This window comes from Veronia nyctiphanis (assembly GCF_004116385.1).
Lineage (GTDB): Bacteria > Pseudomonadota > Gammaproteobacteria > Enterobacterales > Vibrionaceae > Veronia > Veronia nyctiphanis.
In genome coordinates this window covers 1-55,469 of record NZ_PEIB01000034.1, presented here as the reverse complement: position 1 = coordinate 55,469, position 55,469 = coordinate 1, and the positions used below count along the sequence as shown (strand labels likewise).

Here is a 55,469-nt window from a genome sequence, read left to right as displayed (position 1 = left end):
TGCCCAGGCTCGTTTGTTAGCGACCAGAGAAGCCACAACCCCACCCCCAATGGACCACAAAATGCTGACGGTGTTACTCAAATTCATGCCCAGGCTCGTTTGTTAGCGACCAGAGAAGCCACAACCCCACCCCCAATGGACATGCAAGAATTACACACCCGCTTTAAACAGCACGCCTCGAAGGAGGAATGTTACGGACTATTGAGCCAGCTCAAGTTTGGTTATGGCGAGTGCTTTCAGGCCATCGACGGCGTGAGTTATGGCGAAGGTGAAGCCTTGGCGAAGCTGGTCTTGCCAAAAAGACTTGAAGCAGGGTTTGACTACTATTTCCTCCACCCATCCTTGATGGATGGCGCGACTCAGTCCGTTATTTCCGTTGTCAGGAATGAGCGTACTCAGGGTGAGGAGCTGATGCCGTATGTTCCCTTTGTTGCCTCAGAAATCGACATCTATTCAACATTGAGCCCCGTTTGCTACGCCCACCTCAGGTTAATCCGTGGGCCGAGAGATATGGACAGTATGAAGAAAGTCGATCTTACCCTGTTGGATGAGGCGGGCAGGGTTTTAGTGGACATGCGTGGGTATACGTTCAAGGCGTTCAGCTTTGAAGAAATTGCGGCTGCTATGTCTCAACAAGCTGTCTCTCAACAAACGGGGTCTCAACAGGCTCACTCTCAACGTTCTGTAACGCAAAGCCGTGAACCTCAAAGCGCCGTTGCTTTGCATCCTCAGGCAATATCACCGGCCTCAGATGCGCCTATCGATAGAACAAAACCTGAAGGGACTGGCACTCTTGAGGCACAACCGTCTGCTTTGCAGCAAGCCTTGCCTGCGACAGATACACAGCAAAACGTTTTCTTTTTCAGTGAGTGGGAGTAGTGCACATGTCTTGCCTGATTTTTATTGAAAATATGAATGAAGCAGACGCTATCTTGTCTGCATTCAAAAATTCGGACCAAGGTGCGCTCGGCAGCAACCGCTCTATCCTAGTGGTACCGGGGGATTGCTTTGCTGAGATTGGATTGGATTGCTACAGCATTCGACCCAATGCAAATGAGGATTACCTGCAACTGCTGTCTTCGCTACCTCAATTGCCGGAAAAGGTTCTATATGCCTGGCCTTGGTCGACACAAACCATGGCGGACGATAATGGGCGGGTTGGATACTATTCCCGAGATATCGAGGCAGCATTTTTGCTGACTAAAGCGTTGCTGGCCCAGCAGCCTGAGCATAAGATTCGCTTGTTGTATGTCTATAGCAATACTGATTCTTCTCATCCGCGTCCGCATCACGATGCTTTTGTAGGTTTTGCTAAGGCAATCACGCACGAAAGCCGAAAGGTCTGTTGGCGACAACTTTGCCTTGTTTCTCCTCAGTCCGTTGCTTTTCACAGCGTGCTTCCTGCGATTTTGAATGAGTTCTCTTGCGAGGGTGATGATATTCAAGTGCGCTATGTGGATGGTGTCCGCCAACGGCTGGTATTCCGCGAAATACCAGCGCCAGATAAGCCACCCTCTGGACATGAACTATCGGCTGCCTTACCTGTTCGTGATGGCGGGATCTATATCGTCACTGGCGGCCTGGGTGGGCTGGGATACATTGTGGCTCGTCACATTGCCAGTCAGAGCAGGGTAAAGCTGGTGCTTTGTGGGCGCAGTGACAGGAATGACGGTATAAATGAATGTTTGGAAGAACTTGAATTTCTCGGAGCTAGCTGCATTTACCGTCAGTTGGACGTCTCTGATGCTGCTTCAGTCAACGCGCTGGTGGAGGAGGTGCGTCATACCCTAGGCCCGATTAACGGGCTGTTTCACTGTGCGGGTATCAACAGGGATGCATTGGTTAAAGACAAGACGTTGCAAGATTTCCGCGCCGTATTGCATCCAAAAGTGTTGGGTACATTGAATTTAGATGAAGCGACCAGGAATGATCCATTGGACTTTGTGGTGTACTTCTCTTCGATTTCTGCCTTGCTTGGCAACATCGGCCAATCTGACTATTGCTACGCCAACAGCTTTCTCGACCATTACTCTGCATGGCGCAATAACATGGTTCATCGGCGCCTGCGACTGGGACGCAGCATTTCGGTCAACTGGCCGCTTTGGAAAGATGGCGGTATGCAGGTGGATGAACAGGTGGCGTTGTTTTCTGAGCGGAATACCGGAGCGGGACCACTGAGTATAGAAGATGGGCTGAATTTGCTCGCTGATGTGATGCGGATAAACAACGTCTCTCATGTGTTTACTGCGAAAGGAACAACAGAAAAACTGCGTAATTGCTTTAATATTCAGGGGACTCAGTCCTCTATGGGCACATCTCAGCCGGAGCAACAGCCCGCACAATCATCTGCACCTGCTGCGTCCATTTCCTCACCGCCGATCCCGGACACTCCGCTTGTATCTGCCTCCGGCACTCAGGGCTCAACAGTAATAAGCAGTCCGTCGTCTTCTGTGAGGAGAAATGCGCAGAGCGTCACCGACGCAGAAGTACTGGGTGTCCTCCGGGAAAACTTGGTCACGGGAATTGTAGAAATACTTGAGGTTGCACCAAAAGATGTGGATATCGACAGTGACCTGAATAATTTTGGCTTTGACTCGATTACTTTTACCACTTTTGGAAATCGTATCGCAGACGTTCTCGATATCGAGATAACACCGGTTGTTTTCTTTGAGTATCAAACAGTCAGAGATTTATCCGAGTACATGTTGGAAGAACACAGGAAAGAAATTCTTGCCTGGCACCTAGAGCACAATACCCAACCTGCCTCACAACCTGATGTGACCATGCAGTCTTCGGAACTTTCTATACAACATTCGCATATAAGGCAACCTGAGCCGTTGCTTTCAACACCTACACCTCCAATACCTACACCGGCACCCCTGAGTCATACTCCTAGCGCTCCTAAGCCTCAAACATCAGAGCCTCGAACATCCGAGCCGCTAACACAGGAAACCCCATCACCACGTGTGACGGATTATGCCGCAGCAGGGACAAATTCCACTTCGATGCGAGGTCATTCTTCACCTCGGGTTCCCATTTCACAAGCAGTTAGTGCCAGTGAGCCTATTGCGATTATCGGTATTGACGGGATTCTTCCACAGTCTGAAGATTTATCCGCTTTCTGGAAGCACTTGGAAATGGGAAGTGACCTTATCACCGAAGTGCCGGAAGCACGCTGGAGCTGGAGAAAGGTCTGGGGAGATCCGTTTAAGGAGAAAAACCGCACCAAAATCAAATGGGGGGGATTCATTCCGGACGTGGATAAATTTGATGCTGCATTTTTTGGGTTGTCACCCCGAGAAGCCGAACTGATGGACCCCCAACACCGACTATTTCTTCAGGTTGTATGGCGCTGTATTGAAGATGCGGGGTATCGTGCTTCCACATTGGCTGAAACGCAGAAAGTGGGCTTGTTTTGTGGCTCTGCCAGTATTGACTATCACGACATCATGGTACGCAGCGATATTGATATCGACATTTTCTCTGTGACCGGAAGTATGTTTTCTGTATTGGTCAACCGTATCTCATACCTGCTTAATTTCAGGGGACCGAGCGAGCCGGTAGAAACCGCCTGTTCTAGCTCTTTGGTGGCGGTTCATCGAGCGATTCAATCCATACGAGCCGGGGAATGTGATGTTGCCCTTGCCGGCGGCATTCATTTGATGCTGGAACCCAATGTGCATATCGGTCTCGACAAGGGCGGGTTCCTGAGCCCACAGGGACGGTGCGCGACGTTCGACAAAGAGGCTGACGGATATGTCCGGGGGGAGGGGGCCGTGGCTTTGTTGCTGAAGCCGCTTTCACGTGCCGAGGAAGACGGCGACAACATTCATGCGCTCATCCGTGGCTCTATGGTTAATCACGGTGGCGCAGTCAATACCCTCACAACACCAAACCCCAACGCCCAGACAGAGGTCATTGTTGAAGCGTGGAGGCAGGCAGGGGTCGATCCGGAAACCATCAGCTATATAGAAGCGCATGGTACAGGCACTGCGCTGGGTGACCCTATCGAGGTCAAGGCATTGCGTAAAGCGCTTGATACCCTCTATAAGGACTGGGGGAAGGAGACCGCTCCATACCAGCCACATTGCGGGCTAGGGTCGGTGAAGTCGAACATCGGCCATCTGGAGTTTGTCGCGGGGGCAAGCGGTGTTGCCAAAATGGTGATGTCGATGAAGCACAAGATCTTGCCAGCAACTATTCACTATACCGGCTTAAACCCCTACATACAGCTCGACAATACCCCTTTCTTCATCCAGGACAAGCAGCAAGACTGGTCGCCGATTGTACGACCAGACGGTTCAATCACGCCATTGCGTGCTGGTGTTAGCTCATTCGGGTTTGGCGGTGTCAATTCGCACGTTGCGCTGGAATCCTACGACCCAGCTCCACGGCCTGTGTACCCGGAATCACCTTGTGTCATTTTGTTGTCAGCCAAAGACAGGACTGCGCTTCAGCGAATTGTATCCAAGTTGCGGAACTGGCTGAGGGATGAGGAGAACGTGCCGCTCAGCGATATTGCTTTTACGCTGGCGATGGGCCGAGAACATATGGAAGAGCGTTTGCTGATTGTGGCACAAAACCGCCAGGATTTAACCCTCCGGCTTGACGCGATTCAGAGTAGCCGTCGTTGGGGTGAACCCATCCCTTCTGTCTATAGCGGTTCAAAGAACGAAGGCAAAGCTCGCTTCACTTTCCTTAAATCGAAGGAAGAAGCGACCAATTACGCGAAGTCATTGGTCGCGCAGGATGATCTCCCATTGATATGTGAGAATTGGGTAGATGGACTGGACATCAACTGGGATCAAACCGCCTATACACAAGGATACCGAACGTCGCTGCCCACCTATCCATTTGCTAAAACTCGCCACTGGTCGAGCCGCCGGAAACGCCACGAAGCGAACCCGACACTGTGGCATCTGAATCCAGGGAATCGCTTGAGCCAACACCAAGTCAAAAACAACAGGTGGCTCACGCTACTGGCGAAGCGAAACCGACGTATTCACAAGAAGTCAGCGATTTGCTGGATGAAGGGTTGCTGACCGATGAACAGGCTAAAGAGCTACTATCGGTTCTATAAAAGCGACGTTCAAAATGCGCGGCTTCTCATGTCATAAAGTCGTGGCTAGCTGTTTTGAAATGCGCAGGGGGCTGGCTTTCAAAACGGTTACTGATATAAGGAAATCTTATGAAAACCATACCCACTATTACTGATGTCGGGCCAATCGTCAGGCATGATGAAAAGGTATTGATTCTCGGGGGCGGCGCTTCGGGCATCGCCATCGGAAAGACCTTTTCACAGCGCGGTATCCCTTTCGATATCATTGAGCGAGAAGACGACTTTGGCGGTAACTGGTATCTCAACAGCCCAGCCTCCAAGGTCTATCGTTCTGCCCATCTAATAAGCTCAAAAACTAACACCCAGCTTAGTGACTATCCTATGCCGGATGACTACCCTCACTACCCCAGTCACACGCAGTTTCTGGCCTATTTGCGGGATGTTGCCAAGACCTTTGGCTTGTATGAGAAAACACGATTCAATGTCGAGATAAAGGCACTATCTCCGTTTGAAGGTGGTTGGCTTGCTGAGCTTTCTGACAATTCCAGACATTGGTACGCTGACGTTGTTGTGGCCAATGGCTTGCTGCGTGACCCCATTTTCCCAGCTATTCCCGGTCACTTCAGCGGCGAGCTAATACATTCAATCGACTATGTCTCTTCTGATGTCTTTGACGGTAAACGGGTGCTTGTCGTTGGGGGAGGAAACTCGGGATGTGATATTGCTGTCGATAGTGCTCAAAGAGCAAGTTATACCTGTCACTCGATGCGGCGGGGCTATCACTACATGCCCAAATTTATTGATGGTAAGCCGACTCAGGAATGGTTGATGGAAATAGTATCCCAGTTCGAATCGCCAGAAGCGTATTGGGAACATGTTCAGGCCACCTTCAAGCTGGCTGGCTTTGATGGCACAGACTTCGGCCTCCCTAAACCTGATCACGCTATTCATCAGGCTCACCCAATTTTGAACTCCAATATTCTCTATTGCATGGGGCATGGGGATCTTGTCTCCAAGCCGGATGTGGTTTCCTTTGACGATGAGTGGGTGGAATTTGCTGACGGTAGTAGAGATAAATTTGATGTTGTGCTACTGGCAACAGGATACAAACCTAGCCTACCTTTTCTCGATTCCTCGGTGCTCGACAGGGAAAAGGGGATGAACCAGCTCTTTCTACACTCTGTGCCTATGCATTACGACAGTATTGTATTTGCAGGCTATTTCAATATTCCTTCCGGCTTCGGCAACCTTGCTAACAACTGCTCTCGATTTTTAGCCAATTATTTTCTGAGCAAGAGAAGGAACACAGCGTCTTGGCGGGTGTTTAACCAGTTCAAGCACTATCAGGATGAGATTGATATTGGTCATGGGCAGTTTGTGAATACTAGACGCCATGCCAATGAGCTCGATCTCTGGAAATACATCAAAACGGTCAATTTTATCAGTGAGCAGTTGGAAGCCGAGTTAGACCACTCGTCAGTATAGCCCTAACGCCGTAATGATCGTTAGCCAACATAGAACGTCAGCCAACAAAGAGCGTTTGACAACATCGAAGGTTAGACAACGTAGAGCGTTTGTTAACTAAGAGTGTTTGTCAGCTTAGAACGTTGGCCAATATAGAGCGAGGTATCGCAATGAATCAGCCGCAAATCTCTGATGAAACGGTGAAAGCAGAAATGCTGGACAAAGCTGCTCTGCTAAGAAAAATACGAGAAGGACATCTAAGGCCTGATGAAGCTATTTCAGCTTTGCGCAATGTCGTATCGACTACGTCTTCCCCATCCAATGGAGCTAAGCAAACGATCTTGTGGGAAGACGGATTCTTTTCAGATCTGGTGGCTCTGGTTTCAGACATTCTCCATATTCCCGCTGACCAGGTTGACCCAGATATGCCTGTTGCTGACATGGGGCTGGATTCCCTATCGGCGACTAAGTTCAATAATCATGTTCGAGCAGAATGGGGCTTGACGCTTCAAGCGACCGCGTTCTTTGAATGTAATACGGTGAGGGACTTTTCACAGTATATTCTTCGTCTGCATAAAAACGCGTTACGCGAACACTACCAGCCTGTTCAGGCAGAGGTAGCGCAGCCGCAGGCCAGATCAATGGGTGCCACGGATGAGCTGGAAACCGTGAAAACAAAACAGGAATCGGCGACGGGGAAAGCACCCCGTAATTCTGGTGATCCTGCCCGGAGCAACCTTCAGCGACTATGGGAAAAGGCACAGCAGGACCTCGTGTCAGGGAAAAGTATGGTCAGACGTCAACAAATTGACCGATTGCTTCTTGAACGGACCGGCGGTCCCTGCATTGAGCTTGGCATATGCGGGAAGGGTGCACCCGTTTTGCTCTTGGGTGGACTCCTGAACCCGGATGAAATCTGGTACCGCCAACTTGATACGCTAAAAGCTCACTACCGTGTTATCGCCTTTAACAAGCCGGGCTGTGGGCGTAGCGGTGTTGATATTCATAACCTTTCCATTGACGCAATTATTGAAGACTTAGTCTACGCGCTTGACAGTATCAATGTTTCCGAGCCTGTCTCCGTCGTGGGCTTTTCATTCGGTGGCATGTTGGCGCAAGCGCTGGCGGTGAAATACCCGAACCGTGTTAGACGCCTGGCGTTAATCAACACCACGGGTGCACAGAGGCCAAGAGATGAAGAGATACATATCCTAAAGAAGGAATTGGAAAGCTGTCCAGAAGTCCTTTCAATCAATGGTGATATCGATTTCGCGCTTGCTGCGCGCTATCGGGAAGTTTCCCATGGCTTCAATATGCTGGATAGTTTACCTCATATAAAAGCCCCTGCCCTAGTGCTGTCTGCAAGCAACGATCACTATATGCTAGCCCAGCATTCCGATGAGTTGGCGAAGCTCCTGGCGCGAGCCCGACACGAAGTTATTACCAATGCTGGGCATTTTTCCCTGCTGACCCACTGGGAGCGGGTGAATACCTTTTTGATGTCGTTCCTAGGTGAACAAACCTTGCCTTCAATAACCGCATTGGAGGAATGTGAGGAATGAATGAACAATTGCCCCGGGAAGCGATGACTCTTGTCTCTGACAACATTTTTCCACTCACTGAGGGTCAACGTGAGGCGTTGATAGCCGCGATAGACACATTTGTTCCATCCATTAATTCCTCAACTCCAAGCCAAAATTCGACGGAGAGGGACATGGAGTTTTGGCATTGCCAGGCCAGTGATCTGGATATTGACCAATTGATTGTCGATACCATCAGTAGTCAATCCCGTGCTGTGCGGAAGGACTTTTCGTTGTTGCTTCGCCTGCTTTCCTCACCGGTGGCAGGGCTGCTTGGCGGTGGGTTACCAGCGTCTTTTCAGTCAATGAGCTTGCAAAAGAGAGAAAGGCTGCTCATTCGCTGGTCAACAAGCCGGATTCCGGATCTTCGCCGTGCATTCTCATCACTGAAGCGTTTGACAATGTTTACATACTACAGCCGAGGCAGATGGGCAGAGGAGCTGGCTGGCCAACGCTTGGCTACCCATCTCCTCCCATTGAGTCGACATCAAATATCACCCCCCGAGGGCTCACCACTATGCCTAGTGAAGGAGACCTTGAATGCGAAACCTTGATCATTGGTAGCGGTGCTGGCGGTGGGGTTGTCGCCAGTACGCTGGCTGAAAAAGGTATGGATGTCATGGTGGTGGAGAGGGGCGCTTATATTCCAAGGAGTGAACGCAATAACCGGGAATTTGAGATGGTGTCGAGGATGTACGCCGATCGCGGCATGCTCACAACTAACGACCAGGCCATCTCTCTCTTTGCCGGACAAAATCTCGGAGGAGGAACCAGCGTCAATTGGTCGGTGTCCTTAAGGCCCACTGAACCGCTTTTGAACGAGTGGGCCAGGGAGCACGACTTGCCTCACCTACTCACCCCTGAATTTTCCCAATGCATTGATGATGTTTGCGAGCAACTTAATGTCGTGCCGGAAGTGCCGCATAACCGGCAAAACCAGATGCTTCTGACCGGCTCCGAGTGTATTGGTGGCCCGAGTGGACCTTTACCACAGAATGTTCGCGGTTGTGAGAAACACGGCTATAGCCAGTGTGGATATTGCTTATTTGGTTGTCGGAATGGCTTCAAACGAGACGTTACAGAAGCGTGTTTCAATGAAAAACGTGATACCGGCGATGTGCGTATACACGACAACGTTGAGATTAAAAGGCTTGTGCATAGAAATGGAAACGTTCTGTATGCTGAAGCGGTCGCACGTTCGTCGAATGGGGAGCTGCGTTCGCTGAAAATTCGAGCTAAGCGGTATGTCGTTTCCGCCGGCGGTATCTTTACGCCAGCCTGTTGTTAGCCAGTGGATTTAGCCACCCCCAACTGGGAAAAAATCTGTATCTGCACCCCGCCCATTTAGTTATCGCCAAATATCCTGAGGCGATAGAGTCATGGCGTGGTGGCATGATGACAAGCTTCAATGATCATGCTGTCAACCTAGATGGCATGGGCTATGGCTGCAAGATAGAGACAGCCCCTCTCCATACGGGCCTTCTGGCGGCTACCTTGCCGTGGCGAGGTGGAGAATCCCACAAAAAGCTTATGTTAGAGATGCCGTACTATGCCGCATTTGCTGTTATTAACCGAGACAGGCATGGCGGCTCCGTCTCTGTAGACCGAGAGGGGAAGCCCAGTGTGAGCTATCGGAAGCATAGAAAGGATCATCAACATTCTCTCCATGGTGTTGCCACTGCCGCTGCGCTTCATTCTTCCGCAGGCGCAGAGAAAATCATAGTAAACCACCATAGTGGTATTACCTTTCAGCCTAGTGAGCACACAAGACGAGTTCAGGGGACCAGCCAAATAGATGCGTATCTTCAGCGTATTAGAGCGTTGAACTGGGCACCGAATGCAGTGCCGTCTTTCAGTGCCCATCAAATGGGAAGTTGCCGCATGGGCGGTAATGAAAAAAGCAGCCCTGTCCGCCCTGATGGCAGGCTATGGGGAGTGAGTAATCTCTATGTAGCCGATACCAGCCTTTTTCCATCTGCCAGCGGTATTAATCCAATGATCACTGCGCAGTCTTTGGCACGTCATATCGCGCTCAATATCGTTCCAGAGAGTGTGGGGCGCTAATACGGGGCGTGAGATTACTTGGGCATTAGCCAGTAACAAAAAAAGGTAATGAATGATGAAGGCTTTTTTATTTCCCGGCCAGGTTCACAAAGAGTAGGTATGGGCGGAGAACTATTTACGAAATATTCCGCCATGACTCAGCAAGCCAACCATATTCTTGGCTACGATATCGCCGAGTTATGCCTGTATGATCCTGATAAGAAGCTAGGGCAGACAAAATTCACCCAGCCAGCTCTGTATGTTGTTGATGCGCTGAACTACCATGCCCAAATTGAAAAGGAGAAAAGCGAGCCATCCTGTCTGGCAGGTCATAGCTTGGGAGAGTACGTGGCTCTTTACGCCGCAGGCGTCTATGACTTTGACACGGGATTGCGGCTGGTTAACGAGCGTGCGAGTTTGATGAGTGAAGTGGGGGGGGGCGGCATGGCAGCTATCACTCAGATAACGGTGGATGCATTGCTGGAAATCTTACGCGTCGGGGAAGGCCTAGATAACCTAGATGTTGCCAATTACAACAGCCCTACGCAGACCGTGGTGTCTGGTGATTTGGAACAGTTGAAGAAACTAAGTACCATGCTAAGGGAACACGGAGCACAATACTACCCATTGCGCGTTAGCGCGGCCTTTCATTCTCGGTATATGCGTGATGCAGAATCGCGTTTTTCCCATTTTGCCCAGACGATTCACTTCCGTGCTCCCAATAGACCGGTAATCGCCAACCTTACCGGCCAACCTTACCCCAGTGACAGCGATGCGATCCGTGGCACCTTAACTCAGCAGATTTCCAACCCGGTTCGCTGGGTGGACACCATCCAGTATATGCTTGACGCTGGCATCTCAGCGTTCGAAGAATTAGGCCCAGGTAACGTGCTTTCAAAACTGGTGGAGGGCATTAGGCAGTCTCCCAAACAGCAGCCTCTAAGTCAGCAGCGAGTAAGCCATAAACGAGTGACAGAGTGGTCGCCAGAGAAAACCTTGGCCGCGTGGGCAAGCGAGAATCAAAAACAGCCTAGCCCAAAAGAGCAATGCATCTTGCTCTGTCCCGGCATAGGGGGGCAGTATTTTTTAATGGGAAGAAAGCTCTATGAAAACTCGGGGGTTTTTCGACAAGCATTTGATAGGTGCAGTACGCTGAGTGAACCACTTTTGGGCGAGTCTTTATCCTTGTTGGTCTACTCGCCCCTCGATCCAAATGCGACGCTATCTCGGACTCTCCATAGTCACTTGGCCAATTTTGCTTTTGGCTACAGTATGATTGAACACTTACGACATCAAGGGATCGATCCGCCTGTCTGGTGGGCTGGAGTTTAGGGGAATATGTCGCTTTGGCTGCTTCTAGTGCTATCACGTTAGAAGAGGCAATAGGTGTTGTCGCGAGACAGGCACTTGATATTGAACGCTATACACAAGAAGTCAACATGTTGGCTATTCAGTCCTGTGTGAATATTTTCTATAGCCTTTCTGACGTGTTTGAAAATACCTCACTCATTGGTATCCTCAGCAATAATTCTTTTGCAATAATCGGTACGAAAGATCAGGTGAGACGAACGGCAGACTTGCTTGACGAGAGGCAAATTGACTCTCTGCCATTGCCAGTTCGTCATGGATTTCATTCGCCTCAAGTCGAACCCGCGAAGTTATCATTCCAGGCGTATTGCCGGGAACGTATCCAGTTTCACACGCCAAAAATACCAGTCTATTCAAGTGCAAGCAGAAACAAAGTCAAAGAACTAAACTCCGACTATCTATGGACTGTTTGCCGATCCCGATTCAATTTTTCAGGGGCACTGATAAAAGCGGTCACAGACCACCCTAGATTGCCAATGATTGACATCGGCCCGTCGGGTGCTGCCGCCAACCACGCAAAGCATATTCTCGGTGCCAGTGCGGAGGTTAGGCATGGCTTGAGATCGGCTCCTAGCGCTTTTTCCTTTAACGCAGATTCCAACCATCGAAACGAAAGTAACGGTGGCATAGTGGTTTGCAGATCTAAATAACCTCAGATCTGCATAAGCGCTTCTTTCTCAAGCCGAGTCAATTTAATGCTCGGCTTTTCGGCTGGAACGAATAGGCAGTGAGCCCGGCCAGCAGGTTTACCGGGTTTGTTGCAAAAAACGAAGTGGTGTAAATTTCATCTGGTTTTATACAAGTGTTCAGGCGAAAACCGTCTCCATATTGAACAGCCTGTTCATGAAGGCGGATCTCTCCCGTACCCGTGTGTCCCGTTCATCATGACGCAACCAAAAATCAAACTGGCCTTTGTTCAGCATCCGCAAAGATTCGAATCCCTGAATACTCGACCAAGCCCGTTTTCGCACTCGAAATCCCCTGGCTGAAGTAATGAGCTTCTTTATCGGTGCGTGCTTAGATTCGACGCCATTATTCAGATATTTAACCTGTCGTTGCTCGACATCAATGCGCAGTTTGCCCTCATTTTTGAGACGAGAGATGGCATAAGCATAGGAGGCATGTTTATCTATGTTCAGCGTCTTTGGCTGCTTCTCTTCTTTATAATATCGAAGCACCCGCTTCATAAACTGATAAGCCGCATTGTTATTGCGCTTTTGGGAAAAATAGAAATCCAATGTTTCTCCCTGCTTGTTGATAGCGCGGTACAGAAAATGCCACTTTCCCTTCACTTTTACATACGTCTCGTCAAGCTGCCACGAGGAGTCAGAGCGGATAAATTGATAGTTTCTGAGAGTCTTACGTAGTTTCGGGGAATACTCAATAAACCAGCGGTAAAGCGTCGAACGGTTAACGGCGATCCCTCTTTCGGCAAGCATATCACTGAGGTGTGCGTAACTTAGGGGCGTAGAGCCGTACCAACGGACGCTCCAAAGAATGATCTCAGGGGCGAAGTGTTTCCATTTGAAGTGGGGATTGTTCATTGGATCATATGTTCAGGGGAAGGTAGCTTGAGTCTGGTGATCGATTTCAGTTTTTGCAACAAGCCCGTTTCGAGTTACGCCAGACGAACTGGCGCGGATTTGGACAGAATCAAGTTGGCAAGACGAGTTCAGTGAGCGTCATATGCATTAGGAAAAATATGGGTAATTTACGTCTCACTGAAGGTATTTTTGGTTTAGTCGAAAGCCATTGTCGTTTGTTAACACTCAGATCATCGTTGCTTCATAAACGCCACTGCTAACCCAGAAGAAACGAATGTGATACCTGCACCAATATTTAACCTTGACACCAGTTTAGGTTTGTTTCTAAACCACTCAGACAGTTGAGACGAGAAAACGCCCATTAAACTGAAGCCAACTGCAGTTAATACCGCAAACCAGACTCCATAGCCGATCATTTGCGTTGTAACTGACCCTAAGCTTGGGTTTACAAATTGAGGTACAAAAGCAAGGACAAACATACCTGGTTTCGGGTTAAGCGCTGCAGATAGAAAGCCGGTGGAGAAGATAACTTTCAGTGACTGCTTTTTCGCTGGTTCCAATGAAAACAGATTTCTCGAACGAAGAACTTTCACACCCAACCAAATTAAATAAGCAGCACCAACGAGTTTTACGACGTAGAACGCTACTTCAGAGGTTTGAATTAGAAGAGTTAGCCCAAACGTAGCTGCGACGACATGAAACAAGATCCCCGCCCCGGAAGACATACCCGACATAACTGCCGCAAGTCGACCTTGACTTAAACCACGACCGATCGCGAGTAAATTGTCTGGCCCAGGCGAGATAACTAACAGTAAACAAGCCAATGTATAAGTAACAAATACCTCTAATGGAAACATAAAACCTCCTTGTTGCATGATTCTGAGTGCTAACGTGCCATAAACGGCGAGCGATTTTTGCGAGTCAAGCCCCCGTAGGGGGCGAGGTTTGATGGCCTTGTTATACTTGAACTTTGTAGGTTAAGTCTGCGACTTCATCACCTGTGATACCCCGGAAGCCCCAACAATGAGCAGGTTGTTCTTTGATTGTAATTTCAATATCAATGGGAGCTATGCCTAACCTCAATTCAATGTTATTGAACAGTGCCTTGATTAGAGCCTTCTTGGTTTCGACTTTGCGACCTTCCATCATATTTACTTCGATCACCGTATAAGCATCGGAGCGGCCACTAGGATAGTAAAAATCACTTTTATCAAGCGGGATAAATCTGTGAGCACGCTTATCCTCAGGCAACCCTAAAGCTTGAGTCATCGATTGTTGGATCACATCTGATAAATCAGCTTTGATGGGATTCAAATGTTCTTTAATTCCATATATCACGACCACGATTTCTCCTTAAAACTTATAACGCCTGCCAGCACATATAGAAAAAGCTACCGCATTTCGCTTTGCCGCAAACCGTGTTTAAGCAACCAAGAAACAACAACTTGAATGTGAACTCAACTGCGTGATTAGAATTTCAGACACGCCACTCAAACAACGGTGATCGCTGATTTAGATATAATAAAGAGGAATTTGGCGGCTAAACCTTGGAGCTCAAAACTCTAAAATTAATGGAGATAACGCCAGACATGCTGGCGCAGATTTTGAACAAAAACGAGTTAGCAAAGCCAATTATCAGGTAGGTAAATTAATAATAAAAACTAATGTTTTTTTGGCTTAACGTAGCATGGTCTAGTTTATGGTGAGCAGGTCAAACATACTAGCGGCCACTTTCTCGATTTTGGTAAAAGGGGGAGTGATATCCTACATCGGTCATCAATCGAGAGTTAACATTTTTCTTTGTCTATTCAAGAGGCGTCATCTAACACCCCTCTGGTAGATGCACTTTTGCGTTTGGGCTCAACTTCGATTTAAGCATATGAAATTGCTCGCAAGGCAACTTTTGCTCACTGTCAGCCAGCACTTGAATCATATTGAGGTTCCCAAAAAGTGGCGAAATATCTTTAAACTGGTTTGCACTTATTTGTAGTTTTGTAAGATGAGGCTTATTCGCCAAAGACGCTATATCAGAAATGTCATTGTACGAAAGATAAAGCTCTTGTAGCCGATGCGAACGTTCAAGTACCACAATGTTACGGATATCGTTAATGATGGCTTGTAAAATGCGTAGATTAGGCAGACTGTCGAAGCCTTTTAGGTCTCTCAATCCAGTCCGGTTAGCATAGACCTCTTCAATGCTTGGTGCGAGTTCAATACCCGATGTCGTCTGAAGCGTTTTATTTCCACTGACACTCAGCACCTTTAACTGGGTAAAGGGGGCTAGCCCTTGCAAGTCAACCAGTTGGTTGTTTTGCAGATATAACTCATTTAGAGAGACCAAATCTTCTATGGCACCCAGTTCTTTGATCTTTTGGCCTTGGCAGATTAGCTGGGTGACTTGGCTACGCGATTCTACTTTTTGCTCTCGCTTTGCTACCCGCACACAGCGATCAAGCGCTCGTGCAGATTGCGTATCTATACCTGGTAGGTGTTCATTTGCACCCTGTTTGTGTGCATATGGTTCAATAGACTCCCCACCCAAATAATTCATTTCTTGTGCAATTTGCCAGGTAAAAAAGCCCAACATCAGGATGCCCGCTGCGGGTGCGACACGGCGAGATAAGATTGCAATCAGAAACCAAAGAGTTAACAGCAATAAAAACAGATGGATAGCCCAAAACTGAACGAAGCTGTAAATACGGTTTTTTTGAGGGTTATTGGGGTCAATCAAGACTTCAATTTTATTACCAACGGTTTGCGAACATAGATTACGCGACGGCATTAGCACCTTGCCTTGCACTCTCAATCCACTTTCGGTTTCGGCAACGGGGTAAAACACAGATTTCTCTCGATAGCCATCCGGTCCTCGCTCAGATGAAGCAACCCATTTACCTTCACATGCCACAATTAGCGCAGGTACACCCGTTAAGCGATTAAGTATGGAATACCGTTCGGTTAGGAGACCAGCGACAAGCAGCAAAATACCCAAGATGACCCATCGTGAGACTCGGGTCGATAATTGTGTAATCGGTGACATTGTGTTTCCTTCAGGATATGCGGTGTTCGTACCAAGCCAAGTTAAACATTTAAGTTCAATGGGTTATACAGTTTTTAATCGTTACTCCGAGTCGGCGCACTGTTGGATAAGAGTAAGAAAAAAGCTTAGAAATAATGCGAGGAAATTTATGTTGTGGGAATCATTTGAATAGCCATCGACTTGATAGACACACTTGAGTTAAACCGGATTATGGGCGGTTCAGAGTTACGCCAGGCGAGCTGGCGCAGATTTGGACAAAAACGAGTTGGAAAAGTCAATTTATGGATAGACTACTTGATAATAAAAACTAATGGACACTTGGCGTAATGCTGCATGGTTTAGTATTTAGAGGGCGGGTCAACTCTTATCTCCATTTTCAGCTAGCAATGACATAGCGGCCAGATAGTTAACTAAGAACATGCCAAGACCTAACAATGTTATCAACAAGCTCAACATTTTTTCATTGCCAATATCTCCAAAAATGAGCCCAAGATAAATTGGTGACATAATCGGCAAGCAACTGCCGCTTGAAGCTAGCTTTAAGAAGTAAGTTCTGACTCTCTTAAAATCCACAAGTATCGAAGAAAACATTGTTAAGATGAGGAATATTTCCAATCTTAAATCGAAGAAAGTGTCCATTTTCAAACTCCATTACTTTGTACAGAATATAACGCCTGCCAGCACCTTTTGAAAAAGCTATCGTATTTTACTTTGCCACAAACCGTGCTTATACCACCAAGAGACAACACCCTGATTCTGAATTCAAATGCGTGATTGGAATTTCAAACACGCAACGCAAACAAAGGTTGTTCACGACCATCAGCAATAGTGAAATAGTTCATGAAGCAGGTAGCCAAGCTGATTTCCCACATTGAAATAAACTAAGGTCGTGAGGGCTACTATCGACATTGCAGAACTGGCTACAATCGTCTTTAGTTTCTTCATACTGTTTGTGTTTTTCATTAATACATTCACCTCTGACTTACTTCATTAATATTTACCTTATATTGAAGGTGAAGTAATGGGGACGAATATATGACTTTCGGTGGATTGGCGTGATTGGCGGCATTCTGAAAGGGCTAACGCCTGCAAGCACAGCCAAAAAATGGCGGAGCGTTTTTTGTCCTGTGGCTGCATTTGTTAACCCTTGATCTATTTCTGTCGAGGTTTGCCGCCAGCGGCTTTTCAAAAAGCTACCGCATTTCACTTTGCAGCAAACCGTTTTTAAGCCACAAAGACCCAACAACCAGAACATGAGTTCAAATGTGTGATTGAAATTTCACACACGTCACTTAAACAGCGATGATCGCCGATTTAGATACAAACCTGCGGCTATGAAAAGAGGCGTTTGGCGACTAAACCTTGGTGCTAAAAACTCAAAAACTGTGGGGGATCACGCCAGTCAAACTGGTTAAAATTTGGGCGGTTTCGAGTTGCGCCAGACGAGCTGGCGCGGATTTGGACAAAATCGAGTTGGCAAGGTGAGTTACCCGATTTAATGTTTGATAATAAAAACTAATGGATTCTTGGCTTAGTACTGCATGGTCTAGTTTTTGGGGAGCAGGTCACATGCTGATCAGATTTAATGAAGACAGGATTGTTGGCTCTCACATCATAGGCTTCCGTGCATGCCAACCTTAGTTTTTTTCTTTGAGAAAAAATCAAGTATTCTTAGTATCTTTTTAGCCTATAAATGGATTAGTAAAACTAATAAATCTTGATTGATCTTTGCACATTTTAGTGCATATCCACTAACAAAATTTGGGGCAATTTTGAGTTACGCCAGACAAGCTGGTGCGGATTTGGTCATATACTACAACGCCTCTCTTGAGGGGAGATAGGCGCCTTAAACTGTAAACTGCGAGAAGCGGCAATATAATCAGATAGATATACGACTATCGTCCTTCTTAAACTCTTCTGTGGCTGCATATTTTGAACTGACTCGAGCATTTTTTACAGGTTTTGGTCACTGATTAACCAGTAAATCTAAAGTGTCTATAAAGGTATATAGGTTAGGTGGTTTATGCCCAATGTGGCGGTTCATAGTTATGTGAAGAAACTTGTCTCGGATATTGAGTTCGTTGAAGTCCCGTTCGACCAGATTTTTATCGATGAAATTGCCGTGGATATGTTCAGGGCAGCTAATCCAATATCTGCTTAAAGACGAGCAGTTCGACGCTTGAACAAATGCGACCCAATTTCGATTTGTTGTTAATACAGTCTCCGATTATTTGCTATGCCCATCGGAACACATATCGGGCTGTCTCCGGTCTATTCACTGTGTCGGCAATCAAAAAAGCGAGCATCCAAAATGCGTTCCCAAAAGACGAACCAGTGAGGATCTTGCTACTAAAAAATAAGCCCCCCGTCGATGTTCGAAAAACTATCATTCAGTATGAACTCACAACGAACCTTTTAGACCGTTGCTTTATCAGTGATACGAAAAAAATCTCGACGTTTCTCAGAGCGTGGTTTGTAAAAGACGACGGGAAGAGAAGTATTTTTCAGTCGAAGGAATGGCTGACACTTTATCCAGATCTTACTTCTGCTGATAAGGTGGCTAAATATCTTTCGGTATCGAAGAAAGATCTATAGGAGTCTTTGTTTTGCAGAGTACTCCCACCTTGAAAGACATAATCGATGGATTTCCAAGTATTAGTTGTGATAATGCACAAAAGCTTGAATCACTTCTTGATAAAATTGATTGCCCTGATGACTTTCGCGCGTTCGGTTTGGTTATCGATAAACTGAAAAGACTATCGGCAGACTTTCATGAATCTTTTTACCGTGTGTTTGGACTGAGTATCGATGACAGTTTTTATGCCGAACTGATAAATATCAACTCGTCTATCTATGACTCATGCCGGAATAATAAGCCAGCGAAAGGCTGGAAAAGCCAGCGGCCAATTTACGACCTTCTCTTAACGTTTTCCTCGCTCAAAGAGTCTTTCTCCGTCAGTCCTTTGCTTTGTTTTCTCAATCATTATTTTGAACATGAAAGCGAAGTGAAGAATGCGGACAAAGAAGAAGAGTCCGTTCGGGCCTTTCGGTTACTTTATCTGGATCGTGAATTCGAACAGGATTGTTTAAACAGTCACGATACAAAAATTATTTTGAAGAATCTCAAAGCATTTAAAGACAAGCTGATGCAAAGAGAGGAGTCAGACAGACCGAAGTCAGTAATTAATTACACCCGTGATTTGATTCATTTCTATCAACTTAACTGGAAGCATAAAACAAGCATCAGGCGATTGCCCAAGGCGAGGCTCAGGGCGTCTTACAGTAGACGAAAAATTGAACGGGTCATTGGTGAGGATGACATTTATACCCAAGCACTGAAAAACCTCAAACCCAATGAATTTAGCCTACAAAGCGGTATTTCAGAGCTTGAAGATTACCCGCCATTGTTACTGGTCAAACATGAGCCCGAGGTCGACGAAAAACTAAAACACGAAATCCCATCGGTCTCACTGATCAAAGACAGGCATATTGACCAGTTAAAAAGCCGCACTATCACTAAAAAAATTCGCCGCTCCCACAACCTTACTCTCATGAGTCGGCATATTTTTCAGCCTCATGAATTGCACTACCTATGGTCATCACTGATGTCATCAAGAAAAACAGTGCATCACGGTGTGTCAGGCTCGGTGGTTCGACGCCTGATCCTGCTGATGCTGTTTTCGCCCGGGATACGGATTCAGCACGACAATTTGTGGTGACCAAAGGTGAATACGATGGGTATGGCTTTTCGCGGTAAACGGAAACTGGTTTGCGAAAATCGCGGTTGAGCCAACGGCAAAGTCTGGTAACTCGCCATCAAATCAACACCTTTTAAAAACCAAACATTATTCGCTGATTTATATCCCCACTTTCTTGGTCAAGGCGTTGAATTTGGACGCTATGAGTGTTGGCGAAAAACTCACGCCTGACTTATCTCGAGATAAAGCTCATAAGGTGGTCGAGCTTTACATTAAGGGGGTTAATAAAAAGTTTTCTATTCAAATTAGTCGTAAGAAGATTGAATTCTTTTTGGTAAACCGAGTGTTAGCAGCTGAAAAACACGACCCGGTATTACTCGAATTCCTCAACGGCAACAGCACCTACGTAACGCGCTCAGCCAGACACTACAACTTTTATTTGGACAATGACATCAATGAGAACATTCGGTCAATCTGGCGCGAGATATTCATTGATATCAAGCGATTCGCCCCTGACTTTGTTGAACCTATTTGGGGTTTGCTGATACCCCTTAGCGAAACATTTGGCTTGGGCTCTCAGTTCACGCCGACTAAAGAGGGTATTGCGCGTAAAGTAGAAAGCCTGCAGCGAACACTGAGTCAGCCAAAGGCGTTTGATGTGGCCCATTCGCGTGAACGTATGGTCGACTATCACAATCAATATACTGTTTATACCCTTTACATGTTGATTAACGGCTCTGGCTATCGGGCTGTTTATAACCCCCTTCCATCACTTCATTTCAATCTTCATCGCCATGGCGCAATCATGATTTCAGACAAGGACAGTGCAAAAGACTATGCGCACATGCGACTGGTCGCGGCACCTACACCTCTCATCGAACAGCTCCAGTATTACCTTGAACATCTCAATGCATTGGCAAACCATCTGGCTATGACTGCAGAATCACTTGCCATGAACATGTATTTTCACAGTGCGCAAAAGCCTTTTCTTTCAATGAGAGGGAAGCTTGAAAAGCGTGAGTGGTTTGACACCGCAAAGCACTCAAAATCAAATGATGGCACTTTGGTTTTTCTGAGCATTGATAAGGAAAGTGGCAGGCTTCGCGCCAAGAACGCTGGCCCAAGTTTGCTCAATGAACAAGACAACAGTGAGGTGAGTCTGCCTCTGAATTTTGGCCGCCATTACATCCGCCAATATCTCCAAAAAGCGGGCGTTCACCAGGAGGCTATCAAGTTTCAATTAGGTCACTGGGTGGCAGGTGAGATTCCATTAAGCAGCTTTTCAACACAGGATCATGGTCAGACAATAGCATTACTACGGCCTTTACTGGATGAGATGATGGCGTCATTGGGCTGGAAGGAAATACCATCATTGCTGACAAGGAAGAGACAATGAATGGTCTCGACCCTTTGACGTTAGAACAAGTTCGAAAGCACTATTTCCGCTTGGCAACGTCAAATATCGATGAGTATTGCGCACTGGTCGGTATGCCGATACTTCCAGTGGGTGAAAAGCGCCAGTACATTGAGAAGACCTATAAATTCTCTTCCCTTTTGAAGGTTGAGAATAATGTGATAACCCGAGACTCTTTGCGTATTGTCGAGAGCAAGGCGAGTAAAAGTAAAGGTTTTGAAGAACAAAACCTCCAGCTAAAACTGTTAGAGCTGTTTCTGGCCTGTGTTGAAAAACAATCGGGTATCCGCTCTGCACCGCTGTCCCATTTTGCAGAAATTCGCCAAGAGCAGCCCATACTTACCCCCGCACACTTTCTGGATTCAACATTTCATTGCCGTCTCTATGAACACCTTGAACACAAGTCTGTGATCAAACGTTACTTGTCTTCTCCGGCGACTTTTGCGGGTGTCCTGTTTCTTTGGTTAGTGCTCAAAGAAGGTATCGATAAGCTAAGCACACTTAAGAATATTGTCTCCCCAAACGCCAATCTATTTCGTATCGATGGCCACTGCTTTTATGACGTCAAACAAACACGATTCTGGCTTTCTCCCTACGCGGAGCTTCTGTTGACTGTCTGGTATCGAGACGCGGACAAGAAAGTGGTTTATCCGATGAAAGCGATTAATCACTATTTACAGGAATGTCATTTATTGACGCGCTTTGAGAGTATTACCTTCGCAGTATTACAAGACGCGATGAAAGTTGAAATGACGCTGACTGGCAGTGCTCTGGACTATGCGATGTCTTCGGGAATGCACAAAAGCGCGTACCTATCAAAAGAGCAACTGGTCCGTCTGATCTGTAACAGGCGCCCAGTGATAGCGCGTGAGAATGAGAAAGAAGCAACGGCGACCGTGAGACAGAAACGAAGCTGGAATGCGGTCATGTTAAAACGAAAACGGCAGGCGGCAGTGCCTCCCTCTGTAAAACTCAAAGACGCCGGTATTCAGGAGCAGATGGACATCGTCAATCAATACACCCGGCGATTGAGAAATGGAAGCCGTCGTGAGCTGTTAACGATAAAAAAAGGCGTATTAGGCCAGTTGAATACCGTATTGCAAGACAGGGAGTTTGTTGCAGGTTATCCGTGGTGCTGGTTGTTGCTATGTTGGCTTTACAAGCTGATTGGTGAAGGAGGAAAACACAAGAAACACCTTAAACTGCAGACCGTCCACAGTTACATCAGCTACGTCCAAAAGCCCTTCTTAATGGAATTCAGTGGCTGCGATATTCATGCGTTGGAAGGCATAGACTGGGCTGAGAAGCTCAATATTGTGGCTGACAATGTTCATGCTCCCACAAAGAAAAACTTTGTTATCTACTTCGCCCAGTTTCTGATTGAAAATGGCTATTCAGGGAGCATGTGTGAGTCAGACCTTGATATCCCCACGCTGGGTGCGAAGGTGAATGTCAACCTGATCTCACTGAGAGAGGCCGATATTATTATTGGCTCGCTTATCGCGATGAGAGGCTCACTGGCGCAAATAACCCTGTTGGTATTCTGCTTTGGTTTTTTCAGTGGACTAAGACGCGGCGAAGTGTCGGGACTTCAGTTTGCAGACTTTCATTACAACGAATCGTTGAGTTACTTTAATCTCCACGTCAGGCCAAACCATTTTCGAGAGCTGAAATCGCCGCATAGCGCGAGAAATATACCGCTCGACACCTGTTGGTCTGAATCCATGCTGAACAGGCTCGCCAAATATCTGAAGGAAACGCAACGCCGCGGGATGGGACCTAATAGTCTTATTTTCCCTGACAAAAGTGTACTTGATAACGCATTTAACCAGTTAACCCGCCTCATGCAGGAGGTGACGGGTGACCCTACCATGCGTTATCACAATAACCGCGACTCGTTTTGTAACTGGAATTTCATTCGTCTTCATAAAACTGAAGGCGTATACGACGGGCCTTACCCGTTCTTGCATCACGACTTCTTTTCAAATAAACGGTGCCAGGCGTTAAGGGATCGAATCGGCATCGATATTTCTTCGAGAAAAAAGTTGTGGGCACTGTCTGGCTTGCTTGGCCATGCCTCGCCTGAGACCTCACTGAACGCTTACTTCCATCTGGCTGATTTTTGTCGAAGAGCGCACTTCGCTAACCATTTACCGTCGAAAGACTTGCATAAAATCGCATGGGGCAGTCGCTACTCAATTGATGAATGGGGCAGGGCGTTAGAACTCTCGGAAACACACAGTAAGTTGCTGCCAAATGTGTTTGAGTCAGAAGAAACTGAGAAACCGATAGATGTTGAAGCGATTTTCGAGGATATAACAAAGACACCTGATGGAGTTTCTGACGATGTATCGATGAGTGACATATGGCGAATAGTGAGAAGGCATGCTGAGGGTTACGGTGCCCCTGATATTAGCGTTGATCTGAAGATTGCTGAAGACAAGGTGTCTTATATTCTTGAGTCAGAAAAAGACATTGCCGAGAGTGCGTTTAAGACGGACAAAAGTAAATTGCCGGAAGCATTGGGATACCACCGCCTCACGCGTAACGAAATGAAAGTCTTTGAAGCGCTAATCAAACGATTTATGACACTTGAATCGAGCGGGAACGTTTTAGCCTCAGAATATTCAAAGGTTTCATCGCTGATCCATGATTTGGTGAGAGCCAAAGACAGCCTTATTCGAACAACGAACCATGAGGCTGTCCGCGCCTTGATCACTGTCATGCAAAAGCTTGGGTTGAGTTCGAACTATGTCAAACTCAGGTGGTACTACCCAGGCAAGGAACAAAGCGAGCAAATCTCTCAACAGCGGCTTCGAGACGCAGTGCGTTTTTGGCAAAAGGACGTATTGATTCAATCTGGATTTGATAAATCCTGCCTTGAGATCGTAGTGCCAAAGGGAATGAAAAACCAAATAGCGGATGCCAGCCAGGTAACTGTCAGTGATGAGGCGAAATATTTAAATTTCAGAGATAGGGGTTATGTCAGTGTTCATACCCTTATGCCCAAAAGGAAGACTGCGAAGAGGAATAGGTTATTTATCAGTTTTCTGCGTCTACTGACTCTGTATGCGAGAATGAATGTGACTGGATGACAATTACAAAGTCGATATTTATTGCAACATAAATATAAAATATTGGTTACTTAAAATTGAGTAACAGTCTTGTGTATAAAGTGATCAATCTATTAAATCAGTATCCGTTTTGTTAGTGGCCATTTATGAGCTTATAAAAGTCATCAATGTTTGATTGAGCCGATTCCCAGTTGGATGTAGAGTAATAACACTAATTTTTTTGGTGACTGCTATGACCAACTCAATCGCTGCTTTTATCGCCTCATTTTCTGCGATTTCCATTTCTAACGCCTTTATCAGTCTGATAGCGCTGTTACTGGTGTTATCTACGATATTTGTCGTGACGGACAAAGCAAATAACTTTACTAGTAATACAGCTAATCTACTGACCTCATTAGGTATTTTAGGTACTTTCGCTGGTATTGTTGTTGGTCTGATGGAATTTGACCCCTCGAATATTGATGGAAGTATTGAATCATTACTTGCTGGTTTAAAAACCGCGTTTTTAACAAGTTTGGTTGGAATGGCAGCATCCATTATCTTCAAAGGACTACTTTCCTTCATTCCCTCTAAAAGCGGTGAAGACTCACAGAGTATTGGTCCAGAGCATATTCTTGGAGTGATGAGTGAGCACCTTTCAGTATCAAAAACATTACTGAACTCTATTCAGGGTGATGAGGATACGTCCTTAACATCGCAAATAAAAAAACTCAGGATGGACGTCAATGATGCTGCAAAAGATCAAAAACAGTTTAACGAGAAAAATGCCGTAAAAGCCGAGAATTTTGAAGCTACTCTTTGGAATAAAATGGGTGAGTTCGGGGATCTTCTATCTAAATCCGCGACAGAGCAAGTGATCAACGCACTCAAAGAGGTCATTGTCGAATTTAATGACAAGCTAACTGAGCAATTCGGTGAAAACTTTAAACGCCTAGATGAATCAGTCAAAAGGCTTGTCGACTGGCAAGAAAACTACCGTCACCAGCTTGAAGAGATGGGGAAAAAATATCAACTGGGTGTAGACGCGATTTCATCAACAGAGAAGTCAGTGGCCAGTATTAATGAGCGTGCAGAATCTATACCTGCAACGATGGAAAAGCTTCATCACGTCATGGAGCTTGGGCATGGGCAGGTAGCAGAGCTCGAACATCGTCTTGAAGCATTCAAAGATCTCAGAGATAGAGCTGTTGAAGCGATGCCCCAAATTCGTGACCAGATGGATAGCACTATGTCTGTTATTGGTGAATCAGTACAAATGGCATCAACACACTACGAATCGATGCTGGCAGAATCTCAGAGAGTTATCGACAAATTCAGTACAACAGCGAGCGATAGTGTTGAAACTATGAGGACCAGTATCGAAGATGGCGCATCAACAGTTTCGAGTGAACTCAAAAGCTGTGCAAGTGAGATTGGAAGGAAACTTTCCCAAGCGTCCAATGACATTACAGATAATGTATCAGCGGCATCGGGTGCTCTGCAAAATAGCGCAACATCTCTGAATAACAGCTCCGAACAAATGAGTAAGCAACTCAACGATACAATCAATGCATTAAGTTCTGAGATGCGAGTTATGGTCGCTGATATCAAAGATGACGCCAAACAGACTGGTGTTGTATTGAAAGAAGCAAACGATGAACTTCTCAAGAGCACAAGAGAAATTCAGTCTGAAACAACCACAGCGATCAGCAAGCTACATGACCGTCTCGAGACAACTCTTGAAGAGGTTTTCCAGATACAAGCGAAAGCAGTACGTCAGACATTTGATAGTCTAGAGGATCAAGTGACTAAATCTGTTAGTAAAACGGGTAGTGCTGTTGAGAAACAGGTGGAAGTACTTGACCGTCAAATGCAGCAAGAGATAAACCGCACTATCAAAGAAATGGGTGAGGCACTTGCTACGGTTACTCAGCAATTTACACGCGACTATCAAAAGTTGGTGACAGAAATGTCCAATGTCGTTAACAACCGATTGGCGGTATGACGGTGGAAAGTCTATTCGGTAAATCTAAGCACTCATCAGATGGTGGTGAGCATTGGATGTCAGTCTCTGATTTAATGGCTGGATTAATGATGGTCTTCTTATTTATCTCTGTTGCTTTGATGAGAGATGCCATGAATGAGAGAGATAAAATCAAAGAAGTTGCTATTGCTTATGAAGATACTCAGGAAGCTATCTACCTTGCATTGGTTAGTGAGTTCTCTGCCGACCTCGACAAATGGGGCGCTGAGATTGACAGAAGTACCCTCAGTTTAAACTTCACGGCGCCAGACGTTTTATTCGCTAATGGCAAAGCAAACCTTACTGATGAGTTCAAATTAATACTGAGGGACTTTTTCCCTCGGTATCTTGAGGTACTTGAGGCCTATAAGCCTTCATTACAGGAAATAAAGATTGAGGGACATACGTCCAGTAGATGGCATCATAATTCCACAGACTATGAAGCATATTTTAAAAATATGAGCCTATCTCAGGCTAGAACTCGTGCCGTGTTGAGCTTTGCCATGAAGTTAGATGAGGTGAGAATAGAACACTATGCATGGGTGAAAGCTAACGTGGCTGCTGTTGGATATTCCTCCTCAAAAACTGTCAGAAACAAGTTAGGTAACGAGGATGAGAATAGATCAAGACGTGTGTCCTTCCGAGTCATTACCAACGCTGAAGACCAAATTAGGAAGATTTTAGGTTCGCAATGAAGTTGACAGTAGATTTTTTCTCTCTCAAAGAAGCTGTCCAAAAAATGGGGGCAAAGAAGGCGGGTAAATTTGAGCTCGAGACAACGGTATCAACTATCGATCCGATAGATATAACTCTTGGTGGAGGACTCTCTGTTGAGCTGAAAGACGTTGATATCCACTCAGGTCTCTTGAGCTACAAAGGCAGACAGGTTCTTTTGTATATAAAAGACCATGGATGGAAAGTTCTATCAGCAATAGATGATCCTATGACGGGTAATCGTTTTCATGTTGCTGATTGTTCGAAGTTAAAGTCAATGCGCGCTGAGGGTCGGTTTGAAAGATATGTTGTTATCAACGACACATCGGGCAACTTTCCAATCTCAGGGGCGAGCCATTACGGCAGAGGCTTTGAAGAAGGCAAAGCGCGATTAAAAATCTGTAAACTTTGTCTCAAATATCTGAACTATCAGGGCTATGAATTTGGTGGGATTCGTAAGCAAATTTTTGAACAATTTGACATGTCTCAATTTTTTTCCACATACAGCTCGTTTTTCACTCATATGCCATCGCGATCAGCGGAAACGGCCAAAACAGCATACTCAAGTGACTGGACAAAAGTCTCCTCGAGCTATCGTGTTGAGAAAGGCTTTAGTTGTGAGCAATGTGGAGTCAATTTACGTTCTCATCGGACAATGCTTCACGTGCATCATATTAACGGCGTTAAGTCTGATAACAGTCTTTCAAATCTCAAAGCACTCTGTATTGACTGTCATAGTAAGCAACCCATGCATAGGCATATGGCTGTGAGCCATGAACAAAGACAGAAAGTTAACCAACTCCGAAAAGAGCAGCATATCTTAGGTCACCTTGATGATTGGCAGAAAGTTTTTGATTTTTCCGACCCGGGTGTACATGGCGTTTTGTATATAGGTAAAAGGTCTCGACTAAAAATACCAGATGTGAATTTCAATATTAACGATATTCACGGTAACTCTGTTGCATGTCTAGAGCTTGCTTGGCCCAAGGAAAAGTTTGGTGTAGCAATTTCTCAGAGAGATAGAGAGAGAGCCACAGGGTTAGGATGGAAGGTAGTGAGTGTCAATTATTTCGTGGAAAATTATAAATCGATAGTATCAAACCTAATACGTTAAATGACCATGCTCTAAATTAATTATTTAATGATGCATATTATTTCGATAAATAACTTTGAACCGCATTAATCCGACTAGGTTTTTATGAAATTTAATTTCTATTTATTAACGAAGAGAGTAGAAGAAAGGCCGATGACTAATAAAGTGTTATTAGTTACACCTATTCATCTTAATTCTTCTTTAGTGTCTTACTTAATCACATAAATAAGCTGAAGTATTAGATCGAAAAATAAAATTTCATAGCGAAGTAAGAGATAAAAACTAAATGCGCTTTGGCGTTTTTTTTAATGGATGTAACATGAAACTTCAATCGATTTTAGCGATTAGAGAGCCTGAAATCTATCGCCAGCGACTAAAAGAGCACGATCAAAATTATGAAAGTAGAGTGTCATTGCTTGATAAAGCACAAGTTATTTTTCAAGCAAAGACAAAACTCAGTGAAATGAGCCCGAATGAGAGAAGCCTTTTCCTGGGCGTAACTACGCAAAACGCTCACAATTACGACTTTGACCCTAATCTGTTTGGTGCCCCCGGCGGCAACGGTGAGGTTAGAAAAATAATTGCGTCTACTTTTTACCATTTGGATGACTTCTTTGCTGCGATCCCGCGCAAAGGGATAATTTCAGAGCAGCAGTATAACGAATTGGTTAATCTGTTTCGCACTGGTATCACTGCATCGGGCGGAGGCAAATTCCCATTCGTGTTCTTGACTCGCATATTGACAGTGAGTCGACCTGACTACTTTGTGTCTGCTGCGGCAAACGCGCTAAAACCGCTATGCACAGCACTCGAAATGAAATATCCAAAGGACTTAAACGAATACTGGAATAAATTATTGCCCACCCTACACCAAAACAGGCTGTTTAGTGATTATGTTGGACTTCCCAACAAACCTCTACTCGCTCTTATTGATGGCATTATAAATATCGATAGTCAAAACACTCTCGAGCAAGGCCTTAAAGATAAAAACGTATCTTATACGGCGCAGGAAAATAGCAATATGGCAAAGACAACCGCACCTCCTTTAAACCAGATACTCTATGGTCCACCGGGTACAGGAAAAACATATCACACCATTGAAGCGGCTGTTAGAGCAGCCGAGCCAGACTTTGAATGGAAAAGTAGAGAAGAATTAAAGGGTAAATATAATGAATTGGTTGATGCCAAACGTATTAGTTTTGTTACTTTCCATCAGAGTTATGGCTATGAGGATTTTGTAGAAGGCCTGAGGGCCGAGAATGACAGCCAAAGCAACTTAGTTTATTCCATCAAAGATGGCACATTTAAATCTATTGTTGAAGATGCCAAGAGTAAGCATTATCAAAAAGTCTTTGATGTTAATCCAGATGCAAGAATTTGGAAAATTTCTATAGATGGTACCGGAAAAACGCCAACTTCAGAGTATTGTCTTGGCAACAGTTTAGCGGCTATCGGCTGGGGTGAAGCGGGTAATCTACTCTCTGATGGTCTTGAACAAGACACTTATTATCAAACTCTTGGCTCTCAAGTGAGAAGTTCACTCCATGAGTTTTCTCAAAGAGCAGAAAAAGGTGACTTGATCCTCTGTATAGGCAGTCAAAGAACAATTCAAGCTATCGGAGTTATTACCGGTGACTACCAATATGAAGAAGAAGGTACAGCGTCTTACCAGGACTATAGGAACCAATTACCAGTGAATTGGCTAGCTACTGATATTGACGTTGACTTCCACGAACTGAATGGCGGTGTTAACTTTACTCAGAAAACCTTCTATCAGCTCTGGCGTTTTTCGGTCGCCGATGTGTTTAATTTACTTGAAAAAGAAAACATACACATCAAAGGTGCTGTTCCATCAGGGAAAAAAAACGACGAGAAGTATGTACTTATTATTGATGAAATTAACCGAGGTAATATCTCTAAAATCTTCGGCGAGCTGATCACCTTGATTGAGCCATCAAAACGTATGGGGCAGGATGATGCTATTGAGTTGACCCTGCCATGTTCAGGTAAGCCATTTTCAGTGCCCGATAACCTTTACATCATCGGCACAATGAACACTGCAGACCGCTCATTGGCGATGATGGACACCGCATTACGACGTCGTTTTGACTTTGTCGAGATGATGCCGAATCCAAGTAAATTGGAGAAAGCAGTGGTAAAGGGCATTAACCTCAAAGTATTACTGGAAACTCTGAACAAACGTATCGAGATTCTATACGACCGCGAACATACCCTCGGCCATGCGCTCTTTATGCCAGTTAAAAACCTGATGGATGAGGGCAAGGAAGACTTAGCATTTGAGATGCTGATCAGTGTATTCCAAAGTAAAGTGATTCCGCTTTTACAGGAATACTTCTTTGAAGATTGGCAGAAGATCCGCTTGGTACTTGGCGACAATCAACGCGAAGAGGCTCAGCAGTTCATTCAAGTACAAGAATGGAAAAGCAATTCTCTCGACGAACTCTTCGGCAAAGAACATGAGTTAGCCCCGTATGGAGAAGTCATCAAACAATATTCCCTGAAGGCATTTGATGATGAGGTTTGGAAAAACTCTGAAGCCTATCGGTGTATATATCCCAGCTCACTAAAAGAGGCAACGACGGCCGAGAGCGAAAACGAAACAGTAGTTGAGACCACCTAACAGATGGCGAGTACCAATCCAACTGTTTTTGAGTTTGGTTATCTCTGCTCTGATGACGAAGCTAATCACACCAAAAAACAATACACAACAATCCCCAAGGGGGATTTTGAATACTTGGAAAAGCGTTGTCTGACTGAAGGTGACGCCTATTTTAACAAGCTAATACAGCCGCGCTTCAAAGGCGGTTGCCGTCTGTTACAGGTTAAAAACTATGCTGGAGTTATTTTTGTACCGTCCGGCCGGCATATTGAGGTATTACCAAAAACGGGTAAAGACCAACAAAGTGAGGAGGAGGCTAGACAGACGCTGCTGAAAATGCTTCAGACCTTGGGCGAGTTCCGTCATATCCAGCTTGAAAATGTAGGTCAGAAAACCCTCAATATGCCGCTGCTTGAGATTTTTATCAGCCAGTTTCTTAAAGCGGTCAATCATGTGGTGAAGCGAGGGTTACGCAGTGACTATGTGCGCCAACAAGACAACTTGTTGGTGAAAAAAGGCAAACTCAATATGGCAGGCCAACTTCGGCACAACAGTGTGCTGAAGCACCGCTTTTATTGCGAGTTTGACGAGTATGTGCAGAACCGTCCGGTAAACCGCTTGTTGAAAACCGCCATACAGCGTATTCAGGGGTATACCCGTGATCATCTAAACCAAAAGTTGTTGCGAGAACTGCAATTTGCCTTTGATGAGGTACCAGCAAGCATCTCGCCAAAGCAAGACTTTGATAGCATCCGTCTCGATCGAGGTATGGCGTATTATCAACCTTCACTTGCGTGGGCAAGGCTAATTCTAGCTGGTTCTTCACCAATCAGTATGAAGGGGCAAGCAGAGGCGCCATCTCTTCTGTTCCCTATGGAATCGGTATTTGAAGCCTTTGTAGCGAAAACACTGCAAGACCAGCTTCAAAATGGTTTTTCACTTCGCACTCAGACTCGTGCTGAGAAGTTGGTGACACATCATGTTGAAACCAATAATCAGCGTGATTTGTTCACCCTGAAACCCGACTTGATGATTGAAAAAGATGGCAAACCAATCTGTATACTTGATACCAAATGGAAACGAATCGACTCGAAAAGTATTAATAACTTTGATTTATCTCAGGCTGACTTTTATCAGATGTTCGCTTACGGGCAGAAATACCTTAGTGGCAGCGGAAACTTAGCTTTGCTATATCCAAAAACCGAGCTTTTTTCGAAGCCAATCAAAGGGTGTTTTAAGTTCAGTGACAAGCTGTCTCTTTGGGTATTGCCGTTCGAGATAGTTAGTACTGATAAAAGTAAAATAATTATGCCTGAAGAGCCCATATTTCCTTTAGATATCGGTTTATCTTGATTGGTGGTTTCAAATCGCTTCGTACAGGTCTCGTTCTTGGCTCTCAACGGTTGGTGCTTGAACTTTAGCCGCCTACAAATTGTATGTACTCACCCAGAACATACTCGCTCACATCTTCAACCTTGCAGTTGAAAAAGACACATAGAGCGTTGATCGTAGAAATCCGAGCGTTATGCCCCTGATTTTTGACAAGCTTTGGTGTTCGGGAGCAGAAGGCAATAGATGATGCAAAGTTTGTGTTCATGACCAATGCAAAACGCTTAAGCCGTAAGAATCGAGTGATAGCAGTGGCATCAGGCGTGGAATTTGTTGATTATCAGGGTTTAGAAAACTTGCTTCCAAGTCATTAAATGACACTGACTATAGTTCTTACACTTTCATACATACAAGTAGTTAAAGCGTTATAACATTCATTGAAACTATGTATGGATTTGGCTGGTTTTTACAAGAACAGATTGCCCTTCAAAGTGATCACGAACGTCTCGCAATTTTGTGGGACGTTAATAATCAACGTCTACATCGTCAGACAAATTGATCGAAATCCAGTATATTCACCATGCTAGTAATTGCAGTTATCAATCAATGAACAAAACCATCCAACACTACAATCAACACGCTGATCAATTTAACGCTCAGTATCAATCCGTCTCTTTTGAACAGGTACACAAGAGTTGGGAGGCGTTTTGGCCGTCTCCTGATATGGATAATTGCCATGTTCTTGATATTGGGGCGGGTAGTGGTCGCGATGCGCTCTGGTATGCCAAGCGAGGGTGTTGTGTTTACGCTATTGAGCCAGCAGAAGGCTTGCGTGCTTTTGGCCAAACTCAGACGGATGACCAAGATGTCGTATGGCTCGGCGATACCTTGCCAGAGCTAAGAACGATCAATCAACTCAGTTTGCGCTTTGACTTTATTGTTTTGTCGGCCGTATGGATGCATTTACCACCTAGTGACAGGAAACGTGCGTTCAGAAAGCTCGCTAATTTGTTGGCGGCTAATGGAAAGCTGGTTATCACATTACGGTTTGGTGACTTTGACGCCAAGAGATCGAACTACGCTGTTTCCAGCGAAGAAATAGAGCAATTAGCAAAAGACCATGCACTGAAGGTGCGCCTGAAAACAAACATTGAAAGCGATGCATTGGGTCGAAAAGACATTCAATGGCAGACACTTGTTCTCTCTCTACCTGATGATGGCAGCGGAGACTTACTCAAAGTTCGTCATGTTATTGTTAACGACAATAAATCATCTACCTATAAATTAGCGCTTCTTCGAACGTTACTAAGAATTGCCGATGCCCATCCGGGCGCTGTTCTGGATCGCTCGGACAATAAAGTCTCATTGCCTCTCGGCTTGGTCGCCTTGTATTGGATACGCCAGTACAAGCGACTTCTCGATAGAGACTTTGGTGGCGGACATGGTATACAGCAGAACAGCAATACTAATAAGGGATTAGGTTTTGTGTCGGCTGACGGTTGGGCGCGCTTAAAGCATTTAGCGCCAGAAGATCTCTCTATTGGCAGCCTGTTTGTTGGGAGAGAAGCGAAGGCGATTCAAAAGGCCATAAGGGATACGCTTACGACCATCAAAGATGGTCCTGTAAAACATATTTATCAAGGGAACAAAACGAATCCCGTATTTCAAATGGAAAGAACTCCGCACAAAAATAAGGACAGTATTTTTATTAATCAGGACTTTCTCGGCGCGTTTGGCCAGTTTGTTTTAGATGAAAGTCTTTGGGATTGTTTAAAGGTGTATCACAGTTGGATTGAACCTTTGGTGGTTAATCAGTGGGTCACTGAAATGAAGAGATACGAGCTTAACCGTGAACGCAATATATCACTGCAGAGTTACTATGACTGCCTTGTATGGATTGATGTTGAGCATGATACGGCCCATGCTAGAAAGCGGATAGACCTATTGCGCGCGGAAGATGGATGGGATCAGAGCGTATGGAGTGGCAAGAAACTCACTGACAACTACCATGTTGACCATTGCTTACCTTTTGCTTATTGGCCAAACAATGACCGCTGGAATTTACTGCCTGCTACTGTAAAGGAGAACCAGCAAAAAAGTGACCGGGTACCAACAGCAATAAGGCTGGTGGATGCAAAAAGCAGGATTATCGACTTCTGGCAATTGGTTGGCAGAGTGATTTGGATAAGCAAAGCTTTTTTAGTGAAGCCGAAATGTCGTTACCCATTGTGCCTGCAGGATGCAATGACTTTGAAGCAGTTTTTGAGGCAATGGGACTGCAGGTAAGGGGGGTAAAAAGCAGACTATTGGTGGGGGAGTGGTGAGTTCTACGAGAAACTTAATGACGTTGAACCTCCGAATAAAAATCTTGATCTGATGTCTAATGCGCTTTTTTACGGACGGTCTAATACAGCATTGTCTTAGTGATTTTCATCAAATTTAAGCATCCATTCCTTAACTAAAAACGTGCCAGTTCCTTGTCTAATCTTCTCGATACCAACATGAAATTGGTCACCGCGTGGTCACAATGGTGACCAAAACGCCAATTCTAGGTGGTAGTCAGGCTAGATATATGAAAATTCATATATAAAAAGCAGGTGTAAGCTGTGAGGATAATAGGGTGCTGAGTTGTAGATATAAAGGGTTAACTAATTGAAATATATGAATTTATTTTTATATTTAGGTATAGGAAATTGGTTTGAGCGAGGGAATGATTCTTGGGACAAGAATTGGTACGACCGAGTGGATTCGAACCACCGACCCCCACCATGTCAAGGTGGTGCTCTAACCAACTGAGCTACGGTCGTATTACGCTTTGTTTCTCTCGAAAGCGGGATGAATAGTAGCGGCAAGCCTGTGAGGGTGCAAGCGCCAAATCCGAATTTTTTGCACTTTCGTGTCTGTTTGGTGAAATGCTGTTCAGTGAGTCTGTAATTTGAGCATTTCTATCGAAAATTTAGGGCTGTGCTTCTTGTTGTCAGATTTCAACTGGTTGTTTTTTAACTGGTGATTATTGCCCAATACGCATGTTGCAGCGTTCAAACAACTCGCGCCAATAGATGACATGGTCTTTTACCGCTTTTTTGTACAGTTGGTAATGTTTACCTTCAAAATAGGCAGTTTGATAGTCGTTGAACGCACTTGGCGTGTCTGAATATTCTGCAATCTGCCTCAAAGAGGGTGAGATGTCTTGATACATGTTATCGAGCGATGCCAGGTAAGGCTGAATTTGGTCGACGTAGAATTCATCGAAGATGTTTCTGAGATATTTCGCTTTTGTCTGGTTAATGTTTCTTCCGCAAAGTATTTTCTTGTCGTTTTCTCTCAGTTGTTGGGTGGTGGCTGTTAACCACCGACGACTTTCATCGAGAGAGAAAAACAGTGCCCCGAGCATCTTTTGTTTCTCTATGGTCTCTTGCCAAGGTGTGATGGTCAGTTGACCTGTTGTTGCGTTAGGGATGTCAGCAAACGCGTTGATTGCTGAGGTTACGTTCGAATCGGGGACCACATTTTTTATCGATATCATGTTGACGGGCAAACCCAGTTGTTTGTTCCAAGCATCGCTGCCGCCAATGGCGTTCCAGTATCGTGTGGGAAGTTGTCGGCTTTTGACGCTGATGGCTTCTGTCAATAATGATTTTATCTCCGGGCTTTCGATATCGTTCAGGCAGCTATTGGCTTGGTAAGAAAGCTGACTTCGTAATCAAGCTGCCTAAACGGGTCTTGGATTTTTCCCAGTACTGAGTTTCTTTCAGCGATGAGTTGGAAAAGACCGCACTTACGCAGGTCATACGCATCTAGCAAACCGAAGGTGACATCTTCAATAGGCTGGATAAGCTCGCGCTTTCTCGGTAACTGAACTTTGTCAGACTCGGGAAGGGGGCTGGTATCAGCATCAACCACATTGGCAAGCCGTTGTTGATAAGTCTCAAAGAGATCCGTCGTTTCGTTGCCGGGTCTACAGCCGAGCAATAGAACAGCGCAAATACATACCCAAATTCGCATAACAAATGGTGCCTGATTATTTTAGATATCTGATATTACGAAGTATATTCGAATTGCGATTTAAACCGCTACACTCTGGCGGTTTATCAAGTAGATATGATGGATTGCTTGATGTATCAGAGGCTGGCAGAGTCAGATCGGACTCTGCCAGAAAAGGTTTACTGCGTTATCGGAGCGAGGTTTTTGCGTTTAGTTAACAAGGTAGGAATGACGATAAATGCCAACGAGAGCATGGCCGCGCCAGCACACAAGTAAAACGCAAAATGATAGTTAACGAATTCGCCAATTACACCCAGCGCAAGGCTGGCAGTGAGGTTGCCGAGTTGGATACCGTTACTGAATAGCGTCGTCGCGACACCGCGTTGTTTTGGCATCATGTCTTGCAGAAGCACCATACCCAGAGTTGCAGTGGTACCGATGTAAATACCATTTAGCACCTGAAGCACCAGCATTTGCCATATCTCGGTCGTTTGTGACATTGAAAGGAAGAACAACATGCCACTCATTACACCGAAGGCTACCATGCGTCGCGCACCGAAATACTTCACCAGATAACCACCACCAATCATGATGGGTATTTCCATAAACGCGGCTAGCCCGAACAGTTTACCTACCCAAGAAGAGGACTCGCCCATTTCTTGCGTCATGTAGAGCGGCATACTGATCAAATAGAGGTTGTTGGCAAAGAACATTAACAGCACAGCAACACTGAAAAACAACACTGCAGGGATTTTATACCAAGGTGTCAGTGGTACTTCTGTTTGGCTGTTCTCTGTTGTCGCTGCCGCATCTTGTTTGACCCTCATGTCCGGCAGCATGGTTAACGCCAGTACTATTGTCATTAAGCTAATGAATGCGGAAATAAAGAAGGTAACGTTAAACCCGTAAGCATCATGACAAATAAACGCCAATGGCGGCCCACACACCCAGGCCAGAGCAATACAAGCACGGGTCGACGTCATCATCAGTGTCGTGTCAGTGTCTTTTTGCTGATCGGCATATTCACGGATTAAGGCGAATACCTGTGGCAAAGTAACAGCCGAAAATGAAAGCACCAGCACAGAGACAGCAATCGCCACATAATACTCGCGAGTGATTGCAAAAACGCTTGAGGCAATCATGGAGCAGAACAAGCCTGTGGCGATCAGTTTTTTCCGCGACACGCCTTTGTCAGAAAGTTTTGCCAAATGTTGTGATACGAGCACGCCACTGGTTAATGAGAGCCCAAGAAAAAGGCTTACCATCAGCGGTTCGGCGTTTAACGCTTCTGACAAATAGAGTGACAACAGCGGCACCATGAAGCACCAGATAGGCCACAGAAAAAACAAATAAAGATAAATGCTAAAAAGGTAGCGCTTATTTTCACGGTGTCTCCGGTCGAATTAGAAAGGGAATGTCTCAGTGGTGTGTATCGTATTTCTTTAGAGACAAGTGTTGTGATAATCATCCGTCTTCTTTTGATGAAATTCATTCAAAATTGGATTCTCAATTGGTGGAATACTAGAAGGTGACGTTGATTTGTTAGATGATGACTGACATTCAACAGCGTGACAGGCCAAAGCTCCATTCATGAAATTAAGTATTGAAAATATCAGTAGTGAAGACGACTTCAGCTGGCGTTTTGCCAAATTTGATTGGAAGACACGCTCTGCAGATTCGAAGCGTGATGTAAAGTGCAGCGGTTGGCATTATCACAATGAGTATGAGCTGGTGCTCTATCAAGACCCTGACAGTTTGTTCAGTGGTAATATCTTTGCTGGCGACTTCATTGGTGAACCTTCACACAATACCATGTTGCTTTACGGGCCAGGTCTGCCACATATGATCATGGGTAAGGTCAACCCTGATTCTCAACGTGGTATAGAAACCTACATTCTCTGGTTTTCCCCCGCGTGGGTTGAGCGTGTCATTGAGACTATTCCTGCGCTCACCACGTTAAAACCTATGTTGGGTAAGTCGTCGAAAGGTCTCGGTTTTAGCCCGGCTTGCGTGAATAAAGTAGCTCAGTTGATGGTGCAAAACCCCAGTCAGCAGTCACCTGCGCGCCAGTTTTCAGTGCTTGTAGATATCCTGCTCTTATTGGCAGAAGACAAAGAGAGTAAAGCTTTGACCAGCATTCAGTACGGTTATTCGGAGGCAGGTGCTTCTGACGGGCATGCCGACAGGGTAGAGCTAGCAAGAACATACATAGAGAACCACTATCAGCAGAGGATACAAATTGCTGACCTGTGCCGTCATCTGCACATGAGCGAAAGCTCTGTTTATCGTTTGTTTGAACGTAATTTTTCAGAGAGTTTTGCTGAGCACCTGAAAAACTTCCGAGTTGGAAAGGCGTGTGAGATGTTGATTCAATCTCAGAAACCCGTTTCTTGGGTGGCGCAGAATGCAGGGTTTGCAAACTTGTCGAACTTTAACCGCCACTTCAAAGAAACCAAGGGCATGACGCCGTCAAACTTTAGAAAAGCTTTTTCGTTATCGTGAAGATTCAAAAAGGCGCCGTTGAATTGCGCCTTTTCTTTGAGTTTGACTGTCTGTTTGATAGAGACTGTTAGCGGTTTATCTCTCTGCTAACGCCAACTGAAACTCCGTTGACTGACGGCGGATCCAAACAAGACGCATACCTAGCAATACTGCCGCAACGCTCAAGCCAACAATCAAACCAATCCAAAAACCGTGTGCGCCAGAAGGCTCAGTGATGAGGTTTGTCATACCCAGCACATAACCTGTCGGCACCCCGATAAACCAATAAGACACCAGCGTGAGATAGAAAATAGCACGGGTATCTTTATAGCCACGTAATGCACCAGCAGCAACGGCTTGAATCGCATCAGTGCATTGGAAAATCGCCGCCAGAATCAAAAGGTGCGCGGCAATGACGCCGACTTCATGGTTGTCGGTATACAGGTCAATAATTTGCTCACGGAAGACAATGGTGATCAGCGCCGTAAATACGGAACAGAACATCCCAATGTAAATACCGAGTTTGGCGGAATTACCTGCACCGAGGGTACTTTTCTCACCGAGTTGGTGTCCAACGCGGATACTGACCGCCATCGATAAACTGAGCGGAACCATAAAGACCAAAGATGAGAAGTTGATTGCCACCTGATGCGCAGCCACCACGTCTGACCCTAATGGCGCAATCAGTAAGGCAACCAATGAGAACATGGTCACTTCAAAGAACAGCGAGCCTGCAACAGGCAAACCGAGTTTGACGATCCGCATTTGTGCTTTTCGGTCGATGCGATTGAAGTGAGAGAATAGGTCGAGTTTTTCCAGCTTTTTGTTTTTCAATATGTAAAACAGCATGGCAAAGGTCATCAGCCAGTAAACGATGCTGTTGCGACGCCACACCCCACGCCGCCAAGTGCGGGTGCGCCCAATTCGCCATAAACGAAAATCCAGTTGAGTGCACGTTGGCAATCAGCCTCCGAACCCAATCACCATCGCGGGTACTGTCATCGATACGCCTTCACACAGGTTTCGAAGCACCTGAAACAGTAGAACGGCTGGCGCGCCCCAGAGCACGGCATGCATGTAACCGATGATCTTTTCTGTCATGGCGGGTTCAATGTCCATGTACAAAATCAATGCATCTGTGTTGGCCAGCAAAATCATCATGGGCAAAGCGATTATGATAGAAAGGTAAATACCTTGATGAAGCTGGAACGGGATCTTCTCGGTACGGCCTGAGCCATTGAGTTGAGAAATGATCGGCACCATGCTAGCAGTACGCCGATACCAAATAACACGGTAGGGAACCAAATACTGGATGCAACGGCAACAGCGGCCATGTCGGTAGGGCTCACACCTCCGGCCATAACGGTATCTACGAAGCCCATGCCTGTTTGCGCAAGCTGAGCAATAAGAACTGGCGTGCCTAATTTAATAATTGACGCCGCTTCCTGACGATAATTTTGCAATGACAACTCCGGGACAGCTGGATCTGTCTACATCTTAAATGTTTCTGAGTCGCGAATTTTGCCAGCGGGCACAGTGACATGTCAGCGAGCGTAAGTGACAGAGAAGTGCTTTAAGAGGTGATGAACAGTCACATTTAGAAGAATAGTTTTAGATTGCGGATAGTATCAACAGCGCAAAACAAAATAAAAGAAAATCGATGCCGATATCGGCTGCTCGGAGGACTGTCACGTCTATACAGTGGCGTGAAAGTCATAGAGGTTTACATGAATGTTCTTTTGAGCGTAATCTTTAGTGGTATCTGAGCCATAATCACGCATAATACCAGCCCATTTTCCTGTAAGGCCGAAAACTGTGACTGCTTCATTTACTTCTATATCGCTGAACCCTGCACTTCTTAATACGCTGAATGATCTTGGCTATAAAGAAATGACCGCCATACAACAGCAATCACTGCCCCTTATCCTTTCAGGAAAAGATGTTATCGGTCAGGGTAAAACAGGGTCGGGGAAGACCGCAGCCTTTAGCCTCGGTGTATTGTCTAACTTGAATGCAAAACGCTTCCGTGTGCAATCTCTGATTTTGTGTCCAACGCGTGAGCTTGCTGACCAAGTTGCCAACGAAGTACGCACATTGGCACGCGGTATTCATAATATCAAAGTTCTCACGCTGTGCGGTGGTATGCCGATGGGACCTCAGATTGGCTCATTGGAACACGGTGCGCACATTTTAGTGGGGACGCCGGGACGCATTCTTGATCACTTATCGAAAGGGCGAATCGATCTCTCAGAACTCAACACATTGGTGCTTGATGAAGCAGATCGCATGCTGGATATGGGCTTTCAGGATGCATTAGAAAGCATCATTTCAGAAGCGCCGAAACAGCGTCAGACCCTCCTATTCAGTGCGACGTTTCCGAAAACTATTCAATCTATCGCCAGTGACATTATGTGCGATCCAGAAATGGTGAAAGTAGAGTCAACGCACTCGCTAGGTTCGATTGCGCAGACGTTTTATTCCGCTAACAACCTCGACGATCGCCTTGATGGTCTCGAAGCGTTGCTTGCTATTCATCAGCCTGAGTCGTCGGTTATCTTCTGTAACACCAAAAAAGACGTGCAAATGGTCGAAGATGAACTTGCCTACAAAGGGTACAGTGTTATTGCTTTACATGGTGACATGGAGCAGCGAGACCGTGATCAGGCGTTAGTGATGTTCGCAAACAAAAGTGTGTCTCTTTTGGTGGCAACGGATGTCGCAGCTCGTGGGCTGGATGTCGAAAATCTTGATGCTGTATTTAACTTTGAATTATCACGCGACCCTGAAGTGCATGTTCACCGAATCGGACGCACGGGCCGAGCGGGCAGCAAAGGTAAAGCATTCAGTTTTGTCGGCGAAAAAGATGGCTATCGTGTGGCGCTCATCGAAGATGAACTCGACGCAACCATTACGACTGAGAGCTGCCCAGCAAAGCCTAGCTCAGCAGTGCCAATGAAGGCGCCGATGAAAACCATTCAGATTGCGGGCGGTAAGAAGCAGAAAGTGCGCGCGGGTGATATTCTCGGCTCCTTGACAAAAGAGGGTGGCATTGATGGCAAAGCAATCGGCAAGATAAACCTGTTTCCGATGAGTGCGTATGTCGCAGTGAGTCACTCTGTTGCCAATAAAGCGTTGAAACAGTTACAAAATGGCAAACTGAAGGGGCGTCAGTTCAGAGCACGGTTCATCAAAGCCTAGTAACAAAACCACTCAAAGGGAGTGAAACGCTCCCTTGTCACCATCAAGGCTGATTGATACCTTATCCAATCAATTACGTAATGTTTTCAATCTATTGATGACAAGAGTTTATCTGCTGTCGTCATTGTCTCTGACTGGTTCATAAGGAGCATCATGTTTACTGGCATTGTGCAAGGCACCGCACCTGTTGTGGATATCATTAAAAAAGAGAACTTTCAGACGCATGTGCTGGAATTTGAAGACGCGTGGTGTAAAGGCATTGAACTCGGTGCATCTGTGGCGCATAACGGTTGCTGCCTCACGGTGACAAAAGTGGATGGTAACCGCGTCTGGTTCGATCTGATGCAGGCAACGCTGAATCTGACCAATCTTGGCGCTCTTGATGTGGGTGATAAGGTTAATATTGAACGTGCAGCGAAATTCGGTGATGAAATTGGCGGCCATAGCATGTCTGGTCACATCATGTGTGTCGCCGATATCGTCGATGTCATTATTACCGAAAACAATCGTCAGATTTGGTTTGAAGTGCCAGAGAAAATCACCAAGTATGTCTTTGATAAAGGCTATATCGGTATTGATGGTATCAGCCTGACAATTGGTGATGTGTCAGAGAGCAAATTTTGCGTCAATTTAATTCCAGAAACACTGGCGAGAACAAACCTTGGTTGGAAAGGAAAGGGAGACGTGGTGAATATTGAGGTTGATCCGCAGACTCAGGCTGTTGTTGATACAGTGGAGCGAATGCTTGCTGCTAAGGCTTAACCTCTTCTAAAACACAGCGTCTATTACAACAAACAACCGCTCAACTTGGTCTATCAGGCTTATCACACTCTACACCTCCTGGTTGGGAGGTGTTTTCTTAAAATACCTGCTCGTCGTCTGCATCAACGTACAGGCTAATGGTTTTGTGTTGGTTATCCACTTTCAAGCTTAGGTGAATGGCATTGCAACATACCGGACAGTCATCATAAAACTCTTGATCCCCACCACTGACATCCAGCGTCATACGAAAAGTATGCCCACAATGAGGGCAGTCAATTCGCTTTTCTGTGAAATTTTGCATTGTCCAATCCTCATAACTTAGCCAAGTAACATAGCCACGTTTAACACATCGGATGTGTTAGGCAGGTGACTGATGTTTATACTAGGAAACAAACATATTTCTATCTAAAAAATAATGGCAAAACCGGATGTTCCACGGTTTATTGGCACGTAATATTCCTAATAAGTGACATTGATTATATTTTCATATTTGAAAACTCAATCTCTGTTAATTACCAAACATAGCAGCTTTCTTTTTTTTAACCAGTTAAAAGAAGTCCTTCTCATTTACGAAACTTAATAGTGTAAAAAACCAATTATAAGCTTGATGTTAGAGTTATGTTTATGGTTGCGAAGTTATTCATCTTAATTTACGACGCGACGTAACCTGACTGAAAAATACTCTTTATGTATCAATCCACTAGTATCTGAGGGGTATTTAAGCCGCACAGGTTTTACTAAATTTTAGTTTGTGAGCGGCCTCAATCCTCTAACGCTGGCACGTGATTCTATCTTTTCTAAGTGGCTTCGATTGGTTTGAATTTCGTCTTTAACATGCCGTGTGCCCAGCGTTTTGACGTATCTACTATTCACTGTATACAAATTATTTTGCACCTAAGGGGTAAACTGGTGCTTTCTTCGTACCAGTATTAATATTGAGTCGATGTCTTTGATATGAAAATAAGGAAAGGCTGATAAATACGCTGCAGTTCGAAATATTAATAATATTCCGAATGTGATTGATATGCGGTGTTCGAGATATTTAATAGAAGATTAATTAAGTCCCAACGCATCAAGTATATCTTCTGCATCGCTGATATATTGTCCACCAAAAATAAGTGCATGATTCAATATATGGTAAAGGTTGTATATTTCTTTCCGCTCAGCGTAATCGTGCTCCAGCGGCCACACTTCATTGTAACCAGTGTAAAAGCTATCGGGGAAACGGCCAAAGAGTTCAGTCATGGCGACATCTGTTTCTCTGTCACCCCAATAACTGGCAGGATCAAAAAATATGGGGCCAAGGACAGATAAACCCGTATTACCTAACCATAAATCGCCGTGGAGGAGGCAAGGTTTTGGTTGATGGCCGGAAAGGCGCTCTTTAATTCGCCCAGTAATACTGTCGACATTACCAAAATGAATGCCCCTTTCTGCCGCCAGTTGCAACTGCCAACTGATACGCTGCTCCGAGAAAAACACATTCCACTTTCGATGCCAGTTATTGGGTTGAACTGTCGTACCGACGTAATTATCGATATCAAAGCCATACTCTAGCTGCTCTCCCCACTGATGTTGTTGCGCCAGCTGGCGGCCAAGTTGGTAAGCGCTGTCGGTATCAAGATGCTTCAAGGCAAGAAAATTCAGAACAAGAACGGCGTGGTCTTTGACTGCACCAATGAAGACTACCTTGGGGACATTTATCTCTCCGCAGATTGCTAAATGTCTCAGGCTTTCCGCTTCAGACTCAAACACTGAGAGGTTAGCTCGGTCGTTGACTTTGACGAAAAATCGGTTGGTGCCATCGGTGATGGTGTAACACTCATTGATATCACCACCGTCAACCGGGGTTTTCTCAACGATTGTAAAGGACTGGCCAATTATATCAGACAGCTGAAGAGACAAGGACTGCCACATTATCTACTCCCGCCCAGCAACTTAATATTTAGGGACTAATCAAATAGTAGCCCAAAGACAGCATTCTGAAACGTCGCGAGAATTGGAATCGGGTTGTTAGTTTTTCCGTATAGCGCTTTGTTTTGTCTTCTATAAACAAAAAGCCCCTCTAAAAGAGGCCTTTATTTACATGGACTTAGCGACAAATAAGGCTTTATGACTTATACGTCTACGCTAGGCAGAAGTGCTGTCGGCATAAGATTGTTATACACCGCTTCTTTTAACAGTTGGTCTGCTTTTTCAATATCTGGCGCGAAGTAGCGGTCTTTGTCATAGAAATCGACACGCTCGCGGAGTGATGCTTTAGCATCTTCCAGTTTGGCGGAAGATTTCAACGGTGCGCGGAAATCGATTCCCTGACAAGCCGCCAGAAGCTCAACAGCCAAAATTCCGCGAGTATTCTCACCCATTTCGCCAAGACGACGGCCTGCAAACGTTGCCATTGATACGTGGTCTTCTTGGTTCGCTGATGTTGGTAGGCTATCAACAGACGCTGGGTGTGCCAGTGATTTGTTTTCGCTTGCCAGTGCAGCAGAAGTGACCTGTGCGATCATAAAGCCACTGTTTACGCCGCCATTATCAACAAGAAACGGAGGCAGTTTACTCAGACCGCTGTCAATCAGCAGTGCCATGCGACGCTCTGAAAGGCTACCAATTTCAGCGATTGCCAGCGCGAGGTTATCCGCAGCCATGGCAACTGGCTCAGCGTGGAAGTTACCGCCTGAGATAATGTCGTTGTCATCAGAGAACACCAGTGGGTTATCTGACACAGCATTGGCTTCAACTTGAAGCACAGCCGACGCTGAACGAATTTGCTCAAGACATGCACCCATCACCTGCGGTTGGCAACGCAGTGAATAAGGGTCTTGTACTTTCTCGCAGCATTGATGACTTTGGCCAATTTCACTGTCATTTTCCAGCAGGTGACGGTAAGCAGCCGCTGCATCCATTTGTGTTTGGTGACCACGCACTTCGTGAATACGCGCGTCAAATGGACGACGACTTCCGAGCGCTGCTTCAACAGACAGCGCACCACACACGGTTGCAGAAGCGAAAAGGTCTTCCGCTGCAAACAGGCCTTCAAGAGCAAATGCTGTAGAAGCTTGTGTACCGTTAAGAAGGGCTAGGCCTTCTTTCGGGCCCAAAGTAATTGGCGACAGTCCAGCGATTTTCAGCGCTTCGGCACCTGAAACGATTTCGCCTTTATGGCGCGCCTGACCTTCACCAAGAAGCACAGTGCTCATGTGGCGAGGGGAGCAAGGTCACCCGATGCGCCAACAGAGCCTTTTTTCGGAATACATGGATACACTTCTGCGTTTATCAATGTCGCCAGTGCTTGAACGACTGAGTAGCGCAGGCCTGAGAAACCACGAGCAAGACCATTGATTTTTAATACCATCATCAGGCGAACAGTATCGTCTGACATGAACTCTCCAATGCCTGCAGCATGAGACAGGACAATACTTTTCTGCAGTGTCTCAAGATCTTCGCGATCGATACGGGTGTTTGCCAGTAGGCCAAAGCCGGTGTTAATGCCGTAAACCACACGGCCTTCGTCCAGTACGCGGGCAACAGTATCGATGCTCGCTTGCATGGTGTCTTCAACACCATCTGCGAAAGTGACATGAACAGGTTGGCGACTTACCTGACGCAGTTGGCTCAGGGTAAGTTTGCCGGGTTGAATACTTAATGAATACATGTCGCTTCCTTACTTGTTTACCGGAGTGTTAGGCAGGTCTAGCAAAGGCAAATCCAGGTTTTGCTCTTTGGCGCAGTTCACTGCGATATCGTAGCCTGCATCAGCATGGCGCATTACGCCTGTCGCCGGGTCGTTATGAAGTACACGGCCCACACGTTTCGCAGCATCGTCAGTACCATCACAAACGATAACCACACCTGAATGTTGTGAGAAGCCCATGCCAACACCACCGCCGTGGTGTAAAGAAACCCACGTCGCACCAGACGCTGTGTTCAACAGTGCGTTCAATAGCGGCCAGTCTGATACTGCGTCAGAGCCGTCTAGCATGCCTTCAGTTTCGCGGTTAGGGCTGGCCACTGAACCCGAATCAAGGTGATCACGGCCTATAACGATTGGCGCTTTCAACTCACCGTTTTTAACCATTTCGTTGAATGCCAGTGCAAGGCGTGCACGGTCTTTCAAACCAACCCAACAAATACGCGCAGGCAGACCTTGGAATTGAATGCGCTCACGCGCCATATCCAGCCAGTTGTGCAGGTGTGGGTTGTCCGGGATCAGCTCTTTGACTTTCTGATCGGTTTTGTAGATATCTTCTGGGTCACCTGACAGTGCAGCCCATCGGAACGGACCGATGCCTTCACAGAACAGTGGGCGAATATAAGCAGGTACAAAGCCCGGGAAGTCGAATGCATCTTCAACGCCAGTCTCAAGTGCCATTTGGCGGATGTTGTTGCCGTAATCCAGTGTTGCTGCGCCACGTTGTTGCAGCGTTAGCATGGCGCGAACTTGAACTGCCATCGCGGCTTTAGCGGCAGAAACAACGCCAGCTTCGTCTTTTTTACGCTTATCAGCGGCCGCTTCCATGCTCCAGCCTTGCGGCAGGTAGCCATTCAGTGGGTCGTGCGCGGACGTTTGGTCAGTCACTACATCTGGTGTGATTCCACGGTTAACCAGCTCCGGGAAAATATCAGCAGCATTGCCCAGAAGGCCGATGGAAATTGGCGTTTTATTGTCCAGTGACTCTTGCAGCATCTCCAGTGCTTCGTCGAGAGATGTCGCTTTTTTGTCGACATAGCCAGTGCGCAGACGGTAGTCGATACGGCTTTCGTCACACTCAACGGCAATCATTGAGAAGCCCGCCATGGTGCCAGCCAATGGCTGTGCGCCACCCATGCCACCAAGACCACCGGTTAAGATCCAGCGTCCTGATGCATCGCCCTCAAAGTGCTTTTTAGCAACGGCTACGAAGGTTTCATAAGTACCCTGAACGATGCCCTGAGAGCCGATGTAAATCCAACTGCCCGCAGTCATCTGGCCGTACATCGCCAGACCTTGTTTATCCAGCTCGTTAAAGTGCTCCCAGTTTGCCCAGTGTGGAACCAGGTTAGAGTTAGCAATAAGTACACGCGGTGCATCTTTGTGCGTCGGGAATACACCAACAGGTTTACCTGATTGAACCAGCAGAGTCTGGTCATCTTCAAGGCGCTTCAAAACTTCAACAATCTTGTCGTAACTTTCCCAGTTACGTGCTGCGCGGCCGATGCCGCCATATACCACGAGAGAATGCGGGTGTTCAGCAACATCAGGGTGGAGATTGTTCATCAGCATGCGAAGCGGTGCTTCTGTCAACCATGATTTCGCATTCAGCTTGGTACCTGTAGGTGCTTTGATCGTCCTTGTGGTATCCAGACGTGAGTCTGTCATCAGATAACTCCTTGTTGTTCGTGAAATGCCGGAAGGTTGCGCGCAATAGTCCAGATGAGGCGCGCAGCCAAGCGGGCAGTATGTCCGTCAATATCAAATCTTGGGTTGTACTCCGCGATGTCGGCGAGGCGGATTTTTCTGTCGCCATCTGCGTTTTTCGCGTTAAGAATTCTTGGTAGCATTGCTTCCACCAGCGGGTAGGTCACACCGTGTGGTGCGGGTGCTGATACGCCGGGAGCCGCCGATGCTGGGAATACGTCGAGGTCAATGGTGAGGTAAAGCCAGTCACAACGTTCAATGAAGGCATCTAGCTTAGCAATGATCTCTTCAAGGTTTCGCTCGTTGAAATCAACATCTTCAACCGTCAGCACATCGAGATCATCTGCCTTTTTGAAAAGGGCTTCTGTGTTGGATGTCCGGCTCACACCAAGGCAGGCATATTCGAAAGGCCATTGACGGTTGTGACAATACTCCGCGACCTGAGCGAAAGGTGTACCTGAACTGCCATGGGCGCTGTCACCGCTTGGCGTTCTCAGGTCGAAATGGGCATCGAAATTGATGATTCCGACGCGAGGTACCTTTTCTGTGCCTTTTTGCTGCAAATGATTGGCTAATCCCTGAAACGACGCCCATGCCACTTCATGACCTCCACCAATGATGATAGGGAAGTGTTGTTGGCGCAGTGCTTCACTGATATCTGCAGCAAGAATGCGTTGTGACTTAGCTAAGTCATGGTCATCACAACGGGTATCACCACCATCATAAACATAGCCATGATGGTGCCAGGCGAGATTTGCCAGTGCTTTTCTTACTTCTGCCGGTCCATTGTATGCGCCGACACGGCCTTTGTTGCGGGCAACGCTTCATCACAGGCAAAACCGAGAATCATGGTGCCGGGATGTGTTGCTTCTTCGGCTGATTGCACTTTGTTGTGCAGTCTTGAGCCAAGTTCTCCGTCTTCCGGATCGTTACGCCCCGTCCATACTGAAAGGTCGATACTCATAGGTCACAGCTCCTTTCACCTTTGAGATAACGCGCATGCAAAGATGGCAGTCCAATCTGGTAGCTCAGCTGCGCAGGTTCATTTAGATCCCACACAGCGAAATCAGCGTCAAAGCCCGCGGCAATTTGGCCTTTGTTGTGAAGTCCAAGTGCCTGAGCGGCATGGCGAGTAACGCCATAGAGGTTTTCTTTTGGCGTCAGCCCAAACAGCGTTGAGCCCATGTTCATCATCATGGTTAAGCTGGCAAAGGGTGAGGTGCCGGGGTTGAAATCCGTAGCCAGTGCCATTGGTACGCCGTTCTTACGGAACAAATTGATCGGTGGCTTTTGCGTTTCACGCAGGAAATAAAATGCACCGGGCAAGAGTGTCGCGACCGTATCATGCTTGGCTAGTGTCTCAACACCAACCATATCGATGTACTCAACATGTTCCACAGATGTTGCGCCCATACGTGCGGCGAGAGCACTACCACCCTGATTAGTTAGTTGTTCAGTGTGGCCTTTAATTTTAAGACCGTGAGCCTGAGCGGCTTCAAAGACCCTGCCACATTGTGCGGGCGTAAACGCAATAGATTCACAGAAAACATCGACGGCGTCTGCCAGGTTTTCAGCAACGGCCGCAGGGATCATTTGTTCGCAGACTAAATCTACGTAATCATCGCTATGGCCTTGGTATTCGGGTGGAATAGCGTGTGCGCCAAGCAGGGTCGTCGTGATATTCACATCGAGTGCTTTTGCCACATTCCGCGCTGCTCGCAGCATTTTCAGCTCATCGTCTAGTGTCAGGCCATAACCACTTTTAATTTCAATGGTTGTGACGCCGTCACGCATTAACGCTTTAGCTCTCGGAATGGCCAGATCAGTTAATTCCTGCTCGCTGGCTTGTCGAGTGGCTTTGACCGTCGACAAGATACCACCACCACGACGTGAGATTTCCTCATAAGGAACGCCATTTAGGCGCATCTCAAATTCAGCAGCACGATCACCGGCATATACCAAATGGGTGTGGCTGTCGATAAGCCCGGGGGTAACGAGTCGTCCATGCAGAGATACGACCTCGTTATACCCTTCTGTGGTGAGATTCTCACCTACAGCAGTGATAACACCGTTTTCGACAGCAATATTGCAATGCTCTTTGACCTGATAACCATCAATGTCATTAACCGGGCTGTCCATGGCAACAACGCGGCAGTCTGTAAATATCCGTTTCATCAATTTTGACACTCACCTTTATGTCTATACAAATGTATAGACAAATATAAAGTAAATATCAAGACCTGGTGATGCAAAGACGTGATACTGGTTGTAAACAAGGATGGCCATCGCGCAAAAGTTGGTCGGTTATGTTGCTTAACCGCGCATCTTTCATTTTTTTATGCTCTTTAAAAGCTTAAATGACAGAATTATGTACTTGTAAATATCAAAAGGCCCCAAAGTGGGGCCTTTTTGTTGTTTTTAAACGCGTAGTACGAAGTCAGTCGAGAACATTCATCCTTGCGCTCAATTTGTAGCGGTCGCCGGGATGATAGAGGAGGGCGGAGCTGATAAGTTGCTGCCCACTCCATGTTCGGCGATGGAGCAATAGGCAAGGCGTTTTCGGCGTAATATTCAGTAATCTTGCAATATTGTCCGGAGGTAAAATAGCTTCGACCGTGTGTTCAATGGTACTGAGCGGGCATGCTTCCATCAGATATTGGTGGGGCGTTATATGATTGAAATCCTGCTCTAAATACTGCCTCGCGCAATCTGGGTTTACCCACCTGACTTCAACTTGGATTGCGTTGTCGTCTTCATAGTGGACAATTTCGGTTTTGAATACCTCACTGCCAAGCATCATGCCAAGACGCATTGAAACATCATCAGGCGCAATGATTTGTTTCTGAAGAACGACCTCACTGTGGTGTTTGTGGCCACGCTCCTGAATTTCATCTGCAATGTTTCTGATGTCCATCAATGGTGACTCTGCCTTACTTTGACAGACGAAGGTGCCGAGTCTTGGCGTGCGCTCCAATCTGCCTTGATTCACCAAATCCCTAACCGCTTTGTTTACCGTCATCCTGCTGACAGAAAAGAGTTCACAAAGTTCAGCCTCAGTAGGGATCCGGCTGCCAACAGGCCATTCTTTTGCATCTATTTTCTTTTGTATATAGGTTTTGATTTGCTGGAATCTTGGCGTGTTGGACATAGTGCTTACCAGTATTTGTGTATACAAATAAGGTAGTATGAATAGTCATAGAAAATCAAGTCTGATGGCGAACTTTGCCTTATTGCTACGCAAAGTCGTATTTTGAAAGGAGTGCTTGGGCGGTTTTGAGTTATGCCAGACAAGCTTGCGTAAACTTGGACACAAACGAGCTGGTAAGGTCACTCACCCAATTTGATGCTTGATAATAATAACTAATGTGTTTTGGCCAAGTACGGTCTGTTTTATATTTTGGGTAGCAGGCTATCTGTTACCCATGCTTTATCATGAATATGATCCAGCATAATTTTAACCTTTTCAAGTTCAAGTAAACAAAGTCTGGGTTTTGTCTCTGGCTTATTAATGCAAGAAACTTCAAAAAATGCTACGAGATTCGCTAGCGTTAGATGTCTGGCGAAGGTTTTGGTTTGAAATTCTTTCATATTAGCTACTGACAGGGGAATGGCTGTTGCTACAATTTTATTTATCCTCTCTCCAACTATTATTAACAGTTTATAAATAGATCTAACCTCTGCTCTATAAATTTTCCTTCTGGTTTTTTTACCATGATTTTAACTCCTTTGTGCTTAATAAAAATCGTTAATGAAAAGTAATCCAACTTAAAATATACATTTTAAATCAAAAAAATATCAAACTATACTCATAGTAATGAATATATAATTCTTTTATTACATTTTCCATATTAATTTTTTAAAATATTATCATCAGAGATTTTGTGTTGCATATTGTAAAAAAATTTTTTGTATATTAATGTATTGATACAGTCATGGATTATAACCAATAGATTTGGTGAATATATAAATATAATCTATCACATCTAAAATATAAATAATTTTTATCAATTATGCTAGGTAGTTAATATGAGGAAAATAACAGACTTCTTTCGTTGGAGTCATAAATGGATTGCGCTAGTTATCGCTATTTATTTTATCTTCAAAATAGCAACTGGAATTTTTCTTCAACTCAGAAAGCCAGTTGATTGGATTCAACCCCCCACATTAAACGGTGTCGGTTTCAAGGAATATAACCCGACTATTAGTCATGACCGCATTCTTGCTGCAGTAAAGTCAGTGCCTGAAGCAAATGTCGATACTTGGAGTGATATTTTGCTTCTAGATATGCGAATGAAAAATGGCATTGTAAAAGCGAGGACATATGACTGGTATGAAGTTCAGGTTGATACCCAAACAGGGGAGGTGCTCAGTCATAACCAAAGGTGGAATGACCGTATTGGAGGATGGCATTCAGGCAGTGCATTTGGGGAAGCCACATTAATATTTTTCCTAATACTGGCAATCTTAACTTTTTTCCTGACTGTTTCTGGTGCTTGGCTATCCGTTACTACAACGATCGAAAAAGTCAAAAACTACAAGAGACGCAAAATAGCTGAAAAGATAATAGCTGAAAACATGCAAGATACGGTGAAAACAAAAGCACCATTTAACCTGATGCGTTTTTGTCTTGATTACCATTTTTATCTGTCTCTGATTGTTGCGATTCCTTATCTTGTAGTCACGTATTCAGGTGTTATGTTGCAATGGCGCGATGTTCAAGGTGCATACCCCGGTGCTGCAGGGGGTAGCCTTGCATCAGTAACTGGCTCATCAACTATACCCACCGTTACTTATAATGAGGCAATCAAAATTGCTCTTGATAATTCAGAGTTTGGTATCAGTAAGCCAAAGCATATCTGGCGTGTATATACGTATCCCAATGAGGGCATTATTTCGCTGCGAACAAAACGTTATGTCGGTACGCGGGCCCAGATTGATGCGGCCACTGGAGAGGTGCTAAATGTTGGCGAATTCACCAGTGACTTCTGGGAAGATATTCATCAAGGACGATTTTATGAGGTAACGGGAAACCCTAATTCAAAAGGCTATGATTACTCGCTGACCCTCAACATCTTTATGTTTGTTCACATTGTCGCAATAATATTTTGGTTACTCGGTACAGTCGCAGTCATCAAATTGACAATTACTGACAGAAAACGCGTCAGCACATAGCGTTACTAAGTTAGCGCATTTTTATCTAACTAGCGCTGCTCTCTTTTGTCACGCGACGACATATCCTTTGTTTGTAAAGGCTGTATCCAATGAGTAAATACAAAATCAAAGTAATCGATTCTAGTAACACATATGTTTTTACTGATCTTGGTGGAAGCGTGCTCGATTCACTGATTGCATTTGGCTATCCGGCACCTTATGAGTGTAGGAATGGCAACTGTGGTGAATGTAAGGTAAAACTTGTCTCGGGCTCTGCTACTGGCACACGTAGCATGGATAGCGGCCTTACATCTGATGAAAAGCAACGAAACTACATTCTCACGTGCAGTGCTAACCCAGCCAGTGACATAGAGATAAAATATAATGTAGAGATACAGTCCGTTTCAAAAAAAATAGTTGATGTCGAGCAGGCTCAGCGGATCAGTGAAAGTCGTGTTGCTACAATCAGAAGCATTAATCGGCGTGGAAACGATGTTCTTATATTGTGCGTGGAAACCGACGAGCAGATGTACTTCGAGCCCGGGCAATATGTTGATATGTCATTTGATGGTTTGCCTAAGCGATCCTACTCCATAGCATCATGTGACGAAACGAATCGCAAATTTGAGTTCCATATTCGTATTTTCGATAAAGGTGTCGTTTCGTGCCATCTTAACAACCTAAATGATATCGGGCAAAAGGTAGCACTTTCAGGTCCTTATGGCATAGCTACTTTAAATAATGCGCCAAATCATCACTCGTTAGTTCTGATTTGTGCAGGAGTTGGTTTCTCGCCAATCAAGTGTATTGCTGTTGAAGCACTAAAACATGAGCCTGAACGCGAAGTAATTCTAATTTTGTTCGTCAGAAATAACTCTGATTTTTACGATAATGATGCGATTCAGATGCTAGAAAATAACTATTCTAATCTTCAGTGTCATAGAATACAGAACGAAAAAAAAACCGAACAGCTCGGCATTATCTGAAAAAGAAATAAAATTACAGTACTTGTCTGCAATCATTCCTCACTTGAATAATAAAACAGTTTTCTGTGCAGGAGCGCCGAATTTTGTCAGTATCATCGCAAATTTAGTTTCATTGTTACCGGGCTATCATAGCGTTCATTTTCATGCCGACATTTTTAATCAAGCAATACCTCAGGAGTCAGTTAAGGGTAATAATCATAAATCACCTATCAGAAAGTATAAAAGCGTTTTAAAGAAAATTGCTTCTTTTATTACCTATAACAATAGAGCATGATGGTTAATATATTAAGGATGCCTAATTTAATAGCTACGTTTTATCTTATCTAATTCATCACCAATAGTTGCGAGTGTGAACACACATTGGTTTTCAGATTTCTGGGTAAGTGTTTTTTGAACTTTAGAAGCAGCTGAAAGGGGTTTGTACGTTATTGAACGTTATGTTTGGTTGATAAATGTCGTATACAACGAGTATCGAGAAAACCCTCATCCTGATTGACGATTAATTTAAAACTTCAGTATTAGCACTCGCATAGTCCTATTGCACTATGACTCATTTTTGGACGGCTTCGAGTTACGCCAAACAAGGTCGTGCAGAATTTGACAGAAGTTAGCTAGCTCTTACGCACTATAGTACCCGCTTTGAATAAACTGCTTTTGGGGAATACCTATTAACGAACAAACTTAAAAACACCGGAGGAATGCGATGAACATAAATTAGTTTTAAGTATCGAATTTCAATCTCGAAGCTAGGACGTATGCGAATCAGCAAGCGCATGGAATCTATCTATAACTTTTTGTTATATGCTTTTCTAACTATCGATATATTTTAGAGCTAGCTTTATATTTTTATCTAATTCTGCGGCAGTATCTAAAATAAGCCGTTCTGAAGTGTATGGGTTATAGATTGCTTTGATTTGAGCAACATCCTCCCAACTTAGTTCATACCAGCCTTTAATCCCTCGTTCTCTCGATAAGATACGCTCTTGATGCCTACTTTCATCACTACAAATGCATTCAATATATTTGACTGGCATAGAAAGCAACGAAGGCCAGCACTCGATTATGCGATTTTTAGAAGCAATGAAATCAAAAATTACAGATCTACAACTATCGATGTGTGCGTGTGCAATAGTGTCCATCAACTCGTAACCAACACCATTCATTTGCCTATTCGAAGCGATCTCTGCTCTACTTACTGCTGCTTCAAGTTCATCTTTTGAAAATACGGGAAGCTCCAAACGCTTTGACAAAGCCTTTGATAAGGTTGTTTTGCCTGTACCGGGTAAACCACCAATAACTATTAATTGTGCATCCATAGCCAAATTCTACATTCCTTATTACGCCTGCCAGTACAGGAAAAAAATTGTGGAGCGGTTTTTTGTCCTTTGGCAGCATTTGTTAGCCCTTGCTCCATGTCTTTCGCGGCTTGCCGCCAGCACCTTTTGAAAAAGCTACCGCATTTCGCTTTGC

General features: G+C 45.3%; 35 protein-coding genes, 1 tRNA gene and 5 pseudogenes. 24 read left to right on the top strand and 17 right to left on the bottom strand.

Annotation, left to right across the window (positions count from 1 at the left end; translation table 11 throughout):
* From CS022_RS20235 to CS022_RS20200, 9 genes are all read left to right on the top strand, one after another.
* Positions 1-879 (top strand): polyketide synthase dehydratase domain-containing protein (locus tag CS022_RS20235; protein WP_145964530.1); only part of this gene is annotated, 879 nt, incomplete at its 5' end.
* A 5-nt stretch (positions 880-884) separates the two neighbouring features.
* Positions 885-5,042, top strand: a complete 4,158-nt coding sequence (locus CS022_RS20230) for a type I polyketide synthase (protein ID WP_129123768.1) — start codon at positions 885-887, stop codon at positions 5,040-5,042.
* 146 nt (positions 5,043-5,188) lie between these two features.
* Positions 5,189-6,544 (top strand): flavin-containing monooxygenase, encoded by a 1,356-nt coding sequence (locus tag CS022_RS20225; RefSeq protein WP_129123767.1) that lies wholly within the window; start codon positions 5,189-5,191, stop codon positions 6,542-6,544.
* 149 nt (positions 6,545-6,693) lie between these two features.
* On the top strand, positions 6,694-8,085 hold the full coding sequence (locus tag CS022_RS20220; RefSeq protein ID WP_129123766.1) for an alpha/beta fold hydrolase: 1,392 nt from the start codon (positions 6,694-6,696) through the stop codon (positions 8,083-8,085).
* Positions 8,082-8,657 (top strand): hypothetical protein, encoded by a 576-nt coding sequence (locus CS022_RS26770; protein WP_235869819.1) that lies wholly within the window; start codon positions 8,082-8,084, stop codon positions 8,655-8,657. Before CS022_RS20220 ends, CS022_RS26770 begins: the two co-directional genes overlap by 4 nt.
* A complete protein-coding gene (locus tag CS022_RS20215) occupies positions 8,621-9,391 on the top strand; it encodes a GMC family oxidoreductase N-terminal domain-containing protein (RefSeq protein ID WP_235869820.1) in 771 nt (256 codons plus the stop codon). Before CS022_RS26770 ends, CS022_RS20215 begins: the two co-directional genes overlap by 37 nt.
* Positions 9,392-9,495: 104 nt before the next feature.
* Positions 9,496-10,167, top strand: coding sequence for a GMC family oxidoreductase (locus CS022_RS20210; protein ID WP_129123764.1), 672 nt, complete (start codon positions 9,496-9,498; stop codon positions 10,165-10,167).
* Between the two features lie 48 nt (positions 10,168-10,215).
* On the top strand, positions 10,216-11,478 hold the full coding sequence (fabD, locus tag CS022_RS20205) for an ACP S-malonyltransferase (RefSeq protein ID WP_129123763.1): 1,263 nt from the start codon (positions 10,216-10,218) through the stop codon (positions 11,476-11,478).
* A gap of 14 nt (positions 11,479-11,492) precedes the next feature.
* Positions 11,493-12,164 carry a hypothetical protein gene (locus CS022_RS20200; protein WP_235869818.1) on the top strand — a complete coding sequence of 224 codons (672 nt, stop codon included), beginning with the start codon at positions 11,493-11,495 and terminating at the stop codon, positions 12,162-12,164.
* 156 nt (positions 12,165-12,320) lie between these two features.
* Here CS022_RS20200 and CS022_RS20195 read toward each other — a convergent pair whose 3' ends face one another.
* The 5 genes from CS022_RS20195 to CS022_RS20175 form a co-directional block, all read right to left on the bottom strand.
* On the bottom strand, positions 12,321-13,058 hold the full coding sequence (locus CS022_RS20195) for an IS6 family transposase (protein ID WP_129123761.1): 738 nt from the start codon (positions 13,056-13,058) through the stop codon (positions 12,321-12,323).
* A gap of 230 nt (positions 13,059-13,288) precedes the next feature.
* Positions 13,289-13,915, bottom strand: a complete 627-nt coding sequence (locus tag CS022_RS20190; RefSeq protein WP_129123760.1) for a LysE family translocator — start codon at positions 13,913-13,915, stop codon at positions 13,289-13,291.
* 100 nt (positions 13,916-14,015) lie between these two features.
* The gene (locus CS022_RS20185) at positions 14,016-14,402 is read right to left on the bottom strand and encodes a tautomerase family protein (RefSeq protein ID WP_129123759.1); all 387 of its coding nucleotides are present in this window, start codon (positions 14,400-14,402) and stop codon (positions 14,016-14,018) included.
* Positions 14,403-14,880: 478 nt separating this feature from the next.
* Positions 14,881-16,095, bottom strand: a complete 1,215-nt coding sequence (locus tag CS022_RS20180; RefSeq protein WP_129123758.1) for a leucine-rich repeat domain-containing protein — start codon at positions 16,093-16,095, stop codon at positions 14,881-14,883.
* A gap of 357 nt (positions 16,096-16,452) precedes the next feature.
* Positions 16,453-16,734: a hypothetical protein gene (locus CS022_RS20175; RefSeq protein WP_129123757.1), complete on the bottom strand. Its 282-nt coding sequence runs from the start codon at positions 16,732-16,734 to the stop codon at positions 16,453-16,455.
* 1,384 nt (positions 16,735-18,118) lie between these two features.
* Between CS022_RS20175 and CS022_RS24970 the strand changes: the two genes are divergently transcribed.
* The 10 genes and pseudogenes from CS022_RS24970 (at position 18,119) to CS022_RS20125 (ending at position 34,363) form a co-directional block, all read left to right on the top strand.
* Positions 18,119-18,256: a hypothetical protein gene (locus CS022_RS24970; protein WP_161569693.1), complete on the top strand. Its 138-nt coding sequence runs from the start codon at positions 18,119-18,121 to the stop codon at positions 18,254-18,256.
* A 445-nt stretch (positions 18,257-18,701) separates the two neighbouring features.
* The gene (locus tag CS022_RS20170) at positions 18,702-19,814 is read left to right on the top strand and encodes a hypothetical protein (RefSeq protein ID WP_129123756.1); all 1,113 of its coding nucleotides are present in this window, start codon (positions 18,702-18,704) and stop codon (positions 19,812-19,814) included.
* A gap of 172 nt (positions 19,815-19,986) precedes the next feature.
* Positions 19,987-21,189, top strand: a complete 1,203-nt coding sequence (locus CS022_RS20165; protein WP_129123755.1) for a hypothetical protein — start codon at positions 19,987-19,989, stop codon at positions 21,187-21,189.
* Entirely contained in the window at positions 21,186-24,302 is a 3,117-nt protein-coding gene (locus CS022_RS20160) for a site-specific integrase (protein ID WP_129123754.1), read from the top strand. Before CS022_RS20165 ends, CS022_RS20160 begins: the two co-directional genes overlap by 4 nt.
* A gap of 211 nt (positions 24,303-24,513) precedes the next feature.
* On the top strand, positions 24,514-26,265 hold the full coding sequence (locus CS022_RS20155) for a MotA/TolQ/ExbB proton channel family protein (RefSeq protein ID WP_129123753.1): 1,752 nt from the start codon (positions 24,514-24,516) through the stop codon (positions 26,263-26,265).
* Positions 26,266-26,267: 2 nt separating this feature from the next.
* On the top strand, positions 26,268-26,978 hold the full coding sequence (locus tag CS022_RS20150) for an OmpA family protein (RefSeq protein ID WP_129123752.1): 711 nt from the start codon (positions 26,268-26,270) through the stop codon (positions 26,976-26,978).
* The gene (locus CS022_RS20145; protein WP_129123751.1) at positions 26,975-28,111 is read left to right on the top strand and encodes an HNH endonuclease; all 1,137 of its coding nucleotides are present in this window, start codon (positions 26,975-26,977) and stop codon (positions 28,109-28,111) included. The genes CS022_RS20150 and CS022_RS20145 overlap by 4 nt, the downstream gene beginning before the upstream one ends.
* Positions 28,112-28,409: 298 nt before the next feature.
* Positions 28,410-30,731, top strand: a complete 2,322-nt coding sequence (locus CS022_RS20140; protein WP_235869817.1) for an AAA family ATPase — start codon at positions 28,410-28,412, stop codon at positions 30,729-30,731.
* A gap of 3 nt (positions 30,732-30,734) precedes the next feature.
* Positions 30,735-32,063 carry an McrC family protein gene (locus CS022_RS20135; protein ID WP_129123750.1) on the top strand — a complete coding sequence of 443 codons (1,329 nt, stop codon included), beginning with the start codon at positions 30,735-30,737 and terminating at the stop codon, positions 32,061-32,063.
* A 582-nt stretch (positions 32,064-32,645) separates the two neighbouring features.
* A pseudogene (locus CS022_RS20125) lies at positions 32,646-34,363 on the top strand (methyltransferase domain-containing protein).
* A 406-nt stretch (positions 34,364-34,769) separates the two neighbouring features.
* Here the strand turns inward: CS022_RS20125 and CS022_RS20120 are convergent.
* The 3 genes and pseudogenes from CS022_RS20120 to CS022_RS20105 form a co-directional block, all read right to left on the bottom strand.
* Positions 34,770-34,846 (bottom strand) — tRNA-Val (locus CS022_RS20120).
* 203 nt (positions 34,847-35,049) lie between these two features.
* A pseudogene (locus tag CS022_RS20115) lies at positions 35,050-36,044 on the bottom strand (DUF3080 domain-containing protein).
* Positions 36,045-36,202: 158 nt separating this feature from the next.
* Positions 36,203-37,372 carry a sugar efflux transporter gene (locus CS022_RS20105; RefSeq protein WP_161569692.1) on the bottom strand — a complete coding sequence of 390 codons (1,170 nt, stop codon included), beginning with the start codon at positions 37,370-37,372 and terminating at the stop codon, positions 36,203-36,205.
* A 241-nt stretch (positions 37,373-37,613) separates the two neighbouring features.
* Here CS022_RS20105 and CS022_RS20100 point away from each other — a divergent pair, with 241 nt between their 5' ends.
* A complete protein-coding gene (locus CS022_RS20100; protein ID WP_129123745.1) occupies positions 37,614-38,525 on the top strand; it encodes a helix-turn-helix domain-containing protein in 912 nt (303 codons plus the stop codon).
* 75 nt (positions 38,526-38,600) lie between these two features.
* On the opposite strand, the pseudogene CS022_RS20095 reads toward CS022_RS20100, so the two are convergent.
* A pseudogene (locus tag CS022_RS20095) lies at positions 38,601-39,967 on the bottom strand (MATE family efflux transporter).
* A gap of 352 nt (positions 39,968-40,319) precedes the next feature.
* Here CS022_RS20095 and dbpA point away from each other — a divergent pair.
* Positions 40,320-41,702 (top strand): ATP-dependent RNA helicase DbpA, encoded by a 1,383-nt coding sequence (dbpA, locus tag CS022_RS20090; RefSeq protein ID WP_129123744.1) that lies wholly within the window; start codon positions 40,320-40,322, stop codon positions 41,700-41,702.
* 153 nt (positions 41,703-41,855) lie between these two features.
* Positions 41,856-42,464 carry a riboflavin synthase subunit alpha gene (locus tag CS022_RS20085; RefSeq protein ID WP_129123743.1) on the top strand — a complete coding sequence of 203 codons (609 nt, stop codon included), beginning with the start codon at positions 41,856-41,858 and terminating at the stop codon, positions 42,462-42,464.
* A 97-nt stretch (positions 42,465-42,561) separates the two neighbouring features.
* Here CS022_RS20085 and CS022_RS20080 read toward each other — a convergent pair whose 3' ends face one another.
* The 7 genes and pseudogenes from CS022_RS20080 to hutC form a co-directional block, all read right to left on the bottom strand.
* Positions 42,562-42,765 carry a CPXCG motif-containing cysteine-rich protein gene (locus tag CS022_RS20080; RefSeq protein ID WP_129123742.1) on the bottom strand — a complete coding sequence of 68 codons (204 nt, stop codon included), beginning with the start codon at positions 42,763-42,765 and terminating at the stop codon, positions 42,562-42,564.
* Positions 42,766-43,517: 752 nt separating this feature from the next.
* Positions 43,518-44,381 carry a fructosamine kinase family protein gene (locus tag CS022_RS20075; protein WP_129123741.1) on the bottom strand — a complete coding sequence of 288 codons (864 nt, stop codon included), beginning with the start codon at positions 44,379-44,381 and terminating at the stop codon, positions 43,518-43,520.
* 200 nt (positions 44,382-44,581) lie between these two features.
* Positions 44,582-46,119, bottom strand: a pseudogene (hutH, locus tag CS022_RS20070) (histidine ammonia-lyase).
* Positions 46,120-46,128: 9 nt separating this feature from the next.
* Complete coding sequence (gene hutU, locus CS022_RS20065) at positions 46,129-47,823, bottom strand: urocanate hydratase (RefSeq protein ID WP_129123740.1); 1,695 nt, start codon at positions 47,821-47,823, stop codon at positions 46,129-46,131.
* A pseudogene (gene hutG, locus CS022_RS20060) lies at positions 47,823-48,826 on the bottom strand (formimidoylglutamase). Before hutG ends, hutU begins: the two are co-directional and overlap by 1 nt.
* Complete coding sequence (gene hutI, locus CS022_RS20055; RefSeq protein WP_129123739.1) at positions 48,823-50,037, bottom strand: imidazolonepropionase; 1,215 nt, start codon at positions 50,035-50,037, stop codon at positions 48,823-48,825. The pseudogene hutG and the gene hutI overlap by 4 nt, the downstream one beginning before the upstream one ends.
* Before the next feature lie 262 nt (positions 50,038-50,299).
* Positions 50,300-51,010: a histidine utilization repressor gene (gene hutC / locus CS022_RS20050; protein ID WP_129123738.1), complete on the bottom strand. Its 711-nt coding sequence runs from the start codon at positions 51,008-51,010 to the stop codon at positions 50,300-50,302.
* Positions 51,011-51,888: 878 nt separating this feature from the next.
* On the opposite strand from hutC, the gene CS022_RS20045 reads away from it, so the two are divergent.
* Together CS022_RS20045 and CS022_RS20040 are read left to right on the top strand one after the other, a co-directional pair.
* Entirely contained in the window at positions 51,889-53,034 is a 1,146-nt protein-coding gene (locus tag CS022_RS20045; RefSeq protein WP_129123737.1) for a PepSY-associated TM helix domain-containing protein, read from the top strand.
* Positions 53,035-53,123: 89 nt separating this feature from the next.
* On the top strand, positions 53,124-53,999 hold the full coding sequence (locus CS022_RS20040) for an FAD-binding oxidoreductase (RefSeq protein WP_129123736.1): 876 nt from the start codon (positions 53,124-53,126) through the stop codon (positions 53,997-53,999).
* A gap of 809 nt (positions 54,000-54,808) precedes the next feature.
* Here the strand turns inward: CS022_RS20040 and CS022_RS20035 are convergent.
* Positions 54,809-55,315 (bottom strand): AAA family ATPase, encoded by a 507-nt coding sequence (locus CS022_RS20035; RefSeq protein ID WP_129123735.1) that lies wholly within the window; start codon positions 55,313-55,315, stop codon positions 54,809-54,811.
* Positions 55,316-55,469: the final 154 nt, after the last annotated feature.

Coding starts and splice junctions, on each gene's coding strand:
- CS022_RS20100 (WP_129123745.1), top strand. CDS start 37,614: ATGAAATTAAGTATTGAAAATATCAGTAGTGAAGACGACTTCAGCTGG.
- CS022_RS20225 (WP_129123767.1), top strand. CDS start 5,189: ATGAAAACCATACCCACTATTACTGATGTCGGGCCAATCGTCAGGCAT.
- CS022_RS20160 (WP_129123754.1), top strand. CDS start 21,186: ATGAATGGTCTCGACCCTTTGACGTTAGAACAAGTTCGAAAGCACTAT.
- hutI (WP_129123739.1), bottom strand. CDS start 50,037: ATGAAACGGATATTTACAGACTGCCGCGTTGTTGCCATGGACAGCCCG.
- CS022_RS20145 (WP_129123751.1), top strand. CDS start 26,975: ATGAAGTTGACAGTAGATTTTTTCTCTCTCAAAGAAGCTGTCCAAAAA.
- CS022_RS26770 (WP_235869819.1), top strand. CDS start 8,082: ATGAATGAACAATTGCCCCGGGAAGCGATGACTCTTGTCTCTGACAAC.
- CS022_RS20080 (WP_129123742.1), bottom strand. CDS start 42,765: ATGCAAAATTTCACAGAAAAGCGAATTGACTGCCCTCATTGTGGGCAT.
- CS022_RS20085 (WP_129123743.1), top strand. CDS start 41,856: ATGTTTACTGGCATTGTGCAAGGCACCGCACCTGTTGTGGATATCATT.
- CS022_RS20180 (WP_129123758.1), bottom strand. CDS start 16,095: ATGTCACCGATTACACAATTATCGACCCGAGTCTCACGATGGGTCATC.
- hutC (WP_129123738.1), bottom strand. CDS start 51,010: ATGTCCAACACGCCAAGATTCCAGCAAATCAAAACCTATATACAAAAG.
- CS022_RS20135 (WP_129123750.1), top strand. CDS start 30,735: ATGGCGAGTACCAATCCAACTGTTTTTGAGTTTGGTTATCTCTGCTCT.
- CS022_RS20045 (WP_129123737.1), top strand. CDS start 51,889: ATGAGGAAAATAACAGACTTCTTTCGTTGGAGTCATAAATGGATTGCG.
- CS022_RS20190 (WP_129123760.1), bottom strand. CDS start 13,915: ATGTTTCCATTAGAGGTATTTGTTACTTATACATTGGCTTGTTTACTG.
- CS022_RS20040 (WP_129123736.1), top strand. CDS start 53,124: ATGAGTAAATACAAAATCAAAGTAATCGATTCTAGTAACACATATGTT.
- CS022_RS20140 (WP_235869817.1), top strand. CDS start 28,410: ATGAAACTTCAATCGATTTTAGCGATTAGAGAGCCTGAAATCTATCGC.
- CS022_RS24970 (WP_161569693.1), top strand. CDS start 18,119: ATGCCCAATGTGGCGGTTCATAGTTATGTGAAGAAACTTGTCTCGGAT.
- CS022_RS20215 (WP_235869820.1), top strand. CDS start 8,621: ATGCCTAGTGAAGGAGACCTTGAATGCGAAACCTTGATCATTGGTAGC.
- CS022_RS20210 (WP_129123764.1), top strand. CDS start 9,496: ATGATGACAAGCTTCAATGATCATGCTGTCAACCTAGATGGCATGGGC.
- CS022_RS20220 (WP_129123766.1), top strand. CDS start 6,694: ATGAATCAGCCGCAAATCTCTGATGAAACGGTGAAAGCAGAAATGCTG.
- fabD (WP_129123763.1), top strand. CDS start 10,216: ATGAATGATGAAGGCTTTTTTATTTCCCGGCCAGGTTCACAAAGAGTA.
- CS022_RS20230 (WP_129123768.1), top strand. CDS start 885: ATGTCTTGCCTGATTTTTATTGAAAATATGAATGAAGCAGACGCTATC.
- CS022_RS20075 (WP_129123741.1), bottom strand. CDS start 44,381: ATGTGGCAGTCCTTGTCTCTTCAGCTGTCTGATATAATTGGCCAGTCC.
- CS022_RS20035 (WP_129123735.1), bottom strand. CDS start 55,315: ATGGATGCACAATTAATAGTTATTGGTGGTTTACCCGGTACAGGCAAA.
- CS022_RS20175 (WP_129123757.1), bottom strand. CDS start 16,734: ATGGACACTTTCTTCGATTTAAGATTGGAAATATTCCTCATCTTAACA.
- CS022_RS20155 (WP_129123753.1), top strand. CDS start 24,514: ATGACCAACTCAATCGCTGCTTTTATCGCCTCATTTTCTGCGATTTCC.
- hutU (WP_129123740.1), bottom strand. CDS start 47,823: ATGACAGACTCACGTCTGGATACCACAAGGACGATCAAAGCACCTACA.
- CS022_RS20195 (WP_129123761.1), bottom strand. CDS start 13,058: ATGAACAATCCCCACTTCAAATGGAAACACTTCGCCCCTGAGATCATT.